The sequence below is a fragment of the Shewanella sp. 10N.7 genome (assembly GCF_020806285.1).
In the GTDB taxonomy this organism is placed as follows: Bacteria; Pseudomonadota; Gammaproteobacteria; order Enterobacterales; family Shewanellaceae; genus Shewanella; species Shewanella electrodiphila.
The window spans coordinates 57,672-115,342 of sequence record NZ_JAJGZS010000005.1; the positions used below are offsets into that span (position 1 = coordinate 57,672).

Annotated in this window: 40 protein-coding genes and 1 tRNA gene (2 of these 41 cut by a window edge); 17 read left to right on the plus strand and 24 right to left on the minus strand. The window is 39.8% G+C overall.

Annotated features, from left to right (window positions below):
* Positions 1 to 898: the 3' portion of an amino acid aminotransferase gene (locus tag LMH66_RS04690; RefSeq protein ID WP_229368744.1), read on the plus strand. Its footprint begins 293 nt before the window's first position; only the last 898 of its 1,191 coding nucleotides appear in the window; its start codon lies beyond the left edge, outside the window; the stop codon is at positions 896 to 898.
* A gap of 82 nt (positions 899 to 980) precedes the next feature.
* Here the strand turns inward: LMH66_RS04690 and serC are convergent, their stop codons facing one another.
* Complete coding sequence (gene serC / locus LMH66_RS04695; RefSeq protein WP_229368745.1) at positions 981 to 2,075, minus strand: 3-phosphoserine/phosphohydroxythreonine transaminase; 1,095 nt, start codon at positions 2,073 to 2,075, stop codon at positions 981 to 983.
* Positions 2,076 to 2,489: 414 nt separating this feature from the next.
* Here serC and LMH66_RS04700 point away from each other — a divergent pair, with 414 nt between their 5' ends.
* Positions 2,490 to 3,662, plus strand: coding sequence for a serine hydrolase domain-containing protein (locus LMH66_RS04700; RefSeq protein ID WP_229368746.1), 1,173 nt, complete (start codon positions 2,490 to 2,492; stop codon positions 3,660 to 3,662).
* Between the two features lie 320 nt (positions 3,663 to 3,982).
* On the opposite strand, the gene gyrA is transcribed toward LMH66_RS04700, so the two are convergent.
* Positions 3,983 to 6,664: a DNA gyrase subunit A gene (gene gyrA / locus LMH66_RS04705; RefSeq protein WP_229368747.1), complete on the minus strand. Its 2,682-nt coding sequence runs from the start codon at positions 6,662 to 6,664 to the stop codon at positions 3,983 to 3,985.
* Between the two features lie 356 nt (positions 6,665 to 7,020).
* Here gyrA and ubiG point away from each other — a divergent pair, with 356 nt between their 5' ends.
* The 5 genes from ubiG to yfaE all read left to right on the plus strand — a co-directional run bounded on the left by ubiG (position 7,021) and on the right by yfaE (position 12,954).
* Positions 7,021 to 7,749 (plus strand): bifunctional 2-polyprenyl-6-hydroxyphenol methylase/3-demethylubiquinol 3-O-methyltransferase UbiG, encoded by a 729-nt coding sequence (gene ubiG / locus LMH66_RS04710; RefSeq protein WP_229368748.1) that lies wholly within the window; start codon positions 7,021 to 7,023, stop codon positions 7,747 to 7,749.
* A 135-nt stretch (positions 7,750 to 7,884) separates the two neighbouring features.
* Positions 7,885 to 8,550: an HAD family hydrolase gene (locus tag LMH66_RS04715; RefSeq protein ID WP_229368749.1), complete on the plus strand. Its 666-nt coding sequence runs from the start codon at positions 7,885 to 7,887 to the stop codon at positions 8,548 to 8,550.
* A 602-nt stretch (positions 8,551 to 9,152) separates the two neighbouring features.
* The gene (gene nrdA / locus LMH66_RS04720) at positions 9,153 to 11,441 is read left to right on the plus strand and encodes a class 1a ribonucleoside-diphosphate reductase subunit alpha (protein ID WP_102527379.1); all 2,289 of its coding nucleotides are present in this window, start codon (positions 9,153 to 9,155) and stop codon (positions 11,439 to 11,441) included.
* 54 nt (positions 11,442 to 11,495) lie between these two features.
* A complete protein-coding gene (gene nrdB, locus LMH66_RS04725; protein WP_102527380.1) occupies positions 11,496 to 12,626 on the plus strand; it encodes a class Ia ribonucleoside-diphosphate reductase subunit beta in 1,131 nt (376 codons plus the stop codon).
* Complete coding sequence (gene yfaE / locus LMH66_RS04730; RefSeq protein ID WP_102527381.1) at positions 12,601 to 12,954, plus strand: class I ribonucleotide reductase maintenance protein YfaE; 354 nt, start codon at positions 12,601 to 12,603, stop codon at positions 12,952 to 12,954. Before nrdB ends, yfaE begins: the two co-directional genes overlap by 26 nt.
* Positions 12,955 to 12,981: 27 nt before the next feature.
* On the opposite strand, the gene LMH66_RS04735 is transcribed toward yfaE, so the two are convergent.
* Entirely contained in the window at positions 12,982 to 13,872 is an 891-nt protein-coding gene (locus LMH66_RS04735) for a LysR family transcriptional regulator (RefSeq protein WP_102527382.1), read from the minus strand.
* 113 nt (positions 13,873 to 13,985) lie between these two features.
* Between LMH66_RS04735 and LMH66_RS04740 the strand changes: the two genes are divergently transcribed.
* Entirely contained in the window at positions 13,986 to 15,380 is a 1,395-nt protein-coding gene (locus tag LMH66_RS04740) for an MATE family efflux transporter (RefSeq protein WP_229368750.1), read from the plus strand.
* A gap of 386 nt (positions 15,381 to 15,766) precedes the next feature.
* The gene (locus LMH66_RS04745; RefSeq protein ID WP_229368751.1) at positions 15,767 to 17,596 is read left to right on the plus strand and encodes a DUF885 domain-containing protein; all 1,830 of its coding nucleotides are present in this window, start codon (positions 15,767 to 15,769) and stop codon (positions 17,594 to 17,596) included.
* An 84-nt stretch (positions 17,597 to 17,680) separates the two neighbouring features.
* Here LMH66_RS04745 and LMH66_RS04750 read toward each other — a convergent pair whose 3' ends face one another.
* The 4 genes from LMH66_RS04750 to LMH66_RS04765 all read right to left on the minus strand — a co-directional run bounded on the left by LMH66_RS04750 (position 17,681) and on the right by LMH66_RS04765 (position 22,871).
* Positions 17,681 to 19,234, minus strand: a complete 1,554-nt coding sequence (locus tag LMH66_RS04750; protein ID WP_229368752.1) for an AbgT family transporter — start codon at positions 19,232 to 19,234, stop codon at positions 17,681 to 17,683.
* A 297-nt stretch (positions 19,235 to 19,531) separates the two neighbouring features.
* Entirely contained in the window at positions 19,532 to 20,194 is a 663-nt protein-coding gene (locus LMH66_RS04755; protein WP_229368753.1) for an SDR family oxidoreductase, read from the minus strand.
* A gap of 41 nt (positions 20,195 to 20,235) precedes the next feature.
* Positions 20,236 to 20,706, minus strand: a complete 471-nt coding sequence (locus tag LMH66_RS04760; protein ID WP_229368754.1) for a GNAT family N-acetyltransferase — start codon at positions 20,704 to 20,706, stop codon at positions 20,236 to 20,238.
* 149 nt (positions 20,707 to 20,855) lie between these two features.
* The gene (locus LMH66_RS04765; RefSeq protein WP_102527500.1) at positions 20,856 to 22,871 is read right to left on the minus strand and encodes an NADPH-dependent 2,4-dienoyl-CoA reductase; all 2,016 of its coding nucleotides are present in this window, start codon (positions 22,869 to 22,871) and stop codon (positions 20,856 to 20,858) included.
* A 162-nt stretch (positions 22,872 to 23,033) separates the two neighbouring features.
* On the opposite strand from LMH66_RS04765, the gene sppA reads away from it, so the two are divergent.
* Complete coding sequence (gene sppA, locus LMH66_RS04770; protein ID WP_229368755.1) at positions 23,034 to 24,875, plus strand: signal peptide peptidase SppA; 1,842 nt, start codon at positions 23,034 to 23,036, stop codon at positions 24,873 to 24,875.
* 163 nt (positions 24,876 to 25,038) lie between these two features.
* A complete protein-coding gene (gene ansA, locus LMH66_RS04775; RefSeq protein WP_229368756.1) occupies positions 25,039 to 26,061 on the plus strand; it encodes an asparaginase in 1,023 nt (340 codons plus the stop codon).
* A gap of 93 nt (positions 26,062 to 26,154) precedes the next feature.
* Here ansA and LMH66_RS04780 read toward each other — a convergent pair whose 3' ends face one another.
* The 4 genes from LMH66_RS04780 to LMH66_RS04795 form a co-directional block, all read right to left on the minus strand.
* Positions 26,155 to 26,436: a YeaC family protein gene (locus tag LMH66_RS04780; protein ID WP_102527503.1), complete on the minus strand. Its 282-nt coding sequence runs from the start codon at positions 26,434 to 26,436 to the stop codon at positions 26,155 to 26,157.
* Positions 26,433 to 26,750 carry a zinc ribbon domain-containing protein gene (locus tag LMH66_RS04785; RefSeq protein WP_102527504.1) on the minus strand — a complete coding sequence of 106 codons (318 nt, stop codon included), beginning with the start codon at positions 26,748 to 26,750 and terminating at the stop codon, positions 26,433 to 26,435. The genes LMH66_RS04780 and LMH66_RS04785 overlap by 4 nt, the downstream gene beginning before the upstream one ends.
* Positions 26,751 to 26,757: 7 nt before the next feature.
* A complete protein-coding gene (locus tag LMH66_RS04790) occupies positions 26,758 to 27,888 on the minus strand; it encodes a M14 family metallopeptidase (RefSeq protein WP_229368757.1) in 1,131 nt (376 codons plus the stop codon).
* 651 nt (positions 27,889 to 28,539) lie between these two features.
* The gene (locus LMH66_RS04795; protein WP_102527506.1) at positions 28,540 to 29,211 is read right to left on the minus strand and encodes a response regulator transcription factor; all 672 of its coding nucleotides are present in this window, start codon (positions 29,209 to 29,211) and stop codon (positions 28,540 to 28,542) included.
* A 361-nt stretch (positions 29,212 to 29,572) separates the two neighbouring features.
* On the opposite strand from LMH66_RS04795, the gene LMH66_RS04800 reads away from it, so the two are divergent.
* Both LMH66_RS04800 and arsB read left to right on the plus strand, forming a co-directional pair.
* Entirely contained in the window at positions 29,573 to 29,914 is a 342-nt protein-coding gene (locus tag LMH66_RS04800) for an ArsR/SmtB family transcription factor (RefSeq protein WP_102527507.1), read from the plus strand.
* Between the two features lie 158 nt (positions 29,915 to 30,072).
* Positions 30,073 to 31,146, plus strand: a complete 1,074-nt coding sequence (gene arsB / locus LMH66_RS04805; protein ID WP_229368758.1) for an ACR3 family arsenite efflux transporter — start codon at positions 30,073 to 30,075, stop codon at positions 31,144 to 31,146.
* Between the two features lie 91 nt (positions 31,147 to 31,237).
* Here arsB and LMH66_RS04810 read toward each other — a convergent pair whose 3' ends face one another.
* Complete coding sequence (locus LMH66_RS04810) at positions 31,238 to 33,013, minus strand: DUF885 domain-containing protein (RefSeq protein WP_229368759.1); 1,776 nt, start codon at positions 33,011 to 33,013, stop codon at positions 31,238 to 31,240.
* Positions 33,014 to 33,384: 371 nt separating this feature from the next.
* Here LMH66_RS04810 and yegS point away from each other — a divergent pair, with 371 nt between their 5' ends.
* Positions 33,385 to 34,287, plus strand: coding sequence for a lipid kinase YegS (gene yegS, locus LMH66_RS04815; RefSeq protein ID WP_229368760.1), 903 nt, complete (start codon positions 33,385 to 33,387; stop codon positions 34,285 to 34,287).
* A 42-nt stretch (positions 34,288 to 34,329) separates the two neighbouring features.
* On the plus strand, positions 34,330 to 34,974 hold the full coding sequence (locus LMH66_RS04820) for a hypothetical protein (protein WP_229368761.1): 645 nt from the start codon (positions 34,330 to 34,332) through the stop codon (positions 34,972 to 34,974).
* 236 nt (positions 34,975 to 35,210) lie between these two features.
* On the opposite strand, the gene LMH66_RS04825 is transcribed toward LMH66_RS04820, so the two are convergent.
* The 5 genes from LMH66_RS04825 to LMH66_RS04845 all read right to left on the minus strand — a co-directional run bounded on the left by LMH66_RS04825 (position 35,211) and on the right by LMH66_RS04845 (position 41,946).
* On the minus strand, positions 35,211 to 35,657 hold the full coding sequence (locus tag LMH66_RS04825) for a DUF2000 domain-containing protein (RefSeq protein WP_229368762.1): 447 nt from the start codon (positions 35,655 to 35,657) through the stop codon (positions 35,211 to 35,213).
* An 820-nt stretch (positions 35,658 to 36,477) separates the two neighbouring features.
* Positions 36,478 to 36,565, minus strand: a tRNA-Ser gene (locus LMH66_RS04830).
* Positions 36,566 to 36,763: 198 nt separating this feature from the next.
* Complete coding sequence (locus LMH66_RS04835) at positions 36,764 to 37,396, minus strand: YchE family NAAT transporter (protein ID WP_229368763.1); 633 nt, start codon at positions 37,394 to 37,396, stop codon at positions 36,764 to 36,766.
* Between the two features lie 656 nt (positions 37,397 to 38,052).
* Positions 38,053 to 40,113 (minus strand): alpha/beta hydrolase family protein, encoded by a 2,061-nt coding sequence (locus tag LMH66_RS04840; protein WP_153915238.1) that lies wholly within the window; start codon positions 40,111 to 40,113, stop codon positions 38,053 to 38,055.
* Between the two features lie 294 nt (positions 40,114 to 40,407).
* Positions 40,408 to 41,946: a fumarate hydratase gene (locus LMH66_RS04845; RefSeq protein WP_229368764.1), complete on the minus strand. Its 1,539-nt coding sequence runs from the start codon at positions 41,944 to 41,946 to the stop codon at positions 40,408 to 40,410.
* 194 nt (positions 41,947 to 42,140) lie between these two features.
* On the opposite strand from LMH66_RS04845, the gene pabB reads away from it, so the two are divergent.
* Complete coding sequence (gene pabB / locus LMH66_RS04850; RefSeq protein WP_229368765.1) at positions 42,141 to 43,634, plus strand: aminodeoxychorismate synthase component I; 1,494 nt, start codon at positions 42,141 to 42,143, stop codon at positions 43,632 to 43,634.
* Positions 43,635 to 43,756: 122 nt separating this feature from the next.
* Here the strand turns inward: pabB and LMH66_RS04855 are convergent, their stop codons facing one another.
* The 6 genes from LMH66_RS04855 to malQ all read right to left on the minus strand — a co-directional run bounded on the left by LMH66_RS04855 (position 43,757) and on the right by malQ (position 56,453).
* The gene (locus tag LMH66_RS04855) at positions 43,757 to 45,481 is read right to left on the minus strand and encodes a glycogen synthase (RefSeq protein WP_229368799.1); all 1,725 of its coding nucleotides are present in this window, start codon (positions 45,479 to 45,481) and stop codon (positions 43,757 to 43,759) included.
* A gap of 120 nt (positions 45,482 to 45,601) precedes the next feature.
* Complete coding sequence (glgC, locus tag LMH66_RS04860) at positions 45,602 to 46,864, minus strand: glucose-1-phosphate adenylyltransferase (protein ID WP_229368766.1); 1,263 nt, start codon at positions 46,862 to 46,864, stop codon at positions 45,602 to 45,604.
* 96 nt (positions 46,865 to 46,960) lie between these two features.
* Complete coding sequence (locus LMH66_RS04865) at positions 46,961 to 49,558, minus strand: glycogen/starch/alpha-glucan phosphorylase (protein WP_229368767.1); 2,598 nt, start codon at positions 49,556 to 49,558, stop codon at positions 46,961 to 46,963.
* A gap of 78 nt (positions 49,559 to 49,636) precedes the next feature.
* A complete protein-coding gene (gene glgX, locus LMH66_RS04870) occupies positions 49,637 to 51,847 on the minus strand; it encodes a glycogen debranching protein GlgX (RefSeq protein WP_229368768.1) in 2,211 nt (736 codons plus the stop codon).
* A gap of 2 nt (positions 51,848 to 51,849) precedes the next feature.
* Positions 51,850 to 54,078, minus strand: a complete 2,229-nt coding sequence (gene glgB / locus LMH66_RS04875) for a 1,4-alpha-glucan branching protein GlgB (protein ID WP_229368769.1) — start codon at positions 54,076 to 54,078, stop codon at positions 51,850 to 51,852.
* Between the two features lie 110 nt (positions 54,079 to 54,188).
* Entirely contained in the window at positions 54,189 to 56,453 is a 2,265-nt protein-coding gene (gene malQ, locus LMH66_RS04880) for a 4-alpha-glucanotransferase (RefSeq protein ID WP_229368770.1), read from the minus strand.
* Positions 56,454 to 56,821: 368 nt separating this feature from the next.
* Here malQ and LMH66_RS04885 point away from each other — a divergent pair, with 368 nt between their 5' ends.
* Positions 56,822 to 57,406: a CoA pyrophosphatase gene (locus LMH66_RS04885; protein WP_229368771.1), complete on the plus strand. Its 585-nt coding sequence runs from the start codon at positions 56,822 to 56,824 to the stop codon at positions 57,404 to 57,406.
* 6 nt (positions 57,407 to 57,412) lie between these two features.
* On the opposite strand, the gene LMH66_RS04890 is transcribed toward LMH66_RS04885, so the two are convergent.
* Positions 57,413 to 57,671: the 3' portion of a hypothetical protein gene (locus tag LMH66_RS04890; RefSeq protein ID WP_102527532.1), read on the minus strand. It continues 77 nt past the right edge of the window; only the last 259 of its 336 coding nucleotides appear in the window; its start codon lies off the right edge, out of view — the gene reads right to left on this strand; its stop codon occupies positions 57,413 to 57,415.

Here is a 57,671-nt window from a genome sequence, read left to right on the forward strand (position 1 = left end):
GTCAACACCTGGCGGTACTGGCGCATTGAGAGTGGCAGCTGAATTTATTAAAAGTTGTAATCCCAATGCCGTCATTTGGGTTAGCGATCCAACTTGGGCCAATCACACTGGCCTATTTGAAGCTGCTGGCTTAACGGTTAAAACCTATCCTTATTATGACTATGACACTAAAACCCTTAAATTTGATCAAATGGTCGATGCATTAAAACAAATCAATAAAGATGACGTCGTTTTATTGCATGCATGTTGTCACAACCCGAGTGGAATGGATTTAACTCGATCGCAATGGGATGAAGTAATTAGCATCACAGCTCAGCAAGGCTTTACACCACTGATTGATATGGCTTATCAAGGTTTTGGGGATGGTGTCGATGAAGATGCCTATGGTGTTCGCCAGATGGCTGCGGCTGTAGAGGAAATGATTTTATGTAGTTCGTGCTCTAAAAACTTCGGTTTATACCGTGAGCGTATTGGCGCATGTACTATTGTCGCTGATAATAGCCAAGCTGCAAACGTTGCTTTTTCTGTTCTACTGTATGTTGTGCGTTGTATCTATTCTATGCCGCCAGCACACGGAGCAGCATTGGTTGAGACCATACTTGGAAATCCAGAGTTAAAACAAGCATGGTTAAATGAATTAACAGTCATGCGCGATCGCATTAACGGCAACCGTCAAATGTTGGTGAGTAAGTTAATTGAAAACGGTGTTGAGCAAGATTTCAGCTTCATTGCTAAACAAAAAGGAATGTTCTCCTTCTTAGGTATTAACCCTGAACAAGTAGAAACGCTTAAGCAGCAACACAGTATTTATATGGTAGGTTCAAGCCGGATGAGTATTGCTGGTATCAGTGAAGCAAACGTTGATTATCTGGCTAAATCAATCGCGACAATTTTATAATCAACATCACTAAACACATATAAACTAAAAAGCGAACGACATTAATGTCATTCGCTTTTTTATTTATGATTAGCTTAAACAGTTATGCACTATGTTGTTTTGCAAACGTTTCCATAAAGTTAACCAAAGCTTGAACACCTGATAATGGCATCGCATTATAAATACTTGCTCTCATGCCACCGACAATACGATGTCCTTTAAGCGCAACAAGACCCGCCTGCTCCGCTTGCTTTAAAAACTCACTATCTAGACTGTTGTCAGTTAACTGAAAAGTGACGTTCATTCTTGAACGGTTTTCTGCTTTAACACCATTTTTATAAAACGGATTACTGTCTATACACTGATACAGTAAATCCGCTTTTTGTTTATTGATTTTTTCTATCTCAGTAACGCCACCTTGCGCAGTCAACCAATCAAACACTTCTGCGGCAAGATACCATGCAAAAGTTGGTGGTGTATTGAACATAGAATCGTTCGCCTGCGCGACGCTGTAATCCATAATTGAAGACTGAGCTAAACTAGGCAGTTTCAACATATCGTCACGAACAATGACAATAGATAAACCTGATGGGCCGATATTTTTTTGAGCGCCGGCATAGATCAGCCCATACTTACTAACGTCTATTTGGCGTGACATAATCGTTGAAGATAAATCAACCACCACAGGCCATGGGCTTTCAAGTGATTCAAATATTTCTATGCCGTCAACGGTCTCATTGGCACAAAAATGGACATAGCGATAATCTTTATCAATGGCATTGAGATCAGGAAGAACAACTTGATTGACACCATCACAGTTTTCGACAATGTTCATTTGATCAATATTGTCATCACCCACCAATTTAACCGCTTCTTTAACCGCTGCTGTTGACCATTGGCCATTAACTAAATACAAAGCCTTACCGTTATCACCTAAAAAGTTATTAACGACATTGGTGAATTGACCACGACCACCACCATGCATAAATAACACATGATAGTTTTCTGGTATCTCCATTAATGCGCGTAATGTTTTTTCAGCATGTTGAGTTAATGCAATGAACTCTTTACTTCGATGGCTAATTTCCATGACGGAGACACCTAAACCATTCCAATCAATTAGTTCTTGCTGCGCTTTTTGCATTACAGCTTGTGGTAACATGGCAGGTCCAGCACAAAAATTATAAATAGCGCTCACAGCATTGTCCTTTATCGTTTTTAGTTAAAACATTAAATTGATAGCATTTTGACATGCAGTATATCCCAACTGTTTCACAGCTAAAATGAAAAATAATCATAAAGCAGATCAAGCATGATTTAATTACTCAAAATATACTTTTAAATACTATCAACAAGGCATTTTTTGATAGAATCTACTGGTCAATTATCAATAAATAACCTGCTATTTTATTAAGTGCTGCATAAGTAAACTACGGCACTATTTTTATGTTTAAAATGAAACAGATTTTATGAATTTACATGACGAGTCACTAGTAAATATCAAAAAATTAAACAACAATACTTGTATACAAATGAGTAACAAACGTCCTTTTTAGTTATAGACGTCAACACAATAATAAATAAACCGTATTAACGGTCATTGGAACTGTACATGTTTTTAAAACCTATATTATTTTTAGGCGCTGTATCTTTTGTTAGTTTGCTCCCTACTTCCTTAATAGCTGCAGAGCAATCTGACTATTCTCCTTTAGCCGACAGCTTTAAACAGCGTTTTCATCAACAGCTTAAAACAAGCAAAGTGCCAGGTGGCGCATTTGTGATAGTTGAGGGCGACAAAGTGCTGAAACTCAGTACATATGGTAAACGAACAAAAGGCGGCAGTTTGAATGTCAATGCAGACACTGTATTTAGATTAGCGTCTGTATCTAAAACTTTTGCTGGCACGTTAGCCAGTATGTTGGTCAATGAGAAAAAATTAAATTGGCAACAGCCGATCAAAAGCTACTTGCCAGAGTTTACCCTTGCCGACAAACAAAAAGCGCAGCAAATCAATCTCGGTCATATCATTGGACAAAGTACCGGCTTGATGCCAAATAGCTATGATAATTTAATCAATGCCAATGTGGGCATGGAAAGAATTATCAACAAATTCTCTGAGCTCACCCCGATGTGTTCCCCTGGGGTCTGTTACAGCTACCAGAATGTAGCATTTTCATTTATTCAAGACGCAATAGAACAACAATCGGGTCAATCTTATGAATCTTTACTGCAAAATAAGATATTTTCACCTTTAGATATGAAGTCAGCATCCATTGGTTATGACGCATTCGATCAGCAAAGTAATCGCGCTGAACCACACGTAAAAACGAAATCAGGATTTAGAAAAGTAAAAGTAAAACCCAACTATTACAAATTAGCGCCTGCTGCTGGTGTTAATGCCAGCATTACTGATATGTCAAAATGGCTAATTGCCAATCTAGGTGAAAACCCTGGGGTACTGTCCAACAGTGTGATTAAAGATGTTACTACCCCAGGAGTTAGAACAACAAAAGAACTACGCCGCCGCGATTGGAGAACTTATCTAGATAATGCTCATTACGGTAAAGGTTGGCGAGTTTATGAATTTGAAGGTAGACCATTAATTTATCATGCTGGCTGGGTTGCTGGTTATGTTGCCGAAGTCTCCTACTCACCTGAATTAAATATCGGTATGGCAATGTTGCTTAATGGAGAGTCAAGGGTTATTGCTAAACTCAGTTCGGCATTTTGGCGTGATACATTTAAACGTGCAGATGTCCTCGCCAGTAATACATCAGCGAACTAAACTGAATAGAACTGAGCTGAACTATAGCTGAACTAAAATAAGTTAAGTTAAGTTAAGTCATCAAGCGGTCTTAAACAAGTTAATCCATCGTGTGGAGAATACTTGTGACAGCGAATAGCTGTAGCCAAGTTCGCTTTAAGTAGGTAAGTAAGTGAGCAAACAACACCAAACCAGACACTGTAGTTTGAGATAATTTACAAACCTATAATTGAAAACACTAAAGCTGTGTTTACGCTAATTTTGACGTAATTGATTATAAAAAAGAAGCAATAAAAAAGGATGCCATTGGCATCCTTTTTTTGTATCAGCAAATAACTCGATTAAGCATCTGCTTCTGGTGTATCAGTCGCATCGTCAGCAGTTTTTTCTACTGCAGCTGTTTCAGACTCTTCGCCTTCAACAAACTCTTCTTCTGGGACTTCAATTTCATCAAGTCTTTGCAAACCGACTACTTTTTCATCTTCAGCAGTACGAATGATTGTCACACCTTGTGTGTTACGACCAATCAATGAAACACCGTTAGAAGGAGTACGTACCAGAGTACCTTTGTTACTAATCAGCATGATTTCTTCAGATTCAGTCACCTGAACAGCGCCAACGACAGCACCGTTACGCTCACTCACCTTGATTGAAACAACACCTTTAGTGCCACGGCTCTTAGCTGGGTACTCAGATAGGTCAGTACGCTTACCGTAACCATTTTCAGTGACCGTAAGAATAGAACCATCTTCTTTCGGAATGATCATTGAAACAACTTTTTGACCATCTTCAAGTTTGATACCACGAACACCCGTTGCCGTACGACCCATTGGACGGATAGCAATCAGATCTTCACCCGTCTCAGGATCTTTCTTCACTTCACCCGTTTCAGAATCACGTACTTTCTCGTTAAAGCGAACAACTTTACCTTCATTCGAGAACAGCATGATGTCATCACTACCATTAGTAATATCAACACCAATTAACTGATCATCATCTTTTAGGTTAACGGCAATAATACCGTTTGCACGAGGATTACTATAAGCAGTTAATGCTGTTTTCTTAACGGTACCGTGAGCGGTAGCCATAACAATAAACTTATCATCAGCATATTCACGCACAGGTAGAATCGCAGTAATACGTTCTCCATCAGAAAGCGGTAACAAGTTAATGATTGGACGGCCACGCGCTGTACGGCTTGCCAACGGTAACTGGTAAACTTTAAGCCAGTACATTTTACCGAAGTCAGAGAAACAAAGAATCGTGTCATGCGTATTGGCAACAAGCAGTTTTTCAACGAAATCTTCATCTTTCACTTTCGTTGCAGCTTTACCTTTACCACCACGGCGCTGCGCTTGGTAATCAGTCAATGGCTGATATTTAGCGTAACCCATGTGTGATAGTGTCACCACGACATCTTCTTCGTTAATTAAGTCTTCAAGACTCATATCAACTTCGTTTTGATTAATCACAGTACGACGAGCATCACCGTATTGTTCTAGAATCTCTTCTAACTCTTCTTTGATGACTTCCATCAAGCGTTCAGGGCTACGTAGAATAAACAATAGACCTGCAATGAACTCGAGTAACTCTTCATATTCAGCAAGAATTTTTTCATGTTCAAGGCCCGTTAGGCGATGTAAACGAAGCTCTAGAATTGCCTGTGCTTGCTGCTCAGTTAAGAAGTATTCGCCATCACGAATACCAAATTCTGGCTCTAACCACTCAGGACGAGCTGCATCATCACCTGCTTTTTCAAGCATGCCTTGTACATTTCCTAGCTTCCAACCTTGCTCTACTAATTTAACCTTAGCTTCTGCAGGAGTTGGTGAAGCCTTAATTAACGCAATGATTGGATCAATGTTAGCCAATGCAATAGCAAGTGCTTCTAGGATATGTGCACGTTCACGTGCTTTACGTAATTCAAATACGGTTCTACGTGTAACGACTTCACGGCGGTGAAGGATGAAACACTCAAGCATTTCTTTTAAGTTAAACAGTTTTGGTTGACCATTTGTCAACGCAACCATGTTAATACCAAAAGAACACTGCATTTGAGTTTGAGCGTATAGGTTATTAAGTACAACCTCGCCAACTTCACCACGTTTAATTTCAATAACAATACGCATACCGTCTTTATCAGACTCGTCGCGTAAGCCACTGATACCCTCGATTTTCTTATCTTTTACAAGCTCAGCGATTTTTTCAATCAAACGCGCTTTGTTAACCTGATAAGGAATTTCAGTAACGATAATACGTTCACGGCCATTCTCTTCTTCAACTGCAGCTTTTGAGCGCATAACAGCACGGCCACGGCCAGTTTTGTATGCATCAATGATACCTTTACGGCCATTGATAGATGCTGCTGTTGGGAAGTCAGGACCTGGAATGTGTTCCATTAGCTGTTCAATTGAAAGACTTGGCTCTTCAATTAACGCTAAGCAACCACCGATCACTTCAGAAATGTTGTGAGGAGGTATATTGGTTGCCATACCGACAGCGATACCAGAAGAACCATTAATTAATAATGTCGGTACACGCGTTGGTAATACAGCAGGAATAAACTCAGTACCATCATAGTTAGGTACATAATCTACTGTTTCTTTTTCTAAATCGGCTAATAATGAATGAGCCAATTTTTCCATGCGAATTTCTGTATAACGCATTGCTGCTGCAGAATCGCCATCAACTGAACCAAAGTTACCTTGGCCGTCAACAAGCGTATAACGCATAGAGAATGGCTGAGCCATACGTACGATTGTATCGTATACAGCAGAGTCACCATGTGGGTGATACTTACCGATTACGTCACCAACAACACGAGCTGATTTTTTATAAGGCTTATTAAAGTCGTTCTTTAATTCGTTCATTGCAAAAAGCACACGACGGTGAACCGGTTTTAAACCGTCACGAACGTCGGGTAATGCACGACCTACGATTACACTCATTGCATAATCTAAATAAGAATTTTTTAGTTCGTCTTCGATGTTAATTGGCGAAATTGATGATGCCAGATCAGTCATAAACTGCTCGTTCCCCTAAAATTAGCGCACAATAATTATTCCATTTTATTGTGTAGCTCAAAAACGTGATTTGGCATTCTAACACAGATATAAAAAGTGGCTAGACCCTAGGACAACGAAAAGTTAAAGCAAGTGAAAAACTGAATAAAAACAGCAAGAATAAGTCAATATTGTTTAGGTTTCTCTACTATTTAAATTACGAAAATGGTTTAACAAATATCGGATGTCCTTTTTATCTACAAATAGTGTTGAATATATGACCAACTAGAAATGAATCTTGTTTCAACTCACTATGTTTATTGCAACGGATGGTTATAATGCATGCAATAATCACTAATAAATCATGGGTCCTTGCAATGTCGAATCAAGAACACACCACTCAACAAAATGTTGATCATCAAGAAATCGAAAAATTTGCCAATATGGCTGAGTCTTGGTGGGATCCAAATGGTGACTTTAAACCTTTACATTTGCTGAACCCATTGCGATTAAATTATATCGACCAAACCTGTGGTGGTTTGTTTGGTAAAACAGTCGTTGATATTGGTTGCGGTGGTGGCATTTTGTCTGAAAGCATGGCAAAAATAGGCGCGAAAGTGACTGGGCTTGATATGGGTGAAGCCCAAATAGAAGTGGCAAAACTGCATGCATTAGAAACTGGCGTGACAGTGGATTACGACACAATGACAGCTGAAGAGCATGCTGTTGTAAACCCTGCTAAATACGATGTTGTCACTTGTATGGAGATGCTTGAGCACGTCCCTGACCCATTATCTGTGATTCAAGCCTGTTGTGACATGGTAAAACCTGAAGGTTATGTGTTCTTCTCAACCATTAACCGCAATATGATGTCTTATATACAAGCCATTGTAGGTGCTGAATATGTATTAAAAATGCTGCCAGTCGGCACACACGATCACAGTAAGTTTATTAAACCATCTGAGTTAATAAATTTAGTAGATAAAACAGATCTAATTTGTCGTGATGCCCTAGGTATTACCCATAACCCATTATCGGGTGTATATAAGTACACTAATAAAGTTGACGTTAATTATATGATTGCCACTCAAAAAGTGGCTGACTAATTAATAGTTTTCATGGGTAGCATCAAATACGGTGCTGCCAGAGGCATAATGCTTCGTTGATAGAATTAGCTTTGACAAAGAGTGCTAATCCGTTTTACTCATTGATAAAGTGTCGATTACGTATCTAAGGGATGTATGAATTCGATTAAAGCAGTGTTGTTTGATTTAGATGGTACTCTTGCTGATACCGCCCCAGATTTGATTCATGCATTAAATTTAAGCCTACAAGAACGCGGCATTGAGTCTAAAAGCGTTGATGAATTACGTTACTCAGCTTCTCATGGAAGTTTGGCACTGGTTAAAGCCGGAGTGCCACACCTTGATGAAGCATCTCAAATTGAAATTCAACAATCCTTATTGGCCTACTACAAACTAGTCAATGGTGAGAAAGCGAAATTATTTCAAGGATTCGAAGCCTTCCTAACTTTATTGGATAGTCATAATATCCCATTTGGGATCGTCACTAATAAGCAAGCTAAGTTTACTCGCCCTCTAGTCTGTGCTTTAGGGCTGACTAAAAGGGCAAAAACGGTAATTAGCGGTGACTCAACTCAATATCCAAAACCACATACTGCGCCAATGCTATTAGCCGCTCAACAAATTGACTGTCTACCAGAGCAGATCTTATACCTTGGTGACGCTGAGCGTGACTTAGTCGCGGCAGAAAAAGCAGGTATGATTGGTGGGACGGCATTGTGGGGGTATTTGTCTGAATCTGATACACCGTCACACTGGCCAAGCCAACTTGAATTCGAATCAGTTCATGCGCTCCAGCAATACTTTCTAAATACTGTTCTCTAAACACTGTGCTCTAAAAACTGTTATCTAAACACTCTTCTCTAAGTACTGGGGCATTTTCATTCGTTTACCGTACTTTAAGACTAATTTTGACAGTGTTTTAATGGATTAAATAATATCAGTTTGGCTTAGCAAAACCTTTCTATATAGATCAAACTATTTTTTCAACAAAACAATCGATCGCTGAATATTGTAGCGATCAAACCGAACTCGTTCTTCGTTCAAAATTTAACCTAGCCTAATTATTCAAAGCGTAATTTGCGTTAGCAGGTTAGCTTTTACTAACTTGTTTCACTATACATAAGATATCCACAAGTTATTCAGTAAAATCTTGCTTGCAAAAGTACGCCAACCTCACTATCTTGTATGTATCAAATTTAAAAACACCATATCTTGTGTATGACATCACCACGAGACACTAGCTTAAAAAGCTCAGTATCTCGCTGTATCACTAGTATTTTTGTAAATTTAATGTTGTAAATGCTTTTGGATGATCGACTTACAAGGGAACGTAATGTGATTTATTGGCGATCGTAAGCAGTACGGTTAAACAAGATCCAAATAATAAATTACACCAATAAATATAGAACCAAGGTCTCTTTTTAATGAACAGCAATATGACAGTCACTAAACGTAGTGGCGAGCGCGAAACAATCGATTTAGACAAAATTCATCGCGTTATCGAATGGGCAGCAAAAGGACTGAATAACGTATCAGTCTCTGAAGTAGAATTACGATCACACCTGCAGTTTTTTGATGGTATTCCAACTGAAGCTATTCATGAAACTATTATTAAAGCCGCTGCGGATTTAATTTCTCCAGAATCGCCAGATTATCAATTTCTTGCTGCACGCTTAGCTGTTTTCCATCTTCGTAAAAAAGCCTTTGGCCAATTTGAGCCTCCAAAGTTAGTCGACCAAGTTAACCGTTTAGTAGAAATCGGTAAATACGATAAGCACATCGTTGAAGACTACACAGCTGAAGAATTAACCATTCTTGACGGCTATATGGATCATTGGCGTGATATGAACTTTTCATATGCTGCAGTTAAGCAGTTAGAAGGTAAGTATCTAGTACAAAACCGTGTGACTAACGAAATATACGAGAGTGCCCAGTTCCTTTATATTTTGGTCGCTGCATGTTTATTCGCTAAGTATCCAAAAGAAACCCGCCTTGACTACATCAAGCGCTTTTATGATGCGGTTTCTACTTTTAAGATTTCATTACCTACGCCGATTATGGCTGGTGTACGTACGCCGACTCGTCAGTTCAGCTCTTGTGTATTAATTGAATGTGATGACAGCTTAGATTCAATCAATGCTACAGCCTCTTCAATCGTTAAATACGTTAGCCAACGTGCTGGTATTGGTATTAACGCTGGGCGTATTCGTGCATTAGGAAGCCCAATTCGTGGTGGAGAAGCATTCCACACCGGTTGCTTACCATTTTACAAATATTTCCAAACAGCCGTTAAGTCATGTTCACAGGGCGGTGTTCGCGGCGGTGCAGCAACCTTGTTCTATCCAATTTGGCATCTAGAAGTTGAATCTCTGCTGGTACTGAAAAATAACCGTGGTGTTGACGATAACCGTGTTCGTCACCTTGATTATGGTGTGCAATTAAACAAACTGATGTATCAGCGTTTAATTAAGTCACAAAACATCAGCTTATTCAGCCCATCTGATGTGCCTGGTTTGTACGATGCATTCTTTGCTGACCAAGTTGAGTTTGAACGCCTTTATTTGCAGTATGAAGCTGACACTAGCATTCGTCGTAAAGAGATTAAAGCGGTTGAATTATTTTCACTAATGATGCAAGAACGTGCTTCCACTGGCCGTATCTACATTCAAAATGTTGACCATTGTAATACGCACAGCCCATTCGATCCGAAAGTTGCACCAATCAAACAATCTAACCTTTGTTTAGAAATTGCCTTGCCAACTAAGCCAATGAAAAACATTGAAGATCCAAATGGTGAAATTGCCCTTTGTACTCTTTCAGCGCTAAACCTTGGTGCAATCAATGATTTATCAGAGCTAGAGCCTTTAGCTGATTTAGCCGTTCGTGCTTTGGATAACTTACTCGATTACCAAGATTACCCAATTATCTCTGCGCAACTTGGTTCAATGAATCGTCGTACGCTAGGTATAGGTGTAATTAACTTTGCAAATTACTTAGCAAAGAATGGCATGAAATATTCTGATGGCTCAGGTAACAACTTGACTCACAAAACCTTTGAAGCAATTCAATTCTACTTATTGAAAGCGTCAATGAACTTAGCCAAAGAGCAAGGTGCATGTCCGTTATTTAACGAAACGACTTATGCAGAAGGTATCTTGCCAATTGATACTTACAAACGTGACTTAGACAAAATCTGTGATGAACCATTACACATGGATTGGGAAGGATTACGTAGCGACATTAAAGAGTACGGTTTACGTAACTCAACGTTGTCAGCATTGATGCCTTCAGAAACCTCTTCGCAGATTTCTAACGCGACCAACGGTATTGAACCACCACGTGGATTAATCAGCGTTAAAGCAAGTAAAGACGGTCAGTTAAAGCAAGTAGTACCAGATTTTGATGAGCTTAAGCATCAGTACGAATTGCTTTGGAATATGCCGAACAATAACGGTTATTTAGAATTAGTCGGGATTATGCAGAAGTTTATCGACCAAGCAATTTCCGCCAACACTAACTACGACCCTACTCGCTTTGACGGTCAAAAAGTTCCAATGCAAACCTTGCTTAAAGATTTGCTAACAGCCTACAAGTTAGGGGTAAAAACCCTTTACTATCACAACACTCGTGATGGTGCATCAGACAACTTAGACGACATTACTGTAGTCGAAAAAGAAGATGACGATTGTGCCGGCGGCGCTTGTAAAATTTAATCAATAATTAGCATATAATTGCGGGGGCTTTCCCCGCTTTTTTGGGATATATAAATGGCTTACTCAACTTTTTGTCAAACACCGAACAATCCAATGAACGAACCAATGTTCATGGGCCAATCAGTTAATGTTGCGCGTTACGATCAACAAAAATATGAAGTTTTTGAAAAGTTAATTGAAAAGCAATTATCTTTTTTCTGGCGCCCAGAAGAAGTAGATGTAAGTAAAGATAAAATCGATTATCAAAGTTTGCCTGAGCATGAAAAGCACATTTTCATCTCAAACCTTAAATACCAAACGTTACTTGATTCTATTCAAGGCCGTTCACCAAACGTTGCCCTTTTGCCGTTAGTGTCGTTACCTGAATTAGAAACTTGGATTGAAACTTGGTCATTCTCAGAAACCATTCACTCACGTTCGTATACCCATATTATTCGTAACATCGTTAACGATCCTTCGGTTGTATTTGACGATATCGTTGTGAACGAAGAAATTCTGAAACGTGCTGGTGATATTGCTCAGTACTATGATGACCTCATTGAGTTAACTCAAGTATTCAATCTGCATGGTGAAGGCACGCACACGATTAATGGTAAAGAGATAGCTGTTAGCTCTCGTATCCTTAAAAAATCACTTTACCTGTGCATGATGTCAGTCAACGCTTTAGAAGCGATTCGTTTCTATGTCAGTTTTGCCTGTTCATTTGCTTTCGCGGAACGTAAGTTGATGGAAGGTAACGCTAAAATCATTCGCTTAATTGCTCGCGATGAAGCATTGCACTTAAATAGTACGCAGCACATAGTGAATATCATGCAAGGTGGTAAAGACGATCCTGAAATGGGCGAAATCGCTAAAGAATGTCACGATCAAGCCTACGATATTTTTTATAAAGCGGCTGAACAAGAAAAAGAATGGGCACAATACCTATTCAAAGATGGTTCAATGATTGGCTTAAATGAACAAATTTTATGTCAGTATGTTGAGTACATAACCAACCAACGTATGAAGGCTGTTAACTTACCGCAGCCCTACCCAGAGCAAACTAATCCACTGCCTTGGATGAAAAACTGGTTAGAAAGTGACGCTGTTCAAGTAGCGCCGCAGGAAGTTGAAGTTTCATCATACTTAGTGGGACAGATTGACTCTGCAGTCGACAGTGATGAGTTCTCTGATTTTGACCTATAAGCACAATTTTAAAAAAGCGCCCATTGTCAGTTTAAATGGCGAACCAGTGTTGCTGTTCAACCAGCAGCAACACACACTACTTGAAGTATTAGAAACTAAAAAAGTAAATATTTTCTCTGAATGTAGAAATGGTTTTTGTGGCGCTTGTAAAACCAAGGTCAACAAAGGCAGCGTCCGTTACCTTACTAAGCCACTGATTGAGCTTAAACAAGATGAATGCTTACCTTGTTGCTGCGTACCTGATACAAATCTAGATCTAGATTTGACCACAGATGAGCCCAGTAACTTATATGTTCAACATAACAAGTCTGTGGTTTTCTTAGATTAAGCTAAGGTGAGTTGTCTTAAAAAAGCACTAACCTTTGGCTTTCTTTGCCTCATTAAACATTTTATCAACTTCACCAAACATCCAATTCATAATATTACCCGCCCCTTTATCGCGACGCTTTACCAATCCCATTTCGATCAATAACGAATCTGGAATGTGATAACAACTCAATTCTTTAATTTCACCAGAATACCAAGACGAGTCAGCAATGTGCTCAGGCACTAGCGCCCAACCTAAACCTCTTATGACCAAAGACGTAATATAGTAATAGCTATCAACATGCCAACAGTTTGCCGAAATGGGCTTACTCTGGGTTTGTAAATCACATATAACCAACTGTCGATACTGATTCAGTTCAGCGATATTGGGAGTCGCAACATTTGCTAGCGGATGATTTACCGAAACAATCAAAGATTGATGAAAACTGTCTATGCTAAAAAACTCAAGTCGCTCACAGAGTTGTTCATTGCGAAACAAAATACCTAAATCTGCTTTGCCATCATCAACCCATTGAGCAATGTCATCTCTTGAACCATTCAAAATAGTCAGTTTTAACAAAGGGAATGTATTGGCCGTTTTATCAAAAAAAGCTTCAAATGTAGAAATTGGTACAGCTTCGTCAATAGCAATAGTCAATGCAAGCTCATCCTCTGTTTGCACTGTCATTGCACGTGAATTTAATCGTTCACATTGTGCTAGTACTGCTTTCGCTTCGATGAACATCTGTTCGCCTTGCTCGGTAAGTACTGGCATACGCCCTGTTCTATCGAAGAGTTTAAAACCTAAATCTATTTCTAAATTGGCTACCGCAGTACTCACACGAGACTGCGCTTTACCTAATGAACGCGCAGCAGAGGAAAATGATCCCATATTCGCCGCTGCAACAAATGCTTGTAACTGTTCTATAGACCAGTTCATGTTGACTCCCGCTAAAATACTATCCGAAATTCGGATAGTTACTAACTTTATTCTATCTTATAAATAGCCATAATGGACAACATTAAGTCTGTAAATTTATTTGAGTGTGTAGAATGTCTAACCTTATTTCAAAACCATCAAGTTTGACGGTCAGCCAGCATTTCTGGAAATATGCCATCCCTTCTATTGCTGCTATGCTCGTCAGCGGCTTATATCAGATTATTGATGGCATTTTTGTTGGTCACTATGTGGGTTTTGAAGGTTTAGCTGGGATCAACATGGCTTGGCCAGTAATCTGTTGTATCGCCGGTGTTGGAATGATGATTGGCATGGGCGGTGGTAGTTTATTATCCATCAGCCGTGGCGAAAATAAACCCGAAGACGGACAGCGTGTATTAAATAATGCCATCGCACTAATTGTGTTGTTAAGTATTGCTGCTGCCGTATTCATTCACCTCTGGGGTGAATCGTTATTATTGTTACAGTCAGCTAGCGGCGCTAACTACACCATGGCAATGGACTATATTGAAGTATTTGCTTATGGTGCATTCTTTACTGCAGCGGCAACAGCTTTACCGCTATTAGTACGAAACGATGAAAACCCAGGTCTTGCCACAAAGCTTTTAATCGTTGGTGCCACGCTAAATATTGCATTGGATTATTTGTTAATTGCCGTCTATCCATTGGGCTTAAAGGGCGCAGCTATTGCGACATTAGTGTCACAAGCGGTAGTGGTGGTACTCGGTTTCAGTTACTTTTTCTCATCAAAAGCCAATACAAAAGCCAAACTTAATCTAAGTTCTATTTGCTTTTCTCAAATGAAACATATCATTGTGCTCGGTAGCTCCAGTTTGTTTATGTTTTTATACTTCAGTTTTATTATTGCATTGCACAACTATTTATTCATGAAGTTCGGCTCTGCTGTACATGTTGCCGCTTTTGCCATCGTAGGATACGTGGCTACCACCTTCTTTTTACTAGCTGAAGGTATTGCAAGTGGTATGCAACCACCTGTGAGTTACTACTACGGCGCAAAAGAAGTCAGCAATATCAAAGCGACGGTAAAACTCGCTGTTAAAGTCATTATGGTATTAGCCGTATCAACCGTGACCTTTATCAATGTGTTCCCTGAGTTTGTTATCGGTTTTTTTAGCAGTCAAGACCAAGCTTTAATGGCTGAAACCTTGATAGGAATGAGATTACATTTATTTGCTTTGGTGTTAGATGGACTTATTTTTATCGCTACCATGTATTTTATGGCAGTTAACCAAGGCGGTCGTTCATTAACAATTTCATTGGGTAATATGTTAATTCAAATACCCTTTCTATTAATGCTACCTTCTTTACTTGGGGTTAATGGCATTTGGTTATCAGTGCCTTTATCTAATATCGCTTTATGTATTATTCTGTCACCATTAATTTTCAGTGAGATTAAACGGATCAATCAATTAGGTGAGCAGCCAACAAAGAGCGATTTGCATACTTTCAGTGAACTTAACGCCTCTTAATCGATGCATGGATAAAATATTGCTCCGCAGTTAATGCTCATTACAACTTGATAAAATAAACTCGCCATATACATCCATTATGTGGCGAGTGTAGATTCAGCATTGTCATAACCCTTCAAAATCCTTCAAAATCCTTCATAACCTGCCATGAAAAAAAGTGGTATTTAATCCGCTCGTCTTCAGCTCAAAATGCCTACTATTTACAAGCTTAAGTACTAAGCAAAAAGTTATTAGCAATCAGCAATATTCATCTTTGGCATACAATTTTACACTTTTAGTGTTCAATAACTTCGACTTATGTTAGTTAGTTGTTAATATCCACTGGCGTAAAATAAGATTAAATCATTATCTAAAATGGATTAAAACAACAATAAATAGGGACAATCATGATTAAAAAATCATTGAAATGGTTAGGACTTGGCACGTTAGGTGTTGCCACTATTGGTGCCAGTTTCGCTGCCCATGAGTGGTATGCCGATAAACCATTTATGTTTAGATCTTATCTAGATCGCCAAATGGTTAAGATGGCTTTTAAAGATCCTGAAGGGTTAACCTCTCTTGGATTTCTCGAGTCAGTTGGTATAAAAGGACATAATGCTCACCTTGATGATGTCGATCCATCTAACAGCAAAGCCATGTTTGATGAAATGAAAAGCTTTCGTGATGGCTTGCATCAATATGAAAATAATAATTTAGATGAAAATCAGCTTATATCGAAACAAATAGCCCTATATTTGACAGGTCTTATCGATGATTTCGACAAGTTTCAGTATCACACCTATCCGGCAAATCAAATGTTTGGCATTCAAAGTGGCTTCCCAAGTTTTATGGAGTCATCACATCAAGTGGCCACAGTTGAAGATGCCGAAAACTATCTTTCAAGAATGGGTGAACTAAACCGCAAATTTTCACAGTACCTATTAGCACTTCAAGAGCGTGAAGATCGCAATATCATTCCGCCACGCTTTGTGATTCAGCGAGTGCTTGATGAAATGCATGGTTTTGTTGCAACACCTGCAAATGAAAATATTCTTTATACTTCGCTTGTAACAAAATTTGATGCGACTGAAGAAATATCAGACGCTGAAAAAGCTAGACTCCTTGCGCAAACAGAGCAAGCGATTATAGATTCAATATATCCCGCCTATGATTTATTCATCAATTATTTTGAAGCATTAAAACCCAAGGCTGGCACTGACGATGGATATTGGCATTTACCTCAAGGCGAGCAAGCCTATGCGTTAGCTTTAAAACTGTTTACTACAACAGATTACACCCCTGATTATATTCATGAATTGGGTTTAACCGAAGTCGCGCGTATCCAAGCAGAAATGTTAGTTTTATTTGAGCAAGAAGGCATTGATACCAGTGATGGCTACCTTGCAGCAATGAACACGTTTTCTGATAAACCAGAATATTATTATGAAGACAGTGATGAAGGTAGAGCTCAAATCCTCGTCGACTACCAAACCATACTGGATGAAATTAATGACGGTCTAGATGACAGTTTTAACATTCGCCCAAAAGCTGGCATGGAAGTGGTTAGAATACCTGAGTTTAAAGAAAAAACAGCACCAGGAGCTTATTATCAAGGCCCATCATTAGATGGAAGTCGCCCAGGGCGTTTCTTTGCAAATCTATATGATATAAAGACCTCACCTAAATATGCTATGCGTACATTAGCCTACCATGAGGGCATTCCAGGACATCACTTTCAAGTATCCATTGCTATGGAACTTGAAGGTATGCCTTTGTTGCGCAGATTTGCACCTTTTACAGCTTACTCCGAAGGTTGGGCGTTATATGCTGAGCGTTTAGCTTATGAGCAAGGTTTTCAAAACACACCAGCAGATAACATAGGCCGCTTAACAGATGAGTTATTACGTGCCGTTCGCCTTGTCGTCGATACTGGCTTGCATCACAAACGCTGGACTCGAGAAGAGTCGATAGCATACATGAGCGCTAATACTGGCCGTGCGGAGCGTGATGTCATATCAGAAATTGAACGCTATATTGTCATGCCAGGCCAAGCGACATCTTACAAAGTTGGCATGATGAAAATTCTAGAGCTGCGACAGAAAGCTCAAGATAAACTCGAGGATAAATATGATATTCGTGAGTTTCATGATGCGGTGCTGAAAAATGGTGCAATGCCTTTAGATTTATTGGAAACAGTCATCGATCAATATATAGAACAAAGGCTACAACAAGCTTAGAACTCATTAAAATGTAACAATAAAATAAAAGAAAGGACTGCAAATGCAGTCCTTTCTTTGTTTTATAGTTCTGTACTGAATGTCTTAGCCGTAAGTGTAGCTAGCACCTAATCCTAATGGGAATCCGATTGACCAATAAATTAATAACCACGCACTCCAAATCGACAGTAGCGCCAAGCTAAACGGCAACATCATTGATATCAAAGTGCCGATACCAATTCCCTTCACGTAGCGTTGACAATAAACAACAACTAATGGAAAGTAAGGCATTAATGGCGTAATAATATTGGAGCTTGAATCACCAATACGGTAAGCCGCTTGCGATAAATCGGGGCTGATATTAAGTTGCATTAACATAGGTACTAGCACTGGACCAATCAACGCCCATTTAGCAGATGAAGAACCCACAAACAAGTTAACAAAGCCCACTAGTAAGATCATACCTACCACAGTCACTTCTGCAGGTAGATTTAAGGCTTTAAGCCCACCTGCACCTTCAACAGCAATTAATGCGCCTAAGTTCGATGCTGAAAATGCTGCTACAAACTGTGCACAGAAAAATGCCATCACAATATAGTGAGACATACCACTCATTGACTTAGACATGGCTTGTACAACATCTGCTGAAGTTTTGAAGCTTCCAGTCATGTAACCATAAACTAAACCCGGCAACATAAAGAAGATAAAGATTAGCGGAACAATCGATTGCATTAGCGGTGCGCTAAAACTAGTAAGTGATCCATTAGCATCTCGTAATGTCGACGTTTCTGGAATGGCGAGTGAAAAGAAACCTATAATTGCAGCTAACATCACAGCCGAAGCAATCCTAAAAGCTTTCATTTCTTTCGCACTAGCTTGATCCATCTTGGGTAAGTCAACTTCATCACGGTTAACTTTATGAGATTTATTCAATCTAGGCTCTAAGATTTTATCGGTTAAATACCAAATAACTAACGTAATAGGAATACAAGAAGACGCAGCAAAAAACCAGTTATTCAGAGGGTTTACTTGGATATCAGGATCAACAATTTGTGCTGCTGACTGAGTAAAACTTTGCAATAATGGGTCGATACCTGATGGGATAAAGTTGGCACAAAATCCACCAGATACTCCAGCAAACGCTGCCGCAATACCCGCTAATGGATGTCTTCCTACGGTGAAAAAGATAACCCCTGCTAAAGGAATAACCACTACATAACCTGCATCTGTAGCAGTATGAGATATAATCCCCACAAGCACGACAGCTGGCGTCAGGAACTTAGCGGGTGTAACTTTTAGCATTTGCTTTAATGCAGTATTAATAAAGCCTGATTGCTCAGCAATACCCACACCCAGCATGGCAACTAACACAACACCTAATGGCGCAAATGCGGTAAAAGTAGTTACCATTGAGGTTAAAAAATGGGTTAACGCATCTGCGCTCAATAAATTATTCACTTCAATAGGACTGTTTGTACGAGGATCTATCGCTTCAAAACTCACGCCTGAAAGCAGCGCAGAAATCCCCCACACAGCAAACATCAAAATTAAAAACAACATCGCTGGATCAGGTAATTTATTACCCACTCGTTCAATACCATCTAAAGCTCTACCTAAAAAGCCAGGCGCTTTTTCTGCAGATTCACTTTTTATTGTCATCACTTCCTACCTTGTCAGTTTTCGGCAAATCTCTATGCCAATGATATAATTATCATTACACAGAAAACCCACTCGAATCTGCTTAATATATTTTTTAGCCTTCAAGAATAAGCAATCAATCTGTAATTAAACTTAAATTCAAACTTAAGTAGTACATTAAGCAAGCAGTTAATTACACTTTTAATGGTTACTTAGAATATCAATCTTAATTACTTTCACTGTGTAGCAAACGATCTGTCATCTAAGTAATAAAAAAGGGAACAACGCTCCCTATTTATTAGAATATTGAATAGCCCATTACCAAGGCAATGTTTGACCATTAGAGTGTTTAAACACACCAGAAGATGCCATATCCAAGTCATTAATCAGCCCAACAATCCGACTTGCTGATTCAACCGCTGAAATATCTCCACCATGATTAACCATATCAGTCTGCACGTAGCCTGGATGATAAATACCAACAGCTATATTTTTATCAGCAAGATCATGACTTAACGACATTGAAGCCGCATTTAATGCCGCTTTCGACATGCGATAACCATAACGTCCGCCAGAAGTATTATCTTCAATAGAGCCCATACGCGAAGTGATCATCGCAACTTTACTGCCCGGATTAAGTTGATTTTGCAGTGAAGCAACAACCCTAAGCGGTGCAACGGCATTGACTTCAAACTGTTGTCTGATGGTATCTAAATTAAGATGTGATAATTGCTCATCGCGTAAAATACCTGCATTGCAAATAAGAATATCAATAGCCACACCCGCAAGCGAAGTGTGCATATTATGAATCCCCTCATCTGTCGCAACATCAATTTGTGTAATCACATTAATATCCAGTGCTTCTAATTCATCAGAAGTGTGGCGACACAAACCAAATACCTTACATCCTTGTTGCTTAAATAGTTGTGCTAAAGCTAAACCGATACCTCGGTTAGCCCCTGTAATAACAACGTTAGACATTACAATACCCTTAAAATCTTTGATAACATTAATGAAAAGTATCAATAAAATTGACACATACCAAGTCCTAAAACTTCACCATCCCGGTTTTGGTAACCGTATCGCTGATAAAATGATTCTTTACCTTTTACAGATAATAATCCTACAGTCGCTCCATTGCAGACCGTATCAGCCAAGTAACATTGAATATGTTCCATAATAAAATGCCCTAAGCCCTGACCTTGATAATGGTTTTTTACCACAACATCTTGTACATAATAAAACAAAGCTCCATCACCAATAATCCTGCCATAAGCAGCTAAATTATTGTCACAATATAAGCAAACATGAAATAAAGATTGATTCAAACTGTTTTGCGCCAGTGTTGGGTCCACTTCTCCCCAACCAGCATCAGCTCTTATTTGATTAAACGCTCGCACTGATGGCGAGTTGAAACATATATTTACTTTATGTTCCTTATCATCATGGCGGACAAAATGATCAAAAGATTGCTTTAGCAGATTAAGATTCATCCAAATCACCCCGTGTTACCTATACGATAGGTTTAATGGCAAAATGTCGTTATCAACATTTAATGACTAACAAAGCAAAAAACCTAGCAAAATGCTAGGTTTTTAAAGCTAAACTGAGTTTCAGTCGAACTGAATACTGACAATATAAATTAAATTGCCATTGCTAGCTCTGCGCCTTGACGGATTGCACGTTTAGCATCAAGTTCAGCCGCTACATCAACACCACCAATCAAATGAACAGGTAACCCTGTGGCTTTCATATCATCAACCAATGAGCGATTAGACTCTTGTCCAGCACATAGCACGACATTATCTACAGCCAAAATTTCAGACTGCTCACCGACTTTTATATGCAAGCCTTGCTCATCAAATTTTTCATAACTGACGCCAGTTTTCATATTTACTTGATGTTGTTTCAATACACTTCGATGGATCCAGCCAGTCGTCTTTCCAAGGCCTTTACCCATTTTGGTCGTTTTGCGCTGCAGTAAATACACTTCTCGCTGCGGCTTATGTTGCACTGCATCAGTTAATCCACCGGCATGCTGGTACTCTTTATCGATACCCCATTGCTTTAACCATTTATCAGGCTGCAATGTTGTTGATTCTTGCTCACATAAGAAATGCGCAATATCAAAACCAATACCGCCTGCACCGATCAGGGCAACTCTTTCACCAATATAGGCTTCGCCTTTTAGCACTTGCTGATAATCAACCACTTTTGGGTTATCAAAACCTGGTAAGTCTAATGCACGAGGAACGACTCCAGATGCAATGATGACTTCATCAAATTGTTCATTAATAAACACTTCTGAATCTAAACGAGTATTAAGGCGTAGTTCGACATTATGTAATTTCATTTGATTTGTGAAGTAACGAATAGTTTCATCAAACTCTTCTTTACCCGGGATTTTTCGGGCTAAATTAAACTGACCACCGACTTCAGATTTAGCCTCAAATAGTACGACTTCATGACCACGCGATGCCGCATAAACCGAGAACGCCATACCCGCAGGGCCTGCGCCCATTACAGCTAAACGTTTTTTGTTTGTCGTAGGAGTAAAGTTGATTTCCGTTTCATAACACGCACGCGGATTAACTAAACATGTCGCTCGTTTTAACGCGAAAGTATGGTCTAAACAGGCTTGGTTACAACCAATACAGGTATTAATAAGTTCACTGGTGCCCGCAGCTGCTTTATTGACAAATTCAGCATCAGCTAAGAACGGACGCGCCATTGATACCATATCCGCCTGACCAGATGCGATGATTGATTCACCAATCTCTGGGGTGTTAATTCGGTTAGTTGCAATGAGCGGCACGGAGACTTCAGACTTAAGTTTTTCTGTTACCCATGAAAACGCACCACGGGGGACACTGGTAGAAATTGTCGGTACACGAGCTTCATGCCAACCGATACCCGTGTTAATAATTGAAACACCGGCGCTTTCTAACCATTTAGCTAATTTAACCACTTCTTCCCAAGTCGAGCCGTTATCAACTAAATCTAGCATTGAAAGTCTAAAAATAATGATGAAGTCTTTGCCTACTTTTTCACGTATAGCTTTAACGATTTCCAGTGGTAAACGGGCACGATTATCAAAACTTCCACCCCATTCATCTGTACGTTTGTTAGTACGAGAACTAATGAACTGGTTAATCAGATAACCTTCAGATCCCATCACTTCAACGCCATCATAACCGGCTTTTCTAGCAAGCTTAGCGCTATTAGCGTAATCAGCAATTGTGCCTTTTACTTGTCTGCCTGACATTTTTGATGGGGTAAACGGCGTAATAGGTGATTTTATTTTGCTTGGCGCTTGGCTAAACGGATGATAGCCATAACGACCCGCATGTAGAATTTGCATACATATTTTGCCATCCGCTTCATGCACTGCATCAGTGACGATACGGTGCTTACTCACCTGCCAAGGAAAACTCAACTGGCAAGCGTGTGGCGCTAAACGTCCACGAAAATTTGGTGCAATACCACCAGTGACAATTAATCCGCAGCCACCTGCTGCTCGTTCTTTATAAAATGCAGCCAGTTTCTCAAATCCGCCCTTTTCTTCTTCAAGACCTGTGTGCATTGAGCCCATCAGCACTCGGTTTTTTAACTGAGTGAAGCCTAGATCTAAGGGTTCTAATAAATGTGGGAACGACATTCAAACATCCTTTTTAAACAAGTGATTTAAACTAGCATACAACGAGAGTTACTTAAGCTCAATGCTTTCCAAAGGCTCTTGTTAAAAACCGTTACAATTCAATTTCCCCAAGCTGCACATAATCAGTTAGCATTACAGTATTAGAATGTTATAGGAGTGGCTATGTCCGCCAAACCATCACTTATTAAAAGAATCTTTACTCTGATTTGGAAAACCATTAACGGTATTCGCAAAATCATCCTCAACCTTATCTTTTTCGGGTTCATAGCCATCATTATTGTGGCGTTGAGTGCGGATGACAAAATTGTGGTCGAAGATCAATCAGCCTTAGTATTAAACCTTGCTGGCAGTATCGTTGATCAAAAGCGCCATGTAGACCCGATTGAAGCGGTGTTTAAACAAAGCAAAAGTAATGATCCTGAAGGTGAAGTTCTGCTTTCTGACATTATTTATGTGATTAACAGCGCAACACAAGACCCTCGAATTCAGGTCATCGTATTACAAGTGGGTAATTTACGCGCTGGCGGGATCAGTAAAATGACTGCGATTGGCGATGCATTAAATGAATTTAAAGCCGCAGGTAAATCTGTTGTTGCTTTTGGTAATTCCTATGAGCAAAACCAGTACTTTATTGCCAGCTATGCCGACAGTATTTACTTAAACAATAAAGGTGCAGTTTCCCTTGAGGGACTTAGCAGTTACCGCTTGTTTTATAAGTCCGCACTCGAAAAATTAAATGTCAGCACACATGTTTTCCGTGTGGGTACTTTTAAGTCTGCGGTTGAACCTTTCATTCGTGATGATATGTCAGCACCAGCTAAAGAGGCCTCTAGCGCATTACTTACTGATATTTGGCAAAACTACGAATCTACTGTTGCAGCTAACCGCAATATAGACCAAAACGATATTGTATTAAATCCACAACGTTTTTTAACTGAGCTCGATAAAGTTTCTGGTGATTCTGCACAGTTAGCATTGAAGATGAAATGGGTAGACGAACTTGTTTCAGATGAAGCCTTTAGATTAGCCATGGTAGAAAAAGTAGGCCAAGATACTGAAGGTGATTCATTCAAACAAATCAGTTTTTCTGACTACCATGCTGCAGTGCAACCAATACCAAGTCTTATAGAAAAAGACTCGGTGGGTATCATTGTTGCTAAAGGCAACATCTTAAATGGTAAGCAACAAGCTGGACAAATTGGCGGTGAAAGTACCTCCGCGCTACTTAAAAAAGCGCGCTTTGATGACAAAGTAAAAGCAGTAGTACTTCGCGTCGACAGCCCAGGTGGTAGTGCATTTGCTTCTGAAAAGATCAGGCAAGAAGTGATTGCGCTTAAAGAAGCTGGTAAACCTGTTGTCGTCAGTATGGGCAGTCTTGCAGCATCAGGCGGCTATTGGATTTCAGCCAGTGCAGATTATATCTACGCGACTCCTACTACCCTAACCGGTTCCATTGGTATCTTTGGTATGTTTGCCACATTTGAAAATGTGTTATCAAACTGGGGCATAAATTCAGATGGCGTATCAACGTCTGAATGGGCAGGTATTTCAGCGACTCGTGCATTGGACCCTAATGTCTCAGCCGTTATACAACGTCACGTTGAACATGGTTACCATGAATTTATCTCTCTTGTTGCCAAAGAGCGTGACATGACTCTCGAGCAAGTTGATCGTATTGCACAGGGCCGTGTTTGGTCAGGAACTCGCGCTGTCGAACTTGGTTTAGTTGATGAGCTTGGTGATATTGACAGTGCTGTAGCCAAAGCCGCAACCTTAGCCGAAATTGAGAAATTTGATACTAAGGTCATTCAGCAAGAGCTCACAACTGAAGAAATCTTTGTTCAGAAAATGCTGGCTTCAGCATCAGCTTACTTGCCTCAAGCGTCGACTCAATCACCGATACTTGAACAGTTATTTAGTCAGTGGATTTCAGTTGTTGAAGAGTTCTCAATGTTTGAAGACCCTAATGGCATGTACCTGTATTGTGAAAACTGCAATTATTAACCCTGTATCGCTAATAAGCTCAATTTAATTGCTCACTGAAAACAATTAAATTGAATATTATTCAAAAATGCCCGCTTTGCGGGCATTTTTATTGGGTTTTAATCAATCTAAGACGTATAATTTGCAGATCTGATAATATTTCCAGTGCTGAGAATCAACTTCAATGACAAAACGTTCTATATACGTCGCCTACACAGGCGGTACCATAGGTATGCGCAAAACAGACAATGGCTTTGCACCTGTGGCTGGCTTTTTAACCGATTGTGTTAAATCTATGCCAGAGTTTTATCATGAAGAAATGCCAAGCTTTGTCATTAATGAATACTCGCCGCTAATTGATTCATCAAACATGGCGCCAACTGATTGGCAATTGATTGCCAATGACATCAAAGCGAATTACGACAAGTACGATGGTTTTGTTATTTTGCATGGTACTGACACTATGGCGTATACCGCCTCTGCTTTATCTTTCATGCTACAGGGCTTATCAAAACCGGTTATTGTGACAGGATCGCAGATCCCGTTGGCACAGCTTCGCTCAGACGGTCAAACAAACCTATTAAACTCGTTATATATAGCAGCAAATTATCCTGTCGCTGAAGTTTGTTTATTCTTTAATAACAAACTCTTCAGAGGTAATCGCTCAACCAAAGCCCATGCTGACGGCTTTGATGCATTTGCATCACCTAACTTTCCGTTGCTACTTGAGGCTGGCATAAAAATAAACCTACGTGCAGGTCAAATTACCGAGCCAACAAACGAAGCGCCACTAATGCCTCTTGAAGTGATAAATATTAGCCCGCAACCAGTTGGCGTTATTACGCTTTATCCAGGTATTTCCACTGAAATTTTTGCCAATATTTTAATGCAACCCGTTAAAGCATTAATATTATTAACTTTTGGTGTTGGCAATGCACCACAAGACAAAGCATTGTTAGATACGCTAAAGCAAGCAGATGAACGTGGCATTGTTATCGTCAATTTAACCCAGTGTTTCCAAGGAAAAGTTAACATGGGCGGTTATGCTACGGGCAATGCCCTTGAGCAAGCGGGTGTAATAAGTGGATCAGATATGACCATTGAAGCAGCACTGGCAAAATTACATTATTTACTATCAAAAAATTTGACATCAAGCGAAATAAAATCTGCCATGAAGAAAAACTTACTAGGTGAGTTAACTGAGTAGAATTTACTTTTAAATTAAACTACTGTTTTATTTGCATTAAAAAGCCACATTAAATAATGTGGCTTTTTTTGTTTGCAATGTAATTACTTCACACTAAATGTCAGACTCTTTGAATTCAGCTATGGACTCGCCGCGGAATTCTTTTTTAAGTTGAGATTTAGATAGCTCGTTAATCTTGCCACCAGCACCAATCGTAAAGTGATCAGTCTGAGATAATTTACGTGCTTGATATAACATGACAACTTGTAACGTTGATTCTTTCTGCTCATCAGATAAAACGGTGCCGTCTTCCCACTTACCCGTTTCAGCCGCTGAGCGGAGTCGATGATAAACTTCTTCAGGCATGTCATCGATGACTTTATTGATATCGTTCATACGCTTTTCCGTTTGTGTAATACAATTCTTGCACGGGTTATGGTGTAGCCCACAAAACCAAATACAAAACAACCTACAGCTATATACGACTGCATTCCGGTTGCGGTTTCACCACCCCAAAACCAAATCACCACACCTGCAATAAATAAAGTTAAAAACACAAAACTATGGGTCATTAACTGATTAGATTTTTGGATGTGACTAATAACACGAACTGATTCATTATCGCCATCGGTACTCGAATGACAAAACTGACATTGTTTCGCTTTACTAGAAATACGTTTTTGACATGAAGGACATTCAATTAACGCCATAACTTGACTACTCTGTTAAATTATCAACAACGGCAAGCATTGCCACTAGCGATGCTTCACCAAGGTACTCACAACGAGCTGGAGACCAACCCACTACAGGATCAGGCAGATTGTCGTTGTCTTTAAATGGCATTTCTAACGTATTTGCTAGACATTTAAATGTGTTACCTACCCAGTTAGAGCCAACAGTTAAGTTTGCTTTTCCAGGCTCATCTTTGTCATAACCGTATTTAGTTTGAAAATCAGCACTTGCCATGCCTAATGCTGCAAGGAACTGCTCTTGTAACTTAGCCATATGTTCAGTGTAGTTTGGTGCGCCTTCACAGCCAGCAACAAACACATAAGGTAGACCCTCGTCACCGTGCACATCGTAAAATAAGTCAACGCCCGTTTCTTTCATTTTATTCGTTACATAAAACACTTCAGGGCTTCTTTCTAAACTTGGCGACTGCCATTCACGGTTTAGGTTAGTTCCTACAGCATTAGTACGTAGATGCCCTCTCACGCTTCCATCAGGATTCATGTTTGGCACAATGTAGAAGTTAGCTTTGTCTAATAAAAGTTTTGCTGTTGGGCAATCACTGTCAAGTAATTGGTTTAATAGACCTTCAATTAACCATTCAGCCATGGTTTCACCAGGATGCTGTCTTGCAGTAATCCAGATGTTTTTCTTAGCAGGATCGTTATCGCCAATTTTAAGTAAGCTCATATCGCGACCATCAAGGGTTAAGCCAAGGTTTTCTAAGCTAACTGATGGGTGTAATTGCACAGAGCTTATCAAGTCTAAGTGACGCTCGTAGCTGTATGGTGCAAAGTAAGCAATCTGAATGGCTTCACAATCTAAATCAACTTGAATGGTAAGCTTGCCATCTTGGTAGGTCGTTGGTAAACGGAACCAGTGTTGACGGTCGTAACTCGCCACTGCTTGATAATCTTCCCAACCTTTAGGGTAAGATGCAGTACCAGCATTCATAATGTTCAATGAATATGTTTGACCAATTTCACCTTCCATACGGAAGTTAAACCACTGATAAAACTCGCCGCCTTCATCAGGTCTAATCGCCAGTTGAATGTCATCGTGCTTGTCTAAATTGATAGTCTCAATGTTGCCACCATCAAAATTCGCGCTAATACGCATAGGACTTCCTTATGTAAGGTTATTATCGATTTTTATCAGTGCATCTTATCAAATGCAGTTACTCAATAAAATCAAATCTAGAACAACTGATAAACATCTGCACAATTAATCCCCTTAACAGGGTATTCCATTGCCAAACCGTCTTTGTTCCAGCTCAATATTCAGGTGTACTCTATAAAGGTATGTGATAAAAATCAGTAGAAAATCAGTTACTGAAAGTGAATTATTGGAAGTGAAAAAATAAAAAGTCAGATATAAAAATGCCAAGTATGTCTGCCATACTTGGCATTAATTCAATGTTTGTTAATTCTAGAATTTTTAATCAATTACAACAACATTAGTGAATATATATACCCATGTTACCTCAAGATGCTTTGTCAGACACAAGCTCAGATAACAATGCAAGGCGTAAGCGGAGGTAATTTTGATTCACTTTTTAAAGGTTACAACGTAGCAATGGTTTTCGAAGCAAAGGTTTTCGAAGCAATGGTTTTCGAGCTTGCGCCCCATAGGGCAAGTCAAATAGCACTAATCAGCGTTGTTATAAAATATCGATGTAGAATAACTATACTTCAATCTTATGCCTAGGGCCTGTTGATCTTTCAAGGTTGTTTTGCAGCTTGAAGTATCATGGGTATAAGTGCCAAAAACTTAAATTAGGCTTGAACTAAAGCAATAGCCTTTACCACGAACAGTGTTGATAAGCTCACGAGGTAAACATTTTTTGGCCATTTTACGTCGAGTATTGCTGATGTGCATATCAAGATTTCGGTCAAACTCACCCAGCTCTTTATGTAATACCCTCATTTGTAGCTCTGCTTTAGTAACAACTTCACCTTTGCGCTGGAACAAATATTTAAACAAACGATATTCTGTTTGAGTTAGTTTCAGATGCTGTGTGTTCAAGGTGACGGTATTACTGACATCATCAAACAACACATCATCAAAATCAGACTGATGGATTACTTTGTCACTTCTACGGCGAAGTACATTAACTCGCAGCAATAACTCTTTTACATTGTATGGTGCTGCAATATAGTCATCTGCGCCAAGCTCATATGCCTGCATACGCTCAACGTCATCATTGTTATTCGCTAAAACAATGACAGGGGTCTGGCAATGTTTAGCCATTAATAACCAAAATGAATCCATTTTAGGCACAAAATAGTCTAATAAAATTACTTCAAAGTCGTTACGTTCTATCTCAACCAGTGCATTAAAAGCATTATCAACTATTTCTATGCTATAGCCTAAAGACTCCATGTCCTGACAAAGTGCCAAACTATGAGTAAGTTGCTGGTCAATCAGTAATATTTTTTTCATAACGCTTTAATCTAAATGATAACAATTACCATTAAGATTACCACTCTAGTTAAGTTATTGCTACAGTAATTGTGTAAAGATGAGATCTTAATAACATTTATAAATAGTTCATTGTCTTACCTAAATTAATAATCAAGGTGTGTAGGGGTCGATCACATATTCGTCATCATTAGTTGAAGCGTAGTAAACTGAGGAATATACTTACATCGTTAATCGTCGATTAACTATTGCTTAATCTTTTATAGCTTCAATAGCTATAATGTAAATTTTGAATGATGTGTAACGTGAACAGCCCTAGAAAATAGGTTAATGATCGATGCGTAAACACTCTTTATGAACTAGCCCAAAATTGGATGTTGCAGTGAATAAGACTTGTGATCAAATCAACCAACTTGCTTTTAAAACCACAGAGCAAGATATTGCTAATGAAATCGCTTTTGCAGCTAAAGCAAAAGCTTTATCGCACCCTGCCCGTATCCGAATTCTCAAGATATTATTTACTCTTGATGAGCTGGGTGGCTGTTTAAGCAGTGATTTAGTTTCAGAAGTAGGACTTGCCCAATCAACGGTTTCAGAGCACATCAGAATTTTAAAAGCGGCTGGCTTTATTAGTGCTGAGCCCAAACCGCCTAAAATATGCTATCGCATTGTTCGTAGTGAGCTGGTTACATTTCAAACAAGTTTCAAAGACATTTATAGCTAATATGAATGGCAGTTTTATAGTGTGTTTTTCGCCCAGGTTAATCGCTATTCGACGATTTACGATTAAGCACTTAAAGCTTACGAACTAAAATGGTAAACCACACAAGCGATGAGCTGTTATGCCAAGCTTGAAACCGATTTTTATAACTGGAATTTATGATGAACACTGACATACAAACACTCGGGGCTAAGAAAATGAGTTTTCTTGACCGCTACTTAACACTTTGGATTTTTGTTGCCATGGCCATAGGTGTGTCTATTGGTGCGTTGTTTCCACAAGTTGAACAAATTACCGAATCACTGAGTATTGGCTCAACCAATATTCCACTGGCCATTGGTTTAATACTGATGATGTATCCACCGTTAGCAAAAGTGGACTACAAGTTATTAGGAAAAGTAACTAAAGATAAGCAAGCCATAACGCTATCGCTCATTATGAACTGGGTTGTCGGGCCAATTTTAATGTTTGCCCTCGCCTTAACGTTTTTAAGCGATTACCCAGGTTACATGGTGGGTATTATTTTAATTGGTATTGCCCGCTGTATTGCAATGGTTTTAGTGTGGAATGATATAGGTGGCGGTAATAAGGAATTGGGCGCTGCATTAGTGGCAATTAACAGTGTATTCCAAATTTTAACTTATAGTGTCATGGCTTGGTTATTTATCACCGTACTGCCACCGATATTCGGATACGAAGGCTTTGTGGTCGATATCTCAATGGCCGATATTGCCCAAAGCGTAATGATTTATTTAGGCATTCCATTTTTAGCAGGGTTTTTAACTCGTAAAATCTTAGTCGCCAGAAAAGGAGAAGATTGGTACAACACAGTATTTATTCCAAAAATCTCCCCTATAACGTTAGTTGCCCTACTCGCAACCATCGTGCTGATGTTCAGTTTAAAAGGCGACATGATCCTTGAACTACCCATGGATGTATTGCGTATTGCTCTGCCATTGGCAATTTACTTTGTACTGATGTTTTTTATCAGCTTCTTCATTGGCGAGAAGATGGGGATCCCTTACGATAAAAATGCGTCTATCGCATTCACAGCCACAGGAAACAACTTTGAACTTGCGATCGCTGTGTCAATTGCAGTCTTTGGTATCCATTCAGACCAGGCGTTTGCCGGCGTCATTGGGCCATTAATCGAAGTCCCAGTGCTTATTGCTTTAGTGAACATTGCCTTACGCATGAAAGCTAAATCTGAGCAAAAGCTGCAACAAGCCAGTTAATCAAACTTATCAAAACAAAAAGCCGGCTATTCATAATCAATGATCATAGCCGGCTTTTTATTTGCTCTATTAATACAGTCAGACAGTAAAATTATTTCGACATCATTAGCTGCTTAATGTACTTAACTGGCGCACTACCATAACTTAAGAACTGCTCATGGAAAGCTTTCAAATCAAAGTCATCACCCTGGGCAGCTTTTAACTCTTCACGTAAATCATAGATTTCACGATATCCAGAGTAATAACTGGTTAACTGAACTTGGCTTAATGTAGCACGGCGCCATTTACCTTCTGCCTCTGCACGCTGCTGAAATGCCTCATTCATCATAAGATCGAGTGCTTGTTCTTCAGTCATGCCATTCACTTGGATACTGTAATCTAAAATAGTATTGGCAATAACGCGCAAATTCCATTTGTAGTACATCAGCCAAAGTTCAGGTTCAAAATCACCGTAGCCTTCTTCAAGCATCATGCGCTCAGTGTATACAGCCCATCCTTCAACCATTGCACCATTACCAAATAAGCTTTTAACCAAGCTAGGTGATTCGTTTGAATAGACTAATTGGGTGTAATGTCCTGGAATAGCTTCATGGATATTCAGAACTTGTAAAATCCAGTGATTATATTCACGTAAATAACTTTCAGCAGACTCATCACTCATGCCATCTAACGGTGTCACATTGTAATAAGTATTAGCAGACTTCTCATAAGGGCCTGGTGCGCTGATAGATGCTCCTGCAAAACCACGCATGTATTCAGGAGTTTCACGCACGACTAATGGCTTAGATGGATCTAACGTCATCAGTTGTTTTTCATTGACGAATTTAACTAATTCAGGAATTTGCGCGCGCACTTCATCAACAAAATCTTCACGCTTAACATGCTTAACTGACAAAACATCAATCAGTTGCTTAATCGCAGCATTGTCATCTTGTGGTTTTGGCGTATCAATGTATTTAGACCATAAATCATGGGTAATTTTAGCCATTTCCGCTTGAACGCGGGACTTATCAGCCGTCGCCTTTTCAAATAATGCTTTACCTGACATACCCGCTTGAATATCAAAAGCGAACTTTTCTTCATATAGCTCTTCACCAATTCTAAAGCTACGTGAGCCCTCTTTTTCAAGCTTAGCTTCTAGCTGGGTCAACCATTCAATATGCTGATTAATCGCGTCAGTTGCTTTGGTAAAACGTTGGTTAAATAAGGCTTTATCAGCATCAGATAAACCGGACTCACTGACTTGCTGTTTAAGCTTGTCCGATAATACAGAAAATGCGCCTTTGTTTTGCATAATAGCCAGTTGTGTATGCTCAATCGTTGGGTCAACAATATTAGCTTGCGCAGCTGCGTAATAGGCAGGCACATTCTCTAAACGCTCAACCACAGATTTAAGTCTTACATCTAGGGGCGCAAAGTCTTCATTAATGATTTGCGCAAAACCACCTGCCACATTGTATTGTGATGGATTCCACTGCCAAGATTTAAAGCGCTCTTGTTGCCACTTAATACTGCCAAGTAAATTTGAAATTAATTCGTAATCGATCAATTCATTGGTCGTTAGTGCGGTTTTATCAAATGCCAGTAATTTAGCTTGCTGGGTTTCAACAAACACTAATGTCTTAGCTCGTGATGCTTCGTTTGGAATGTCTAAGTAGCCATCGTTTACATGTTTACCACTGTATAGCGCCCATGTGGGAGACCACTGCCATAAGTCATCAATAAATCCATCAGAGAACTGGTTAAAACTCGGCGCTTGAACTTGTTCAGCTGCCGTTGTGGTATCACTTGTTGTCGATGCACTATTACAACCCATTAGTGCAGCAAGCCCTAGTGCGATAGCGACTGAAATGGTGGCTTTTTTCATTGTCTGTATTCCTTTATCCCTTGAGATCATCTTAATCATGAATTTATAAAAAGGTGCTAGCTGTACTTAGATACTTGAATTAGAAACTTGGATTAGAAGCTTTAATCACAAACCTTAATACGAAACCTTAGTACGGAACCTTAATACGAAACCTTGATCTATTTTTATTGTTATTTATTTCACGTTTTTAAGCGGTTGAACATTTAGTTGTTAATCTTTTTGTGGCATAAGTAAATCATGAACTTCAATTCATTTCAGCTCAATTTAGTCTTTTGACACCTTTTGTGACAACTTATTCAGTCACTTTGAGCTAATAGATTAATTACCCATGGCACACTATGTCATCAGGCTCACCGCAAAAAGGATTTGAAATGACAACGCTACGTTACAGTTTGATTTTGAATGGTAAAAAAGCGGGTATCCCAGAGATCCGTACAGCGGTTTATGCATTAAGAGATAAAGGTTACGACCTTGCCGTTAAAGTCACATGGGAAGGGGCGGATATGCAGCGCCTAATAAAAGAATCAATCATTGCAGGTGCAGATAGAATTATCATTGGTGGCGGTGATGGCTCACTAAATGAAGCTGTTACCGCGTTAATGCACTTACAGAGTGATTATTCATTACCGGAAATTGCTGCTTTACCACTTGGCACGGCCAATGATTTTGCAACCGCTTGTCAAATCCCCACCACTATTACTGAAGCACTTAACTTTGCAATAACAGGCGACAGTTTTCCTATCGATCTGATCAGTGCTAATGATCGTCACTTTATCAATATTGCCGCTGCGGGCTTTGGCGCCCAAGTCACCGCTGAAACCCCTGTTGAGCTAAAAGATTTCCTTGGTGGCGGCGCATATACCCTTACCGGTTTAGCTAAAGCGATCGGGTTTAAACCTTATGAAGGTTCCATTACCACTGAAAAAGGTCGATTTGAAGGTAATATAGTCGTAGGTGCCATGTGTAATGGTCGCCAAGCAGGTGGTGGTCAGGTGCTAGCACCGACGGCAAAAATAAATGATGGTTTGATGGATGTTACTTTGCTTAAAGGTTTTACCCCAATAGATTTGCCCCAAGTAATTGAAGAAATAAAGACTTCGAATACCAATGGTGAATTTTGCTTTCACTTTCAATCTAAATGGTTAGAAATTGATTTCCCATTGGCCTTACCCCTAAATCTCGATGGCGAACCTTATCACTGCGAACAAGTCCGTTTTGAAGTCAAACCTAATGCAATTAAATTTGTACTGCCTAAGAACAGTCCGCTGATTTAGCCGGTTCCTGTCGCAATATTCAGTTAACAAGGAGTTTATATCATGAATCAATTGCAAAAAGCTGGTGGAATTGCAGCGCTTATGGAGGCAAGCATTTACGTATCAGCTTTCATTTTTTTTGGCGCATTCTGGGCTTATCCCATAGATGCTAACCCCGCTCAACAGTTTGCTTTTCTTGCTGAAAACCAAGTTGCCCTATCTATTGTAAATCTCATCATGTATGTATTATTCGGTGTCTTGCTAGCGATATTGGTAATGGCTATGCATCACCGATTAACAATAAACACTCCATTGCTGTCACAAATTTCTTCCGTCTTTGGGATCATTTGGGTGGGTTTGGTCATAGCCAGTGGAATGATTGCCAATATAGGGTTAGCTACGGCATTGGACTTGGCAACAAAAGACCCTGAGCAAGCAATGACAGTCTGGCGAGCTATTTATGCTGTCGTCGAAGGCTTAGGCGGGGGAAACGAGGTTGTTGGCGGTCTGTGGGTATTATTGCTGAGTGTTGCCGCTTTAAAAGGTAACGAATTACCTAAAATCCTCAATTACTTTGGCCTTTTTGTAGGCATTGTGGGTATTTTCACCATCTACCCTGCAGATGTACTGACAGAGATTTTCGGTTTAAGCCAAATCATATGGTTTTCTTGGCTAGGGATAGTATTGTTGAGTAGGTCTAAGAGTTAGTCATCATTGAGTGAAGTGAAGTGAAGTGAACTTATTTTAAGTTGAGAAGTGCGCTCTTCGTCAAATGCTAAGGCCGCACTATTAAACTGTATAATATCAAAAAAGATACCCAATTGATTTGCAGCCTTGAAAGAGTGATAATCAGCAGGTTTTCGTTATTAAATGTATAGAAAGCAAGAATAAAGCGGTACAGAGTATATAACAAATGCCCGCTTAGTCGCTCTTAAAGGTGCAGGTTACGTATTTTGACGTTTACCTATACAAACTAAACTTTTTGGTGAATTCCCGAAAATTTCAGTATAACCAAATAAGCACACACCGAGATATTCTAAATCTGCTTCTTTAGTTTCATTGGTCCTTTGCTGTTGTGCTAAAGAGCCACCTTCAATCATCGAACTGGTAAAGTCTGTAAACTTAATATCTCGACTTATGGCTTCCTCGCGCACTTTACGAAGTTTATTGGAGTTATCCGCTTTTAACACAATAAAAGGATAATGAGATAAGTTCGGGTGAAAATTCCCATCCATGTCATGGTAATCAATATACTGAGTTTCACTATCATCTAGCTGACTTGCAAGACCTACACTCAAGTGACCTAAAACATTCAGCGACCTGCCAAGTTCCATCTTTTTACTCAAAACCGCTATGAATCGTTTCTGACTTTCATCTGGTAAATTTGACATAACATTTCCTTGTTCAAACCTCGTTTAGAGGTATTTAACTAGCCTTACTCAAATATGATTGAACTTTGAAATAAACCACTCGTAAATTCTGTTCTTTCATTTTTTATAAATTGATGCAATTTCAATACTTGATATTTATGTATTCCATTGTCCTTCCTCGCACACCCTTAACTGGTAATACTAATAAGAAATGGCAATAATCGATAGATGGCCATTAACAATTTTGCTTCTTCGCTTTCAACAAACTCTTGCTTATCCCAGAATTAGACGACCCTTGTTATCCATTTTTTAAGTTTTTTTAGATAACAGACTTAACTGACAGTGCTACTTTTCTAATCCCGTGGGATGGTGCCCACCTTCTAAACTCGATAAAGCCTTGTTTATTATATAAATTATTTGTTGATACATTTACTACAGCAGTTTCTACAACAGCTTCTGAAAACTCAATTTTTTCTAGAACAAAGCTTACCAATTTAACACAAAGTGAAATGAAATTTTAAGATAACATACCAATAATCAAAGTGGCCAAGTTTATAGCAAGAGAATAAAACTGTTTGAAGGTTCAAAATCTATGCTAAAGAAACGATGACAGTATTTAGATTTCTGGCAATATTTTCGCTGACGGCTAGGCTGAGCAAATAGGAATGTTTTCTAGGGTAAAGTACAAGAAGTGATCATAGTCATTAGGCAAATCATTTTTAGAAAACAGACTTATGACAAATACATTAAGAGATAGACAATAGAAACTGATAATTAAAAACAGATAGATAGAAACAAATAGATAGGAACAGATAAACAAAAAATATTTTGAGAGAAAATTTGGCGGTGACGGAGAGATTCGAACTCTCGAAGGGTTGCCCCTTACACACTTTCCAGGCGTGCTCCTTCAGCCACTCGGACACGTCACCATTTCAAATTTTTATCTTGTAGCAATTCTCACAAACGCCAAATACTGATTAGTCAATTTAGATATTGATATCAAGATGTTCGTGAACGGACGGTACTTTACGCAAATGCGCATAGTGGGTCAAGAGAAAATCCCCTATTCCCATTCTATTGCGCATTTGCTGCTCAAAATGGTTTCAAACTGAGGTGATTAACGTTGTTTATGCCATCAAGGTTGGGAACAAGCCTTTTAAGCCCGCTGCTACAACCTCAATGCCTATGGATAACATCAGAAGACCCATCAGACGGGTAATGACGTTAATACCTGTGGTACCTAATATTTTAAAAATCACAGGTGCAAGTCTAAATAAACCAAAGCTCATGAAGCCAAAGACCACCACCGTTATCGACATACCGATTAAATCGACCATCTTATTATTATCAGATCCAAATACAATCACCGAACTAATGGCTCCTGGGCCTGCCATTAATGGCAATGCTAATGGCACAACTGCCACTGACTCCATCCCTGACGCTTCACGATCTTCTTCTTGATTTCGCTTTACTGGGCTTAATTTACCTTGCAGCATCGACATTGCAATGATTGCAATCAAGCTACCACCAGCGATTCTGAACGCTGACAGTGAAATACTGAACATATTTAAAATATGCTGACCGATAAATATCGTCACCAATAAAATCACGACAACCGCAAAGTTAGCGACTTTCCCTGTATGGTTCCGTTCGACCTCTGTTTGGTGACTGGTCAAGCTTACAAAAACCGGCAATAAACCCACCGGGTTAATGATGGCAACCAGTCCTAAGAAAAACTTAACGTAAAGCATGAAATCCACAAGCAAATCCTCAAATTATATGGTTTTGTGGCCCAAAAAATAATCGCGCAACTTTACTGATTATTTGCTTTTTATCAAATGAGATTTTTTAAAACTTTGAGCCAGTTAATAAAAAATCTAATCTATGAATATATTCGCTTTTTCGAATTAGATTTACTTATGAAAAAGTATGCCTTGAATCACATTTCTGCCTTCATCCTTCATTTTCCACTCTTGTACCAAATAAACAACGAAGCACTCACTGTGAAATTTAATTTCAATTTAAGCCAAAAATTATTATTTTTGAGCCTACAGAGTGCAACATTTGTTATAATATTTCTCTTTCTGAATATAAATTACTGTTTAGCTTTTGTTTTCATTTTATTCAATACAGTACATTGAGGTTTCCCATGGGTAAACGAAATAGAATCAGCCAAAAAAACGGTCAACGCAAAATTACTGGCTCTAGAAGAAGGTTAGCTTATTTTCTATGGATAACAAAAACCGGACATAAATGCCCGCCTACCGAGCTTAAAATAGCTGACGATAATAGCTAAAACTCAAACGCTATTTAACGACTCTATGATTAAGCTGTAAGATCCACTTTATAAAATCAGACAAAAAAAAAGAGATGCTTATTAGCATCTCTTTTTGTTTAATCAGACGTGTTGGTATAACTATTTTTTCTCAGTCCAACGATCCATCCAACCAAGTACGTTTTTGTACCATTGTTGCAAGTTATCTTGGTTCAGAATCCAATGGTTCTCATCTGGGAACATTAATAGTTCTGATGGGATATCGTTACGCTGCATGTAAGTAAACGCAGCTAAGCCTTGTCCATAAGGCACACGGTAATCTTTTTCACCGTGGATCACTAGCATTGGCGTTTTCCAGTTTTCAACATAATTTACTGGGTTAAACTTCTCATACAGTTCTTTGTTTTCAGTGTAAGTACCACCGAACTCATACTCTGGGAACCATAATTCTTCAGTTACGTGATACATAGAACGCATATCAAATAAACCAGCATGGTTAACTAAACACTGGAAGCCGTCACTCCAATTACCTTGGAACCAGTTCATCATGTAACCACCGTACGAACCACCTAATGCACAAGCGTTATCAGTATCTAGCCATTTCTGTTGCTGACCAACTGCTGCTAAGCCTTTTTGTAAATCTTCTAAAGGCTTACCGCCCCAATCTTTTGAGATTGAATCAGTAAATGCTTGGCCATAACCTGTAGAACCATGGAAGTCGACCATTACTACGCCATAACCTGCACCAGCCCAAAGCTGCGCATTCCAACGTCCACTAAATGAATTGCCAAACGATCCTTGTGGGCCGCCGTGAACTAAATAAGCAACAGGATACTTTTTACCAGACTCATAGTTAGCAGGCTTGATCCAGTAACCATGTACTGTCTCGTTGTTCCAGCCTTTAAAGTTAAACTGCTGGAATTCGCCAAATTGAATCTCGGCAAGCTTTTCTTCGTTTACGTTAGTTAAACGGGTTAGGTTTTCACCTTCCAAACTGATTTTGTATAAATCACCCGGTTCTACTAATGACTTGTTACTGAAAATAATACTTGAGTCAGTGACTGCCACTAAGCTGTTGCTGCCATCATTATAGATAGGACGCACATCACCAAACTGAGTGTTAACTTCAAAGATGCTGACTTGACCGACATCTTGCGCAGTGACATACAAGGTACGGCCATCATCGCTAAAGGTGAGTGAATGTGGGCTGCGATCCCAAAGTGGTGCCACTTCTTTTTCAGCACCTGTCACAGTGTCACGTAACATAATACGATAACGATCTGCTTCAAAACCAGGTTTGCTCATCGCTAAATATGCTAATTGACGGCCATCTTTTGAATAGGTTGGCTGTGCATCCCAAGCTAAGTTCTCTTCAGTTAGGTTTTCAGCTTCACCACCAGTTACTGGCACTTTCCATAAATCGTAATTAGTGGTCCAAGCTTGATCTTTACTTGGTGCTTTCGCGCTATAGACAATGTGTTTACCATCAGCTGTGAATGTGACTTCTTCCATACCAGAAAACGGCTTTGGCGGAGTTTCAGTATCTAAACCAAAAGTGACATCAACGACTTCAGTGACAGGCTTACCATTTAATTGACCGACAAATAAATGATTACGAGCATGGTCTTCCCATGTATCCCAATGGCGAACCATCAACTGCTTGTATTCACGGCCTGTAGTCTTTTTGTTTTCTTCTTCTGCAATACGGTCAACAGTACAAGCTAAGTCTTTGCACTCAGGAAAGACGCGCATGTTCATCACAACTTGTTTGCCATCATTTGATAACTTATAACCATTAACGTCTAACGGTAAGTCTGTGACCTGTAAAGCTTCACCGCCTGATAAAGACAGGTTATAAAGCTGGCTTGAACCATCGCGAGCAGCAAGGAAATAAATAGATTTATCGTCAACACTAAAGTTAACGTCATGCTCAGTGCCTTTATGCGAAGTAATTTGCACTGGCTTAGCATTTTTATTGGTCAAATCCAGTAAATATAAATCTGAGCTACTGTCGCCCTGCTCATCAATGTGTTTAACCGCATAAACTAATTTGCTGCCATCATTTGATACTGCAGCTGAATGTAATTTATTTAAGTTAACTAACTGCTGTACATTAAATGGGGTTTTAGTTGGCTCTGCTGCTTGGACAGAAAGCGCTAAGCCTGCTGTGGCAAGCGCGAGTAATAGCGAGGATTTTTTCATTTGATGAAGTTCTCTTGTTATTTTTGTGTTTTTTATGGCAATCACACCGCTTATAACATTCAATAAATTCCTAACGGGATCACACGCTAATGTGGCTCTGTTAGATTAGCGTTGTCGAACTGAAAGCAGTGTGTTTAAAAATTACTGCTAAGCACAGTACCCAAACAAAAACGCTCAGGCAATAGAGTGAATCAAAAAAATGAGTCAATCTATTTCTGAGCGTGATTTTTTAGTCAATTTGTGCGTTTATACGGCAATAACGCCCATATAATACTGACTTGTTTTTATAACTAATTAGCCTTTAGCGTTAGCAATATTGACTTTCCATATTGCAGGACCCGTTTCATGAGCATTAATACCTTGAGTATCAACAGCTACAGTTACTGGCATATCTTGCACATCAAATTCGTAAATCGCTTCCATACCTAAATCTTCAAATGCGACAACGCGCGACTTTTTGATTGCTTTAGATACAAGGTAAGCTGCGCCGCCCACTGCCATTAAGTAAACCGCTTTGTGCTTCTTAATTGACTCAACAGTCTGTGGTCCACGCTCTGATTTACCAATCATGCCCATTAACCCTGTTTTTTCGAGCATAAGATCAGTGAACTTATCCATACGGGTAGCTGTTGTAGGGCCAGCTGGGCCAACAACTTCATTACCTACAGGATCGACTGGGCCAACGTAGTAAATAAACTTACCGGTAAAGTCGACACCATCAGGTAAACCTTCGCCAGATTCGATTAGCGTTTGAATACGTTTATGTGCTGCGTCACGGCCTGTTAGCATTTTGCCGTTTAGCAATAAGGTATCGCCACTCTTCCAAGTTTCAATTTCAGCTTGGGTGACGTTATCTAAATCGACGCGATGGGTGTTTTCACCCGCTTCACGAGTGATCTCAGGCCAATCAGCTAATGATGGTGGGCTTAAATCCGCAGGGCCTGTGCCATTTAAATGGAAGTGAACGTGACGAGTCGCTGCACAGTTAGGGATCATCACAACAGGTTTAGATGCCGCATGAGTCGGTACAGACTTCACTTTAATATCTAAAACTGTTGTTAATCCGCCTAAACCTTGTGCACCAATACCTGTGCTGTTAGCACGTTCAAAAATATCTAAACGTAACTTTTCTTCTGTGGTTTCAGCACCGCGCTCCATTAACTCATGGATATCAACAGGATCCATTAACGATTCTTTTGCTAACACTGCGGCTTTTTCAGCAGTGCCGCCAATGCCTATGCCAAGCATTCCTGGTGGACACCAGCCAGCGCCCATTGTCGGCAAGGTTTTTTCAACCCAAGCTGCAATGTCATCTGACGGATTTAACATCACCATTTTAGATTTGTTTTCGGATCCACCGCCTTTAGCAGCAATCATCACTTCAACATGGTCACCAGGTACCATATCAATGTGTACGACAGATGGTGTGTTATCACGGGTATTTTTACGGGTACCAGCAGGGTCAGCAACAATCGATGCACGTAACGGGTTATCAGGGTTGGTATAAGCTTGACGAACACCTTCATCAACCATCTCTTGAACCGTCATATCAGTTTTATCCCACTGAACGGCCATACCGATTTTAACGAAAGTGGTTACAATCCCAGTATCCTGACATAAAGGACGTTTGCCTTCTGCCGACATACGCGAGTTGATCAAGATTTGGGCGATTGCATCTTTGGCAGCAGCACTTTCTTCACGATCATAGGCTTTTGCCATCGCATCAACGAAATCTTTTGGGTGGTAATAAGAAATATACTGCAGCGAATCAGCAATACTTTCGATAAAATCAGCTTGCTTAATCACGACATTCGCAGAAGAATTTGTAGACATATAGGGGCGCTCCAGCAGCCATTGCGGCATAACTTGTTTTATTTTTATATGAATACAAGATTGAGTTAGAACTGAAAATGTATCTTAATCAGTTAATTCAAAATTACATTCAATTAGCTATTAATCCTTTCAGGGACAATATGATACTCTTTCCAGCCTTTTTGGGCTACATGACATTTTAAATAGGTGTATTAATGGGACAGTTGAGCCAAGACTCTCTTGCTATAACAAAGCTAAATTGGGCATTAGACACCCACACAGTTTTCAGCGTGGTGAGCGATCAACCCTGGGCAATGTTATTGGATTCAACTCAAACCCTACATCAAGATGCCAATTTTGACATCATAGTGTTTAGCCCAATTGCCACCCTTGTCAGTGATGGGTCAAGCATCGACTGTTCAATAGTACCTACAAGACAAACTCAATCTGATATCAACTCCTCAGCTACTATTACTCCAACTGCCACTGCTAATGTTTTTGAAACACTGCAAGCAATGCAAAGCAAACTTTTTCCAACCCAGTTTGATTGTAAGCTGCCATTTAGTGGCGGCTCAGTGGGTAGTTTTAACTATGATTTAGGCCGAGTCATTGAAAACTTGCCCCAACAAGCCATGAAAGATATTCAATTACCTGATATCAATGTCGGTTTTTATGACTTTGCTTTATTATTTAGCCATCAAGAAAAATGCTGGTATGCCACGCATTATCTTGGCGAGGAGGCACTAAAGCTTGAGGTGAAAAAATTTGAAGCAAAACTAAATATAGTTAAACTCAATGAAGCTAAACTAAATGTAGCTAAACTAGACGAAGCACAAAATACCAGTAAGCAATCTCATCCAAACAATGTATTTAAACTCACCTCGACTTGGCAAAACCAAACCACAAAAGCGCAATATCAGCAAAGATTTGAGCAAGTTCAAACCTATTTACATCAAGGTGATTGCTATCAAATCAACTTAACTCAGCGATTTAATGCCAGCTATGAAGGCTGTGAATGGCAAGCTTATTGCGCTTTATCAGATGCCAACAAAGCCCCTTTTTCAGGTTTTATACGTTTAAAAAATCATTGTATTTTATCAATATCCCCTGAGCGGTTTATCCAGCTGACTGACGATAAAGTCTCTACAAAACCTATCAAAGGCACGTTACCGCGCGGTAAAACGCCGCAAGAAGATAATGCCAATGCCGTTAAGCTTAAAGCATCAGAGAAAGATCGCGCCGAAAACGTGATGATTGTGGATTTACTGCGTAATGACATCAGCAAAGTCGCTACTGCGGGTTCTGTGAACGTGCCAAAGCTATTTGATATTGAAAGCTTCCCTGCTGTGCATCATTTAGTCAGTACAGTGGAAGCCACCCTTGCTCCTCAATATGATGCTGTCGATTTATTAAAAGCGGCCTTCCCTGGTGGTTCAATTACTGGCGCACCTAAAATCCGCGCGATGGAAATTATCGAAGAGTTAGAGCCATCAAGACGAAATATCTATTGCGGGAGTATTGGTTATATCAGCCAAGATGGTCATATGGACACGAGCATCACCATCCGCACATTAGTCACCGAAAACAATACAATCTATTGCTGGGCTGGCGGCGGTATTGTAGCTGATTCCGATGTGGATGCTGAGTATCAAGAAACCTTTGATAAGGTCAGTAAAATTTTGCCAGTGCTTGAGCAGGTTAATCAATAACCTTGTTAATTTATCAGCTATTATGTCGATGTTGCTTATGATATTAGTGTCGTTTGCAATATTAATCATGATGCTCATCTCAATTAAGACAGCTAAATGACTTAGCTGTCTTATTCTTGAATCTAATCGCAGTAAAGCTTTTCTAAATACTCTTGCGCGACTTTGTGCCAAGTAAATCGAACGTCACTGGCAGATTGCCTCATGGCCAAATACTCATCTGGGTTGTCATTGTGCATGGTTAACGCTTGCTCGAGTACTAATAGCAATTGCTGGGCTTGGTGTTGTAAATTATTGCCTTCAAATAACCAGCCATTATGTTTATCTGCAATCGTGTCCCTTAGGCCACCAACGCCATGGGCAATACACACTTGGCCGTGTTTCATGGCTAATAATTGGCTTATGCCACAAGGCTCAAAACTGCTTGGCATCATAAACAGCTCACCATATTGATATAGGCTGGTTGATAAACTGTCATCGTAACCGTTAAGAAACACAAAGTTATCGTTGTTTGCAGCGACTTTTTGAAACTCTGCGGCAATTTGTTTATCGCCACTGCCCAAAAGGATAAATATTGCTTTAGGTTTAGCTTGCTTTAGTCGCTGTAAAACAGATTGTAAAATAGAACCTGAATTATCGTTGGCTTGCCTTAGCAATAACACTTTTTGATCGGTTAAACGCCCTACTGATGTCATTAAAAAATCACAGGCTACACTTGGTTTTGATTGTTTTACCATCAGCATTTGTAAGCGTGTTAAAGCAATTTGATCGACGGCTTTTACATACTCAGATTTACCAAGCCACTTAATAACGGCTTGCTGAGAATGTTCAAATACTTGTGAAATTTGTTTGCTGGAAACAGGCTTTACAGATTTAGCGACTTTAGACACTTTGTTTACTTGTGGCAATTGAGTCACTTGGTCATGAGTCGCCTGAGTTTCATAAATACAGCCATTAAGTATACCGACTACGTCACCTCGATGATGCTTATCAAGCAATGAGCCTTCTAAACCTTCACCGCCAAAAAAACCGTTTTGGTGATCGGATGCCATTAATACTTCATTGGCATAAGTCGGTGACACTAAATGGACCTTATCACTGAGTTCAATGCCCATTTTCATCGGGTTAATACAATGAGGGTAACGAGGGTCACTAATTTGTGCTTTTTGCTCATCACTTAACAGCCTTGATAAATCTGGGAACCATGCCGTAAACGATGACACATCTTCACGAATGGGCCGAATGCCCTGCAAAGCTAAATTATGAATAGAAAACACACAAGGTAAGGCTTTAAGCGCTGCATATTCAGATGCAAAGGCACGTAGCATCACTAACATTCCTGCATGCCAATCATGCATATGCAAGATATCAACCGGGGCTATGACGGCATCGATATAAGCTTGCGCTACCGCTAAGTTAAACAAGGCAAACTTAGTGGCATCTTCTGCAAACGGACGGTCTGGAGCACCTTCGGTATACACTTGGTTATCTGGGCTATTAAATAAATGATGATCAAACAAATAAACTGAGCTAGTTAACTCAATACTTTTGCCTTGGGAGCTTGTATCTTGCGCGCTATTATCTTGTGTGCTTTTATCTTGCAAATCAGTCGCTGTTAAAAATGGCGCTGGCATTTTGTAGACATCGATTGTTTCAAGATTGGCGCCAAACTTTACCACGACCTTAGCAATAAACTCTGCGTTATTGTCTTTGGCAATGAAACCATAATTAGGCATTGCCACATCAACACACACATCAACTTTGGCGAGTGCTGGTGGTAAGTCACGGATAACATCGGCCATTCCACCTACTTTGGCCCCTTTTATTGCGTCGTTTTCTGCTGCGATCATCAACACTTTTTTCACGTTACTGGTTACCTTTTCAATATTGAATTTGGAATTCATTACGTCGATAGCGATATCTAACTAACAAGCGGCTATCTAATGACATAACCGCTTATTGAGTCAGATTTACTCGTAACCTACTGGCAGTCCGAGCATTTTACGGGTGACTAAAGTGATACCTTTTTCAGAGACTCTAAAACCACGGGCTAAATCTTGCTCGCGGCTATAACCTATTTCCATACCTTCTGGGATCACGCAGCCACGATCGATAATCGCATTTTGAATTTTGCAGTTTTTAAGTACCACCACATCAGGTAACAGCACTGAATCTTTAACCAATGAATAAGAGCAGACTCTGACTTCATCAAACAGCACACTGCGTTTAACTTTTGCGCCCGAAATAATACAACCACCAGAGACAATTGAGTCCACTGCCATACCGCGACGGTCATCATCATCAAAAACAAACTTTGCTGGTGGCAATTGTTCTTGATAAGTCCAAATCGGCCACTTGGCGTCATACAGGTTTAACGCTGGGGTTGGCGAAAGTAATTCCATGTTAGCTTGGAAAAATGAATCTAAGGTGCCTACATCACGCCAATACGCTGGCTCGTCAGGCACTGCACTGGTAAACGGGAATGCAAACACATTCGCTTCTTTAATGATGGCTGGAATAATGTCTTTACCAAAATCTCGGTCAGAATTCTCGTTGTCAGCATCTTTTCGCAGTTGATCGAACAAGAATTTAGTATTAAATACATAGTTGCCCATTGAGGCTAAACAGAACTCTTCGTTACCCGGAATCGATTTAGGCAACTCTGGTTTTTCTTCAAAACCAATTACCCGTTTATCTTCATCGACTTCCATCACACCAAATGCCCCTGCCGCTTCTGGAATTGGGGTTTCTAAACAACATACTGTCATGTCAGCACCAGATTCAGCATGGGCTGCGAGTAAACCTGCATAATCCATACGATAAACATGGTCGCCAGATAAAATCATCACGTATTTAGGTATTTCATGGCGAATGATATCGATATTTTGAAACACTGCATCGGCGGTGCCTTCATACCAATTTCCTGAGGTTTGCTGTGATGCAGGTAATATCTCTACCGACTCACCGAGTTCTTTTTTAAAGTGACCCCAACCACGGCTAACATGACGTATCAAAGAATGAGATTTGTATTGGGTAACAACCCCAACTCGGCGAATGCCTGAGTTAATGCAATTAGATAATGGAAAATCGATAATGCGGAATTTACCACCAAAATATAAGGCAGGTTTTGCACGCCAATCGGTTAGCTCATGTAAACGAGAACCTCGTCCACCAGCTAAAATAAGCGCATAGGTATCGCGGGTAAGATTACTAATATAACGAACATTCGACATAAATATTAACTCCTAACTGTACGACTTTGGTTAGGGGCTGCAACTTGTAGAAAACGCACTTCTAGCAAGCTAACAAGCCCTTTAGCTATCTGATGATTATTTGGCTAGCCAAATTTCGTCACGATATGCACTAATAGTGTTGTCACTTGAAAAACGTCCGCTTGCGGCAGTATTTCGAATACTCATTTGAGTCCAATGCTGTTGATCTGCATAGGCCTGTGACACCTTATCTTGTGCCACTTTGTAAGCTTCAAAATCTGCTGCGATCATCCATTGATCAAAAGGATCTTCAATAGCATGAATAATGCTGTCGAAAATGCCCGGTTCCACTAAATTGAAATGACCACTTTTCAGCATGTTTAACACTTGATTAAGCGCGGTCGATTGTTGAATAAATTGTTGAGGGTTATAGTTTGTTTTAAGTTGGCTGACCTGGTCTGCATTAAGACCAAAGAGGAAAAAGTTTTCTTCCCCTACTTCTTCAAGCATCTCGATATTTGCACCATCTAATGTGCCAATGGTCATCGCACCGTTCATCATAAATTTCATGTTGCCAGTACCTGACGCTTCTTTACCTGCTGTTGATATTTGCTCAGATAAATCAGTACCAGGACAGATTTTTTCCATAGCGCTAACGTTGTAATTCGGCAAGAAAGCAAAACGCAGATAAGGCGTAACGACGGGATCTGAATTCACCATATGTGCGACGTTGTTGGCTAATTTGATAATTTGCTTGGCCATCGCATAACCAGGAGCAGCTTTACCACCAATAAGCACACAACGAGGCTGTAGGCCTTCGGTATCACCCGCGACAATACGCTGGTATAAATGGATGACATGCAGAATATTTAATAACTGTCTTTTGTACTCATGGATCCTTTTTACCTGCACATCAAACATCATTGCAGGATCAAACGACACATTGCATTCTTCAAGGACTAACTTGGCTAAATCGACCTTGTTGTCGAATTTCACTTGTTGCCACTGTTTCATAAACGCTTTGTCATCAGTGAACGCATTTAATGCTGTCAACTGGGTTAAATCCGTCACCCATTGCTCACCTAAACGGCGATTTAATAAATCAGCTAGCCTAGGATTACAGTGAGCAAGCCAGCGTCTTGGCGTTACGCCGTTGGTTTTGTTATTAAACTTTTGTGGCCACAATTGATAAAAGTCTTTAAACAAACCTTTTTTCAGTAAATCAGTATGCAGACCAGCAACCCCATTCACCGAAAAGCTTGCCACAATCGCTAAATAAGCCATTCGCACATGAGGCTCTGGTCCTTCTTCAATAATCGACATACTGGCAAGTTTATGGTTATCACCAGGCCATTGATGCGCGACTTCTTCAAGATAGCGCGCATTGATTTCGTAAATTATGTCTAAAATCCGCGGCAGCATGTTTTTCAACATACGCACTGGCCAGCGTTCAAGTGCTTCAGGTAATAAAGTGTGATTGGTATAAGCAACGCTTTTTGAAGTGATGTCCCATGCTTGCTCCCAACCTAAGCCATAATTGTCCATCAATAGGCGCATCATCTCAGGGACTGCAATACTAGGATGGGTGTCATTAAGCTGCATAACGTTTAGTTCACTAAAGCGGCTAAAGTCTTGGCCGAATACTGTAATGTAGCGTTGTAAAATATCTTGCAGACTGGCTGATGATAAAAAGTATTGTTGCCTTAATCGTAACTCTTTACCGTTTTCACTTGCATCGTTGGGGTAAAGCACCATGGTAATTTGTTCGGCTAAGTTTTTACGGGCTACCGCTTCGGTATAATCACCATCATTAAACTCGGCTAAATCAAAGTCATCGGTGGCTTCAGCTTTCCATAACCGTAAAGTATTGATGCGGCCATTTTTAAACCCTGGCACTGGCATATCATGTGGAACAGCTTGAACATCTTGGGTATCAACCCACACATAGTGCCGGTGACCTTCAGGATCGACATAAGATTCTGTATGACCAAAAAAAGGCACTGTAATGGCATGGTTTGCCATTCTCACTTCCCATGGGTTGCCTTCACGTAACCAGCGATCAGGTTGCTCTACCTGATAACCATCAACCAATTTTTGTTTGAACATGCCATATTCATAACGAATACCGTAGCCCACAACTGATAAATCTAAATTGGCACAACTGTCTAAAAAGCATGCCGCTAAACGCCCTAAACCGCCGTTACCTAAGCCTGCATCTAACTCCGCCTCTTGCAGGGTTTCTAAATTGGCTGAATAATCCGTTAATGCATCGTTAGTCTCTTGGGTTAAATCTAAACTGAGTAAAGCATTGCCTAAAGTACGCCCCATTAAGAACTCTAACGATAAGTAGGCTATTTGTTTTTGCTGATACTGGTTATCTTTTAACCGAGTTTCTCGCCATTGCGGTAATAATTGCGATTTAACTGTTGAAGCAAGCGCACTATAAATATCGTTCACGGCTTGTTCATCGCGGCACAATGCCCCATGAAATTGGCGTTCAAATGTTGCAGCTAAGGTATCGCATGGGTCACAATCAGTGATTTTTGCATTAGCTGTGTTCTTGTTGGCGACTGGCTTTTTAGCGGTGCGTTTCGCCGTTTTAGCTTTGGTCTTAGCTACAGGCTTTTGTTTCACTTCTTCGGCATTATTCACAGCAGATAAATTGTCCGCCGAGCCTACATTTGTTGCTGGCGTTTTTCCTTTAGTCACAGTCATCGATAAAACTCCTTTATTACCCGCTTAATTTAAATGTTAATTTCGAAATTTATTTGATAAAAATTTGAGTTAATTCATTTATATAGATGTTTTTTCGTTTTGCTGTTCACATGCATGGAATAACATTAAGCTTCTGCCTAACAAGGTCAGTTGATAGCTGCATGCATAACTCGGTTCTACAACTTGTTCTGATGCGCCATCATCTATGGTTGTAACAGCGACTTTGACTTTGTTTTTCGCCAACAAGCTTTCAATATCACTATTAGCAAGTTGCTGCGTGTTGATTAACGGTTGCCACTGGCTAAAACCTTCAATAATCGGCAAAACAAATTGTTGTGATTGCTCATCGGCATTAAGCAGTAGTAATAAGGCTTGAGGGTGTTGATAAGGCGGTAAGGTTTCGCACGTTAATACCACCGCTAATGTGCGCGCTTCAAACTCGCTCCACTGACGCTTGGCCATGGGTTCGCCGTGTCGGCTATACCAGATAAATCCATTGTCATTTTGATCTTCTGGCTGATGTATAAATTCGCGATGACATAAGGCAGGGAAACGTTTACGTAATTTGATTAGTTCGGCGGTAAACTCGACCAATGGCCAATCGATATTTTGCCAATCAATCCAACAAATACGATTATCTTGGCAGTAAGCATTATTGTTACCTTGTTGGCTATGCCCCATTTCATCGCCACTTAATAACATTGGCACGCCTTGGGATAGCATTAATGTGGTGAGAAGGTTTCGCTGCTGACGTGAACGAATTTGAAGAATATCACCGTCATCCGTTTGCCCTTCTACGCCATAGTTATGGCTGAGGTTTTCATGATGACCATCACGATTATCCTCGCCATTATCTAGATTATGACGTTGCTGATAACTCACCACGTCATGCAAAGTAAAACCATCATGGCTGGTGATAAAATTAATACTGGCTGAGGGACTGCGGCCATGATGTTCAAAAAAGTCACCAGAACCATGAAAGCGTCTAGCAAATTCAGGCAACATGCCATTATCACCACGCCAAAATCGTCTCATAGTATCGCGATATCTATCGTTCCATTCACTGAAAGCAATAGGATAATTACCCAATTGGTAGCCTCCAGGACCTATGTCCCAGGGTTCTGCAATCAGTTTCACTTGGCATAGCACTGGATCTTGAGATATCGCATCAAAAAAACCACACCCAGGGTCAAAACCATAGGTTTCACGACCTAAGCAACTGGCTAAATCAAATCTAAAGCCATCCACTCCCATGACCTCAACCCAATAACGTAGTGAGTCCATGATCAGCTGTAATACTTGCGGATGATTGGAGTTAAACGTATTTCCGCAACCCGTATCGTTAATGTATAAACGCTGATCGTTTGACACTAAGCGGTAATAACTGGCGTTATCAATTCCGCGAAAGCTTAACGTTGGGCCTAGGCGATTACCTTCTGCCGTATGGTTATAAACTACATCCAAAATGACTTCGATATTCGCTTCATGGAAAGCATCCACCATGTCTCGAAACTCAGTGATACTGTCACCACTGAGATAACTTGGATTGGGTGCAAAAAAACCAATACTGTTATAGCCCCAGTAATTACTTAGGTTTTTTTCAATCAAGAAGGGTTCATTGAAAAAACTTTGTACAGGTAATAGTTCAATGCAATTAACCCCGAGCTGAGATAGGTATTGAATTGAGTTTTTTGATGCAAGACCTGCGAAGGTTCCCTTAATTTCATCGTCAACCTCATGATTCAAGACACTAAAGCCTTTCACATGTGTTTCATAAATAATGGTTTGCTCTAAAGGAATGTTTGGACGCTTTATCGTTTTTTGCTTTAATGCGCGATCGTCTATTACCACACATTTAGGCATAAAACTCGCATTATCAATATCGCAAAAAGACAGGTCGGACTCGCTACTGTCTAGTGCATACCCGTAATTGGCTTCATTGGGTTCAAGCTCACCTAGCAGTTGTTTTGCATATGGGTCGAGCAATAATTTATGGTGGTTAAATCGATGTCCAAGCATCGGCTGGTAAGGGCCGTAAACGCGATAGCCATATAAAGTCCCTGCAGTCAGTCCTTCAAGATAACCGTGCCAAATTTGTCTGGTTTTTTGCGGTAGGACAAACTGTTGCTCATTCAAACCATATTGGTCGAAAATACAAAGCACCACCTTGGTTGCATGAGCTGAAAATAATGAAAAGTTAACCCCATTATCATCCACAGATGAACCCAATGGATAAGGGCTAGCAGTTGCTACACTCTCTAAAAGTTGTTGAGATTTAGCATATGACATGACTAATCCTCATCCAGCACATTATTTGAGTTAACGGCTAACACAACACAAGCTAACGGTGGCACAGTGATCACACCACTGCCTTTCATTCCCTGCCAGGCTTCCTTATCGTAAGCAATGACACTATTGGTCACATCACTGCCTCCATAACAATGACTATCGCTGTTAAGCACTTCGACATAATCTTGCTCAAGTGGTAATCCAACACGAAAATGATGATGGACTTGTGGGGTCATATTAATGATGAAGACTAAATGTTCATCGGTTGATTTTGCATAGCGTACAAAGCTAAACACACTGTGTTGACTGTTATCACAGTCGAGCCATTGAAAGCCGGTGGTTTGATGATCTAATTCGTACATACAAGGATATTGCAGATAAAGGTTATTTAAATCTCTCACCCAATCTTGCATGCCTTGATGTGGTGCATATTGCAGTAAATGCCAATCTAAACTCTGGTTATGGTTCCACTCATCACGTTGAGCAAACTCAGAACCCATAAAGATTAACTTCTTACCTGGTTGGCCCCACATTAAGCCAAAGTATGCCCGTAATGTGGCAAATTTTTGCCAATCATCACCGGGGATTTTGTGTAGCAGCGAGCCTTTACCATGTACCACTTCATCATGGCTGACGGATAATATAAATTGCTCGGTGTATGCATAAACCAGCGCAAAGGTCAGCTCATGATGGTGATGACTTCGATAAATGGGATCGCGTTTTAAATAGCTTAAGCTGTCATTCATCCAGCCCATGTTCCATTTAAACCCAAAGCCTAAGCCGCCATTTACAGTGGAGTTAGTTACCCCAGGCCACGCCGTCGACTCTTCAGCAATCATTGTCACGCCTGGATATGATGCATAAATCCGTTCATTCAATAATTTCAAGAATTCAATGGCTTGAATGTTTTCACGACCACCATATTCATTAGGTAACCATTGCCCTGAATCTCGGCTGTAATCTAAATACAGCATAGATGACACGGCATCTAAACGCAGTCCGTCGAAATGAAACTCTTCTAACCAATAACACGCGTTACTGAGCAAAAAACTTTGTACTTCACCGCGGCCATAGTTGTAAATCAAAGTGTCCCAATCAGGGTGTTCCCCTTGACGTGGATCTTCGTGTTCATACAAGCAGCTACCATCAAACTTTGATAAACCATGGGGATCTTTTGGAAAGTGTGCAGGTACCCAATCCAGCAAAACACCAATATCACGGGCATGACAGGCATCAATAAAGGCTTTCAAACCTACAGGATCACCAAATCTATAAGTCGCTGCGTACAAACCTACGGGCTGATATCCCCATGAACCGTCAAATGGGTATTCACTAATGGGCATCAATTGAAGATGGGTAAAACCCATTTCTTCAATATAAGGTATGAGTTGGTCTATTAAGTCTTGATAGTTTAAATATTCATCACCCCATTCACCTTTACGTTTCCACGAGGCTAGTTGAACTTCATAGGTCGACATTGGTGCATGATGTAATTGTGTATCGCCACGCTTTGTAAGCCAGTGATTGTCATTCCATTGATAATCACTTTTTGCTGGAATAACTGAAGAGTTGCCTGGTGCAGATTGCATTTGTACTGCGTATGGATCCGCCTTTTCAACCTGTTCACCATATTGATTGGTAATTTGATACTTATAAAATTGCCCAGCACTGGCATGGGGTAAAAAGATTTCCCATATACCGTTACTTGGGTGAAAACGCATAACATGCTGCCTGCCATCCCAGTGATTAACATCGCCAACCAAAGATACACGCTTAGCATTAGGCGCCCAGACGCAAAAATGTACACCGTCAACGCCTTGCGTTTGGCGCCAGTTTGCACCTAGAAACTGATAACTCTTTTGCTGTTTTCCCTCAGCAAATAAATACACATCATCTGGGTTTATCAGCGAGCTAAATTGATAAGGATCGACAATGGTTTCAACGCTCATTGGATAAGTGACTTTTAGGCTATACAAAAAAGGCTTTACCCTTCGTCCCATCACGCCGGCAAATAAACCTTGATCGTCTATCTGGGCAAGTTCAGCCACTTTTTTACCGTCTTTCAAACTCATCACTTCAACGGCAATCGCGCCTTTAATGAAACAACGCACCAATAATGACTTACCATTTTCAGCCTTATGCATACCTAAGAGTGAAAACACATCGGTATAGTCACCGCTTAAAATTGCGATATCAGATCCATGATTAAAATAAGGGGCATTAGTCGTCATTGTTTATTGCTCCATGTAAAAGTTAATTTGTTACTGTCGCCCTACTACTTGCACTTAATGGTTAGCAACAGTCTTAATAAGTTGGATTTGTTGGCCGTTACATCAAAATGTTATTCAATTGAACCTGCCGATAGCGAACACGATTCTGCAAGTGCAGATTGCTTGCAATGACGAGCACGATTAACAATATGAAGTTTTTGCTTCACATCTTCTGAGTCCATTATTTGCTCTAAACTCTGTGACAACCTGCGCCGCCAATTAGGATATTCTTTCCAAGTTCCTGGAATATTTATCGGCTTAATTTCATTAATAAGATCGTCAAGTTGAACGCTATACAACATGGATTCACCGGATGCTGTAAGTGATAACCATGCATGAATAAGCGCAGGCTGTTTGATATCGTCTAAAGTGATGTGTGACGGTACAAAGTGCTTTGATTTAAGCAAATCTAATAATTGCAGTTTCTCATTAAGCCTGTCGTTCAACGCGTTATATTTCTGCTCAGAGTCAGTTAAACCAAGTTGTTGCCTTAACTGAATGTCATCGCCATTCCACCAAGCTGACAGTGTTGGTACATCATGATTAGCTAACATCATCAAACTATGTGGTTTATAAAATTCTGGCGGTGTAAACCCATGGTAATTTTTTGTGAAGTAGAACAGTTCGTTAGAAAAGATTTTGGCTTTTGATAAGTTTTGAACGATCTCAGGTGGAACAATGCCTAAGTCTTCACCAATTAATAAACATTGCGCTCGCTGACTTTCGAGACATAGAATCGCCAATAACGTATCTAGTGGATAATAAACATAAGCACCATTACCGAGATGAGTATCTGTAGGCCACCACCATAAACGTAATAACCCCATCACATGATCAATCCGTAAGCCACCGCAAGACTCCATATTACTGCGAATGAGCGTAATAAAATGCTGGTAACTTTGCAGCTGAAGGTTAATGGGATCAAGTGGGGTTAGCCCCCAATTCTGCCCTTGTGGTGCGAAAGGATCTGGCGGCGCGCCGATATTCGCTTGCTGGCAAAAATAGCTAGCATTTTGCTGTACCTCAGAACCCGTTGGAGATGCCCCAACAGCCATGTCCCTGACTAAGCCAATCTGCATGCCGACAGATTTAGCTTTTAACTGACATAAAGCTAATTGTTCTGCAGCCACAAACTGTAAGTAGCAAATAAAATCAGCTTCATAGCTAACATTATTATGATGAGGTTCAGCTGCTGGGCTGTTATTGGATAAAGCTAATTGATGATCGACAAATTGACTTAAAGCTTCTCCCTGTTGCTTTTTAAATTGAGTGAATTGTTTAAATCGCTTTGAACGTTTCGAGCTATTTTTAGTGATAAATACGTCAAACAACAATCGATAGATTGAATACTTAACTTGATAAACAGCCGAGTAATTGAGTAGCTCTTCATTGAATAAATCCGTTTTTTTATTATCAAATTCATCAGACTGGATTATGGCCGCGATACTTGCGTATTCGTCTACTGATTCAATGTGGATATATAAAGGATTCAATCGACGGCGATCATCAGGGCTGTACGGGCTGACACTATCGGGTAAACCTAAAGCATGCAGCGGATTTAATAATATAAAATCAGCACCTTGTTCAGCTGAATAATCAATTAGCTTTTGCAAGTCGTTAAAGTCACCAATGCCCCATTGACTGTGACTCTTAATGCTATATAGCTGCGTGCTTATTCCCCAAGGTTTACTCGCATCAACTTCATTTGTGTTTACATGAGCACTTGATCCTAGCTTGGAAGCTGAATTAGCTTTTAAATGCGTTGTTAATTCCGACTCTTGATGCTCAACAGTGCCACAATATGCACTGCGCGGCGCAAGCATAAATATGCCTGTATATGTTTGGGTGTAATTATCTGATTCGGTGGTTAAACTGATTTGATGATAGCCAAGACCCACTGGCATATTAGATTCAAGATTTAACCGATATTGGTATTTGAAGTACTTAATTGAATCAAGTTGATAATCACCAACAATGGATAGCTGATGACTATGCACTTGAAAACGATAAACATCGCCTTGTTCGCTAATGATTTCAACCCGCAGTTGCCCGATAAATGATTCAGGAAAAAATACTTCCACTACCGGTTCATCAACATTGCTCCACTGAAAATGATGCAAAGGAATTAGCCATGGCTTTACGTCAAGTTCATAAATCCGTTGCTCAATATAAGCATCACTGAAACTCTGTTTATTCGGATCTTTATCTAAATAACCCAAACACATTGATTTTAGAATTCCATTTCTATCTTCAGGGCAAATGTGAATATTGTTGCCAAAGCAATCAATAAATTCAGCCCCTACGCCTTGCAAATACAGTAACTTTTCCAGTCCCATATTTGTCTTCCTCGCGAATAACATAACTGGTTAATAACTCAGCACTAACCATGCCAGTAAAACATCACAGTTTAACTACAGTGATATTTCATTAAGGTGACAAGTTAATTTACATGTATTCAGCAACTTACAATCAATAAAAAACCAAGCTTATATTTTGACCGTTTGAATTTAATCATGAATGTATTGGTGCAGATAGTATTTTGGTGCAAAAAACGCACAAGCAATGTGCATCACAAATCACTGAAACAATATAAGAAAGGTGCTACCAGAGATGTTTTATATATGATGCTTTCAAAGCAACAATCTCTTATGATGGGCTTAAATAATAAGTAATTAATACTGTTACACAACCATCGGGGGAATAAATGAACGCCACTCAATTCAATGTACATTTTTCTCTTCAAAGCCTAGCTAGCGAAATAACCTCTGCACCGATTAATAGAAGCTTACGAAAGGCTGCTGTACTAGTGCCGTTAATGGAAGTTGATGGACAGTTACAAATATTACTGACTCGACGTGCACTGCATTTAAGAGCGCACCCAGGACAATATAGCTTTCCTGGCGGTAAAGTTGATGAAGCAGATAACAGCATGATAGAGACCGCGCTTAGAGAAGCTGACGAAGAAATTGGTTTAACTGCTGATAATGTTACCGTTATTGGTAACTTCCCTCCTCACGCCACTTTTACCGGTTTTGAAGTAACACCGATTGTCGGAATAATAAAACAACCTTTTGATATCATATTAGATCCAGGTGAAGTGTCTGAAACCTTTTGGGTGCCATTACAATACTTCTTTAACGCGAGTAATCGATATACTTTTAGTTTTATGCGAAACGGCGATGATTTTGATGTGCATTATATGCCGTACAAAGGAAAGTTTATTTGGGGAGTGACGGCAGCAATTATTGATTTGCTGTGCCGTCATATTGATTTACAGTATTTAAAATAATTTAGCTTATATTACGTAACGAATATAAAACCCCGCAGCAAGAGAAACCAGTAGTAACAAAGGAATATTAACCCAGTATTCTATCTTTCGTGACGTTTGCGCGTAATAGTTCACTGCTAAGTTCACTAAGCTTATCCCTGCACACCACCAAATTAAGTACTCTAATTTGATTGTTAAGTCAGGATCCCAGTTAAAGCGTACTTCAACACCTTTGCTCATATAATAGCCAACAGCTCTGTCGGGTCTTGCTTCACCAAACACGATA

Coding starts and splice junctions, on each gene's coding strand:
- LMH66_RS04825 (WP_229368762.1), bottom strand. CDS start 35,657: ATGTCAAATTTACCAGATGAAAGTCAGAAACGATTCATAGCGGTTTTG.
- glgC (WP_229368766.1), bottom strand. CDS start 46,864: ATGTCGAATGTTCGTTATATTAGTAATCTTACCCGCGATACCTATGCG.
- ansA (WP_229368756.1), top strand. CDS start 25,039: ATGACAAAACGTTCTATATACGTCGCCTACACAGGCGGTACCATAGGT.
- LMH66_RS04845 (WP_229368764.1), bottom strand. CDS start 41,946: ATGTCTACAAATTCTTCTGCGAATGTCGTGATTAAGCAAGCTGATTTT.
- LMH66_RS04790 (WP_229368757.1), bottom strand. CDS start 27,888: ATGCGTATTAGCGCGAATTTTGATGGTGGCAACATTGAGACTATCAAT.
- LMH66_RS04820 (WP_229368761.1), top strand. CDS start 34,330: ATGAATCAATTGCAAAAAGCTGGTGGAATTGCAGCGCTTATGGAGGCA.
- glgX (WP_229368768.1), bottom strand. CDS start 51,847: ATGTCATATGCTAAATCTCAACAACTTTTAGAGAGTGTAGCAACTGCT.
- LMH66_RS04865 (WP_229368767.1), bottom strand. CDS start 49,558: ATGACTGTGACTAAAGGAAAAACGCCAGCAACAAATGTAGGCTCGGCG.
- LMH66_RS04765 (WP_102527500.1), bottom strand. CDS start 22,871: ATGTCGTTCCCACATTTATTAGAACCCTTAGATCTAGGCTTCACTCAG.
- LMH66_RS04780 (WP_102527503.1), bottom strand. CDS start 26,436: ATGAACGATATCAATAAAGTCATCGATGACATGCCTGAAGAAGTTTAT.
- LMH66_RS04700 (WP_229368746.1), top strand. CDS start 2,490: ATGTTTTTAAAACCTATATTATTTTTAGGCGCTGTATCTTTTGTTAGT.
- LMH66_RS04740 (WP_229368750.1), top strand. CDS start 13,986: ATGTCTAACCTTATTTCAAAACCATCAAGTTTGACGGTCAGCCAGCAT.
- ubiG (WP_229368748.1), top strand. CDS start 7,021: ATGTCGAATCAAGAACACACCACTCAACAAAATGTTGATCATCAAGAA.
- yfaE (WP_102527381.1), top strand. CDS start 12,601: ATGAGTTCTCTGATTTTGACCTATAAGCACAATTTTAAAAAAGCGCCC.
- sppA (WP_229368755.1), top strand. CDS start 23,034: ATGTCCGCCAAACCATCACTTATTAAAAGAATCTTTACTCTGATTTGG.
- nrdB (WP_102527380.1), top strand. CDS start 11,496: ATGGCTTACTCAACTTTTTGTCAAACACCGAACAATCCAATGAACGAA.
- gyrA (WP_229368747.1), bottom strand. CDS start 6,664: ATGACTGATCTGGCATCATCAATTTCGCCAATTAACATCGAAGACGAA.
- LMH66_RS04840 (WP_153915238.1), bottom strand. CDS start 40,113: ATGAAAAAATCCTCGCTATTACTCGCGCTTGCCACAGCAGGCTTAGCG.
- LMH66_RS04745 (WP_229368751.1), top strand. CDS start 15,767: ATGATTAAAAAATCATTGAAATGGTTAGGACTTGGCACGTTAGGTGTT.
- glgB (WP_229368769.1), bottom strand. CDS start 54,078: ATGACGACTAATGCCCCTTATTTTAATCATGGATCTGATATCGCAATT.
- LMH66_RS04760 (WP_229368754.1), bottom strand. CDS start 20,706: ATGAATCTTAATCTGCTAAAGCAATCTTTTGATCATTTTGTCCGCCAT.
- LMH66_RS04795 (WP_102527506.1), bottom strand. CDS start 29,211: ATGAAAAAAATATTACTGATTGACCAGCAACTTACTCATAGTTTGGCA.
- pabB (WP_229368765.1), top strand. CDS start 42,141: ATGGGACAGTTGAGCCAAGACTCTCTTGCTATAACAAAGCTAAATTGG.
- LMH66_RS04785 (WP_102527504.1), bottom strand. CDS start 26,750: ATGGCGTTAATTGAATGTCCTTCATGTCAAAAACGTATTTCTAGTAAA.
- LMH66_RS04755 (WP_229368753.1), bottom strand. CDS start 20,194: ATGTCTAACGTTGTTATTACAGGGGCTAACCGAGGTATCGGTTTAGCT.
- LMH66_RS04810 (WP_229368759.1), bottom strand. CDS start 33,013: ATGAAAAAAGCCACCATTTCAGTCGCTATCGCACTAGGGCTTGCTGCA.
- LMH66_RS04750 (WP_229368752.1), bottom strand. CDS start 19,234: ATGACAATAAAAAGTGAATCTGCAGAAAAAGCGCCTGGCTTTTTAGGT.
- arsB (WP_229368758.1), top strand. CDS start 30,073: ATGAACACTGACATACAAACACTCGGGGCTAAGAAAATGAGTTTTCTT.
- LMH66_RS04885 (WP_229368771.1), top strand. CDS start 56,822: ATGAACGCCACTCAATTCAATGTACATTTTTCTCTTCAAAGCCTAGCT.
- yegS (WP_229368760.1), top strand. CDS start 33,385: ATGACAACGCTACGTTACAGTTTGATTTTGAATGGTAAAAAAGCGGGT.
- LMH66_RS04855 (WP_229368799.1), bottom strand. CDS start 45,481: ATGATCGCAGCAGAAAACGACGCAATAAAAGGGGCCAAAGTAGGTGGA.
- nrdA (WP_102527379.1), top strand. CDS start 9,153: ATGAACAGCAATATGACAGTCACTAAACGTAGTGGCGAGCGCGAAACA.
- malQ (WP_229368770.1), bottom strand. CDS start 56,453: ATGGGACTGGAAAAGTTACTGTATTTGCAAGGCGTAGGGGCTGAATTT.
- LMH66_RS04715 (WP_229368749.1), top strand. CDS start 7,885: ATGAATTCGATTAAAGCAGTGTTGTTTGATTTAGATGGTACTCTTGCT.
- LMH66_RS04735 (WP_102527382.1), bottom strand. CDS start 13,872: ATGAACTGGTCTATAGAACAGTTACAAGCATTTGTTGCAGCGGCGAAT.